The sequence below is a fragment of the Burkholderia sp. LK4 genome (genome assembly GCF_001043615.1).
Taxonomy (GTDB): domain Bacteria; phylum Pseudomonadota; class Gammaproteobacteria; order Burkholderiales; family Burkholderiaceae; genus Burkholderia; species Burkholderia cepacia.
Window position 1 is genome coordinate 1 of the sequence record NZ_LDUL01000066.1, and the last position, 54480, is coordinate 54480.

Here is a 54480-nt window from a genome sequence, read left to right on the forward strand (position 1 = left end):
AGGCGATCCGGCAAGGCGATCCGGAATCTGACCCTTAAAATTATCCGTCGACCGATCGGGATAGCCCGATCGGGGCGTTCGTCGACCGCACGGGCCTGCCCGGGCCCGCCGCGCGCACGGTCGGTGGGGCCGTTCGCGGCGTTGTCACGGACAGATGGCTGCGCAGTGCTACAATACGCCCCTTTCCGCCGGCATTCGCGCCGAACGGAGTCCGCACGGCCTGGCGTCCAGCGTTCATATTGAACCGGTCCCAAGCGCCAGAGCGGCGCCGCGCGGCGCGCCGCGGCTCCGTCTAATTCCGAATTGTGATGAGCGCAGGCCCGGCTGGCCTGACGCACGATGTCCCCGCCGCGCCTTTTGAGCGAAACGCCACCATGTCCGATTCTGTCGCCAAGCCCGTCGACGCAACCTTCGATCAATTCGGCCTTGCCGCCGATATCCTGAAAGCCATTGCGGAGCAGGGTTATACGACGCCGACGCCGATCCAGGCGCAGGCCATTCCGGTCGTGCTCGCCGGCCGCGACGTCATGGGCGCCGCGCAAACGGGTACCGGCAAGACCGCGAGTTTCTCGCTGCCGATCATCCAGCGGCTGCTGCCGCAGGCCAACACGAGCGCGTCGCCGGCGCGCCACCCGGTGCGCGCGCTGATCCTCACGCCGACCCGCGAACTCGCCGACCAGGTCGCCGCGAACGTGCACGCGTATGCGAAGCACACGCCGCTGCGCAGCGCGGTCGTGTTCGGCGGCGTCGACATGAACCCGCAGATGGCCGAACTGCGCCGCGGCGTCGAGATCCTGATCGCGACGCCGGGCCGCCTGCTCGACCACGTGCAGCAGAAGACGGCGAATCTCGGCCAGGTGCAGATCCTCGTGCTCGACGAAGCCGACCGGATGCTCGACATGGGCTTCCTGCCCGATCTGCAGCGCATCCTGAACCTGCTGCCGAAGGAACGTCAGACGCTGCTGTTCTCGGCCACCTTCTCGCCGGAAATCAAGAAGCTCGCGTCGACCTACCTGCGCAACCCGCAGACGATCGAAGTCGCGCGCAGCAATTCGACGAACGCGAACGTCACGCAGATCGTCTACGACGTCGCCGAAGGCGACAAGCAGGCGGCCGTCGTGCAGTTGTTGCGCGATCGCGGGCTCAAGCAGGTGATCGTGTTCTGCAACAGCAAGATCGGCGCGAGCCGGCTGGCGCGCAATCTCGAGCGCGACGGCGTGGTCGCGTCGGCGATCCACGGCGACAAGACGCAGATCGAGCGGATGCAGGCACTCGACGCGTTCAAGCGCGGCGAGATCGAGGCGCTGGTCGCGACCGACGTGGCCGCGCGCGGCCTCGACATCGCCGAACTGCCCGCCGTGATCAACTTCGACCTGCCGTTCAGCGCGGAAGACTACGTGCACCGGATCGGCCGTACCGGCCGCGCGGGTGCGACGGGCGACGCGCTGTCGCTGTGCAGCCCGAACGAGCGCAAGCAGCTTGCCGATATCGAGAAGCTGATCAAGCGTCCGCTCGAGATGCAGACGCTCACGCTCGACAAGCCGGCGCGCCATCGTCACGACGAGCGCGGCAACGACCGCGGCGGCGATCGCAACAGCGAGCGCGGCGGCGAACGCGGCGGCGAACGGGGCGGCCGTCGCGAACGCGACGAACATCGCGGTGCGTCGGGACGCCGCCCGGGCGGCTCCGAGCGCGGTCATCACCGTCGCCACGAAGCGCCGGTCGACGATTTCTTCCTGAAGCCGTACGAGCCCTCGGCGCCCGCGAAGCAGCGGGACGACGCGCAGCCTGCGCAGCAGCCCGAGAAGAAGGGGCCGAAGCGTCAGGTCGCCGCGCTGCTCGGCGGGTTCGGGATGCCGCGCAAGCCGTCGGCGTAAGCCTGGCGGACATGACGGTGCGGCGCGCGAGCGCTGTGGGAAAAGCGGGTGCATGCGATGAGCATGTGCCCGTTTTTCATTGGGGGCGCGGTTCGATGGTGGAGCGGAAGAGGGCGCTTGGCGCCGGCGGCGAGCGATGCAAGCGGCACCCGGCGGCCGCGCGATTGGCGCGAAACCGGCGCGAAACCGGCGCGAAATCGGCGCGAAATCGGCGCGAAATCGGCGCGAAACCGCGCGTCACCCGGCCTGCGGCCCGAAGCGTGTCGCCCACGCGGCCGTTGCGGCTGCGTAGAACGCATCGAGAGTCGTGGCCGCGAGCGCGCCGGCCGGCGCGAGGCCCAGATGCGCGGCCGCAGCCTGCAGTGCCGGCAGCGGATCGTCGCGTTCGAGCGCGGTCGCGCCCGTCTGCTTGCTGAGCTTTTCGCCGTTCGCGTCGACCACGACGGGCACGTGCAGGTATCGCGGGGTCGGCACGCCGAGGCAGTGCTGCAGGTAGATCTGGCGCGCGGTCGAGTCGAGCAGGTCGGCGCCCCGCACGACGTGCGTGATGCCTGCATCGGCATCGTCGACGACGACGGCGAGCTGATACGCCCATTGCCCGTCCGCGCGTTTCAGCACGAAATCGCCGACTTCGGTCGCGAGGTTCTGCGTTTGCGTGTGCTGCCAGCGATCGTCGAACGTGACGATCGCGGCAGCGCCGTCCGGCACGCGCACCCGCCACGCGCGCGCGGGCTTGCCGTGCAGGCCGGTGCGACAGGTGCCCGGATAGGCGAGCGTCGTGTGGCGCTCGTGCGCGGCGCGCAGCGAGTCGGCGATTTCCTTGCGCGTGCAGCCGCACGGATAGACGAGCCCGGCCGAGACGAGCCGTTCGAGCGCGGCCGTATAGGCCGCGTCCCGCGTACTTTGCCAGACGGGCGGCTCGTCGGGCGTCATGCCGAAATGCGCGAGCGTCGCGAGGATGTCGTCGGCCGCGCCGGGTACCGTGCGCGGGCCGTCGAGATCCTCGATGCGCACGAGCCACGCGCCGCCGTGCGCGCGCGCGTCGAGCCAGCTCGCGAGCGCGCCGACCAGCGAGCCGAAGTGCAGCGGGCCGGTGGGCGACGGCGCGAAACGGCCGCGATAGGCGCTCATCGGGGCGCGGGGCGGCGCGCGGTCAGGCTGCGCTGGCTGCCGGTGCGCAGGCCGGGCACGACTGGCCGGGCACGTAGCTCGGCAACTGTTGCGCTTCCGGCGTGACGACCGCGCGGCACGCGAAGCACGTGACGTTCCCGGTGGGCTGGAGTTGCGGGTTCAGCGCGGTGCGGTAATCGAACACGAAGCAGTCGCCGTGGTAGTGCGCGCCGCCGACTTCCTCGAAGTATTTCAGGATTCCGCCTTCGAGCTGGTACACGTTCTCGATGCCGATTTCCTTCATGTGGATCGCGGCCTTCTCGCAGCGGATGCCGCCCGTGCAGAACGACACGACCGTCTTGCCTTCGAGGTCGGCGCGGTTCGCGTCGATCACTTCAGGGAATTCGCTGAACTTGTCGATCCGGTAGTCGAGTGCGTCGTCGAACGTGCCGACGTCGACTTCGAATGCGTTGCGCGTGTCGAGCATCACGACCGGGCGGCCCGTGTCGTCGTGGCCGCGGTCGAGCCACGTCTTCAGCGTGCGTGCGTCGACGAACGGCGCGCGGCCGAGTTCCGGCTTGATCGCCGGCTTCTTCATCGTGATGATCTCGCGCTTCAGGCGCACGAGCATCCGGCGGAACGGCTGCGAATCGGACAGGCTTTCCTTGAACTGCAGCGACGCGAACTTGCCCTCGAACAGCGGATCGTGGCGGATGTACGCGATGAATGCGTCGGTGGCGTCACGCGTGCCGGCGATGAACAGGTTGATGCCTTCCGGCGCGAGCAGGATCGTGCCGCGCAGGCCGAGTTCGTTGCAGCGGGCGGTGACGAGCGGGCGCCATTGCTCGGTCGCGTCGAGCGACACGAAGTGGTAGGCGGCGAGGTTGACGATGGTCATGATGGTCCGACGGGAAAACGGCCGCACGGCGGCCCGCAAAAAAGGGTGCGAAGCCGGGGCGTTGATTCGAAAAACCGTATTATCCCGCAAACGGCGCGGGCATCGGTACCTGGCCGGTCGGCCAACCGCGCGACGCGTCGCCGCGCGTATCGGCCGAACGGCCAAAGCGGGCATTTTTTGGGCAGCCTGCGCGGCGGGGCGGCTACAATAGCGCCCATGTCAGATCCCCGCTTCGTCCATCTTCGCGTTCACTCCGAATTCTCGATTGCCGACGGCATCGTGCGCATTGACGACATCGTCAAGGCGGCGGCCGCGGACGGTCAGGGCGCGCTCGCGCTCACCGATCTCGGCAACGCATTCGGCCTCGTCCGTTTCTACCAGGAAGCCCGCGGCAAGGGCATCAAGCCGATCGCCGGCTGCGACGTCTGGATCGCCAATCCCGACGACCGCGACAAGCCGTCGCGGCTGCTGCTGCTCGTCAAGGACAAGGTCGGCTACCTGAATCTCTGCGAGCTGCTGTCGAAGGCGTGGCTCACGAACCAGTACCGCGGCCGTGCGGAACTCGACGCGAGCTGGCTCGACGGCGAGCTCGCGCAGGGGCTCCTCGCGCTGTCGGGTGCGCAACAGGGCGATATCGGGCTCGCGTTTGCCGCGGGCAACGAAGAAGCCGCGCGCCGTCACGCCGAGCGCTGGGCGAAGGTGTTCCCGGGCGGCTTCTACATCGAGCTGCAGCGTTACGGCCAGCCGGGCGCCGAGGCGTACATCCAGCAGGCCGCGACGCTCGCCGCGGCGCTGAAGCTGCCGGTCGTCGCGACGCACCCGACGCAGTTCATGACCGACGACGATTTCACCGCGCACGAAGCGCGCGTGTGTATCTCGGAAGGCGACATCCTCGCGAATCCGCGGCGCCAGAAGCGTTTCACGACCGACCAGTATTTCCGCACGCAGGACGACATGGTCGCGCTGTTCGCCGACCTGCCGTCGGCGATCGCGAACACGGTCGAGATCGCGAAGCGCTGCAACCTGAAGCTCGAGCTCGGCAAGCCGAAGCTGCCGCTGTTCCCGACGCCGGACGGCATGTCGCTCGACGACTACCTCGTCCAGCTGTCGAAGGAAGGGCTCGAGACGCGTCTCGCGCAGCTGTATCCGGCCGAAGCCGAGCGCGACGCGCAGCGCGACACGTACTACAAGCGCCTCGAATTCGAGTGCGGGACCATCACGAAGATGGGCTTTCCCGGCTACTTCCTGATCGTCGCGGACTTCATCAACTGGGCGAAGAGCAACGGCGTGCCGGTCGGCCCGGGCCGCGGCTCGGGCGCCGGTTCGCTGGTCGCGTACGCGCTCGGCATTACCGATCTCGACCCGCTGCGCTACAACCTGCTGTTCGAGCGTTTCCTGAACCCGGAACGCGTGTCGATGCCCGACTTCGACATCGACTTCTGCCAGCACGGCCGCGATCGCGTGATCCAGTACGTGAAGGAAAAATACGGCGCGGACGCCGTGTCGCAGATCGCCACCTTCGGCACCATGGCCGCGAAGGCGGCCGTGCGCGACATCGGCCGCGTGCTCGACCTCGGCTACATGTTCACCGACGGTATCGCGAAGCTGATCCCGTTCAAGCCGGGCAAGCATGTGACGATCGCCGACGCGATGAAGGAGGAGCCGCAGCTTCAGGAGCGCTACGACCACGAGGACGAAGTGCACCAGCTGCTCGACCTCGCGCAGCGCGTCGAGGGCCTCACGCGTAACGTCGGGATGCACGCGGGCGGCGTGCTGATCGCGCCCGGCAAGCTGACCGATTTCTGCCCGTTGTACACGCAGGGCGACGACGGCGGTGTGGTCAGCCAGTACGACAAGGACGACGTCGAAGCCGTCGGCCTCGTGAAGTTCGACTTTCTGGGTCTCACGACGCTGACGATCCTCGACTGGGCCGAGCGCTACATCCGCCGCCTCGATCCGTCGAAGGCCGACTGGTCGCTCGCACAGGTGCCGCTCGACGATCCCGCCTCGTTCCAGATCCTGAAGAAGGCCAACACGGTCGCCGTGTTCCAGCTGGAAAGCCGCGGGATGCAGGGCATGCTGAAGGATGCGCAGCCCGACCGTTTCGAGGACATCATCGCGCTCGTGTCGTTGTACCGTCCGGGCCCGATGGACCTGATCCCGAGCTTCTGCGCACGGAAGCACGGCCGCGAGAAGGTCGACTATCCGGATCCGCGCGTCGAACCCGTCCTGAAAGAGACCTACGGCATTATGGTCTATCAGGAGCAGGTGATGCAGATGGCGCAGATCATCGGCGGCTACTCGCTCGGCGGCGCGGACTTGCTGCGTCGCGCGATGGGCAAGAAGAAGCCCGAGGAGATGGCCAAGCATCGCGAGATCTTCGCCGAGGGTGCGGCGAAGAACGGCCTCACGCGCGAGAAGTCCGACGAGATCTTCGACTTGATGGAGAAGTTCGCGGGCTACGGCTTCAACAAGTCGCACGCGGCTGCCTACGCACTGCTCGCGTATCACACCGCGTGGCTGAAGGCCCACCATCCGGCCGAATTCATGGCGGCCAACATGACGCTCGCGATGGACGACACCGACAAGGTGAAGATCCTGTTCGACGATTGCATCGTGAACAACCTCGCCGTGCTGCCGCCCGACATCAACCAGTCGCATTACCGCTTCGAGCCGGTCGCGGAAGCCGACGGCAAGCGCTCGCGCACGATCCGCTACGGCCTCGGCGCGGTGAAGGGCAGCGGCCAGAACGCGATCGAGGAAATCCTGCGCGCCCGCGAGGAAAAGGCATTCACCGACCTGTTCGACTTCTGCGAGCGGATCGACCGGCGCGTCGTCAACCGCCGCACGGTCGAGGCGCTGATCCGCGCCGGCGCATTCGATTCGCTGAATCCGAACCGTGCCCAGCTGATCGCGTCGGTACCGCTGGCGATGGAAGCGGCCGACCAGGCCGAGGCGAATGCGATGCAGGCCGGCCTGTTCGACATGGGCGCCGAATCGCCACACGCGCATGCGCTCGTCGACGAGCCCGCGTGGGACGACAAGCGCCGCCTGCAGGAAGAAAAGGGCGCGCTCGGCTTCTACCTGTCCGGCCACCTGTTCGACGCGTATCGCGATGAGGTGCGCCGCTTCGTGCGGCAGAAGGTCGGCGACCTGAAGGAAGGGCGCGACAAGCTCGTGGCCGGCATCATCGCTTCGCTGCGCACGCAGATGACCCAGCGCGGCAAGATGCTGATCGCGCTGCTTGACGACGGCTCGGGCCAGTGCGAGATCACGATCTTCAACGAGCAGTTCGAGGCGAACAAGGCGCTGTTCAAGGAAGACGAACTGCTGATCGTGCAGGGGCAGGCGCGTAACGATGCGTTCACGGGCGGCATCCGCTTCACGGCCGACACGGTGATGGATCTCGAACGCGCGCGCAGCCGTTATGCGCAGGCCGTGCGGCTGACGATGAACGGCAACGCCGACGCGGCCGCGCTGCGCCGTGTGCTCGAGCCGCACGTGTCGAAGGACGATCCCGCGGCCACGGCTGCGGTCGAGGCGCCTGCGCCGCGCGGCGGCGGGCGCGACGGCGGCCGCCGCCCGCAGGCGCCGCTGCCGAACGGGCTCGCGGTGCAGGTTCACTACAGCAACGCGCGGGCGCAAGGCGAAATGCGCCTCGGCGACGCATGGCGCGTGAAGCCGAGCGACGTGCTGCTCGCGGAGCTGCGTGCGGCGTTCGACGGCAGCGTCGTCGAAATCACGTACTGACCGCGCTTCAGCCGACGGCTGTCGCGCCACGCGGCCCGCCGCATCGCCATCGTGCGGTGCGGCGGGCCGTTTTGCATGTTCACGCAAGCGGGTCTTGGGCTGGCCATCCGGACGCTATACAATCCGGCGCTGGCCGCACGAACGCGGCGCCGATCGCCGCTCGTCCGGCAGGTGGCGCCGGTATCGCGCGCATGAACGGGGGCGGATCCGTGCGGCGAGCGGCGACATGCGACAAGGCCGTCTGGAGCCGGATGCCTGGAAATGGCCCGTCGCGACAACAATGAACTGACAGTCACCACATGACCATGGCCAATGGGAACCCGCCGCAGCGGATCCTCGTGATCCGGATCGATTTTTTGGGCGACATGCTGTGCACGACGGCGTTTCTCGGTGCGCTGAAGGAGCGCTGGCCCGGCGCGGAACTGCATGTGGTCGCGAACCGCTACAACGCGGCCGCGCTGGCCGGAAACCCGGACGTGGACATGATCCACACCTACGTGTACAGCCGCCAATGCGAACGCAACGACCGTCCCGGGCGGATGCGTGCATTCTTCGACCGGTTGCGGCTCGTGCGTCGCCTGCGCCGCTTGCGGTTCGACCTCGTGGTCGTGCCGAACGGCGGCATGCATCGCAGCAGCATGCAGTTCGCGCGCCAGATCGGCGCGAAGGATTGCCGCTGGCACGATGCCGAGACCGAATTCGACGATCGCAAGCCCGAGCATGTCGCGCAGCGGCCGATGTGCCACGAAGCACTGTCGGGTTTCCGGCTCGTGCCCGAGCTCGGCCGCGCCGATCTCGACCGGATCGAGTTGTCGGTCCATCCCGACCGCGCGCTGCAGGACGCGTGGCATCGGCTGCTCGGCGCGCGCACGAAGCCGCGGGTCGGGCTGTTCGTGACGAACAAGGCGGCCGAGCGCCGCTGGCCCGCGGACCGTTGGCACGACCTCGCCGAGCGGCTTGCGCCGAGCGTCGATGTGATCGTGTTTCGCGACCCGGCCGTGGGTCACGCGCCCGAGGACGACTCGTGGCGCGACGTGAACGCCCGCCATGTCGCGCCTTCGTCGGTCGCCGATCTCGTGGCGGCCGCGAGCCTGCTCGATGCGATCGTCTCGGCCGACAGCGCCCCCGTGCACCTCGCGTCGGCGCTCGGCGTGCCCGTCGCCGCGCTGTTCGAGGATCGTCCCGAGAAATACCTGCGCTGGCACCCGCTCGGTGTGCCGCACGTGATCCTGCGCGCCGGCGCGACCGTCGACGCGATCGGTGTCGACGCGGTCGAGCGCGCGGTGCGTCATCTGCTGCCGCAGGCCACTGATCGCGACGAACCGCTGGCCGACGCAGCCTGCCCGCGGCCGGCTGCCGTTGTCGCGACGCCGGTGATCTTGGCAGCTTCTTAGCGCCACTGGCGCCACGGCGTTACAAGCCCCGCGTGCGGCACCGGCACCGGCACCGGCACCGGCACCGGCACCGGCACCGACACCGACACCGACACCGACACCGACACCGACACCGACACCGACACCGACACCGACACCGGCGCGCGGCGCGCGGCGCGCGGTGCGCCTGCCGGGCATCCCTCCATGAGCGGGGCCGTATCAGGGCAGCCGCACGGCCGATTCGCCAGGCCGCGCCGGCTGCTGCAAAATCCTGTACATTGCCAGCCTTGTTCAGCCAGCCGGATACCCGAATCGCCGTGGCCCTGTTTTCTTCCGCCCGCCCGCCCAGAACCATCCTCGTGGCCGCGCCGCGCCGTATCGGCGACGTGCTGCTGACGACGCCGCTCGTCCGTTCGCTGAAGGCCCGCTGGCCGGATGCGCAGATCGACATGCTGGTGTTTCGCGGCACCGAAGGCGTGCTCGAGCACAATCCGGACGTGCGGCGCGTGATCGTCGTCGCGCAGCGCGCGGGCTTCCGCGAGCGGTTGCGCGACGCGCTGTCGATGTGGCGCCGCTACGATCTTGCGTGCGCGGCGCTGAGCTCCGACCGGCCGCGCTTCTACAGCTGGTTCGCGGGCCGCAAGCGGGTGGGCCTCGTCGATCCGAACCGCGTGACGTGGCTCACGCGGATGATGCTGAACGGCATCGCGATCAATCATCACGAATCCGCGCATACGGTCGTCAGCACGCTGGCACTCGCGCCGGTGATCGGCATCGAGCCGGTGTCCGAGGTCGTCGCACCCGGCATCGGCGACGATCCGGCACGGCGTGCGCGTTTCGACGCGTGGCTCGCCGAGTCACCCGCGATCCGCGCCGGCAAGCCGCTGGTTGTCCTGCATCCGTATCCGATGTTCCGTTACAAGCAGTGGCGGCTCGACGGCTGGGTCGAGATGATCGGCTGGCTGCGCGAGCACGGCTACGCGGTCGCGCTGTCGGGCGGCCCGGCCGACAGCGAGCGCGAGTATGCGGAGCAGGTCGCGGCCGAGGCGGGCGGCGACGTGCTGAACCTGGTCGGACGCCTGACGTTCGGCGAAAGTGCCGAACTCGTCCGGCGCGCGCGGCTCTTCATCGGGCCCGATACCGGCGCGACGCACGTCGCGGCCGCGACCGGCACCGACACGATCGCGCTGTTCGGTCCGTCCGACCCGGTGCGCTGGGGCCCGTGGCCGCAGCACTGGCCGGCGACCGAGAATCCGTGGCCGCTGCGCGGCTCGGGGCGACACGGGAACGTGTGGCTGCTGCAGGGGGAGGGCGATTGCGTGCCGTGCCGGCACGAGGGCTGCGAGCGCAAGGTCGACAGCCGCAGCGACTGCCTCGTCAATCTCGGTGCGCAGCGCGTGAAGGCCGCAGCGGCCGAGATGCTGGGGCTGAATCCGCCGGGCCCGGCCGCGGTCACCGTCGATACGTCACGGCTGCATCGCGCCGGCTCCGACTGACGCGCGGGCGGCGCGCGCCTTGCTTTTTTTCGTTCTGGATAGCCTGCTTCGCGACGGGCCGCGCTGAACGCGTACAGCCCGGTCGCTTCGACGGCGGGCGCCGCCGCCGCCGAAGTCGGTCGGCAGCACGGCGCAGTCCGCCGCGCGTCAAGCGTTACGCGCTGCGCCGGATCGCCGACGTCTCGCGCGGCAGCGCCTCGCCGCGCTCGCCGCAGCCGAGCAGGATACCGGCCAGCAGCACGATCAGGTGCCCTTCGGCGAAATCGAGCAGCAACGAATTCGCGAGACTGCCGATCGCGAAGATCGCGAGCCAGGCGAGCAGCAGATGCCGCGAGCGCGGGTCGAGCGCGCGGCTGCCGCGTGCGATCTGCACGATCAGGTTGATGAACAGCAGCAGGCCGAGCGTCCCGAGCTGCACGGACATCAGCAGGTATTCGTTGTGCGGGTTCGACGTCAGCTGGCCCTCGGCGGCCGTCTTGCCGGCCGTGAGTTTCTCGAATTCGGATTCGAGGCCGCCCGCACCATAGCCGATCACCGGGCGCTGGCGATACAGTTCGAAGCCCTTCTTGTACCACTCGAGGCGCAGCCCGGTCGACGTCGCCGCATCGCTCTGCCGATACTGCTGCACTTCCGACACGACCTTGATGAGCCGGCCGTTGTGAACCGTGCAAGCCGCTACCACCAGCGCGATGCCGGCCAGGACGAACACCCCGGCGACGAGCCCTGCGCGCAGCGCCGACCGGCGGCGCAGCAACAGCACGAAACGCACCGCGACGACGAGGATCAGCAGCAGCGCGATGACTTGCCCGGTGCGGCCCTGCAGCATCACGAAGACGTTCACCAGCGACCACGCGGCGATGGCGGCGCAAGCGACACGCGACAGCGTCGTGCGCGCCGACAGCGCGAGATCGGCGGCCTGGTAGAACAGCAGCGCGCCGAACATGCCGGCTGCGATGTGGTTCTTGAACACCCATGCGCGCGACAGCGGCAGCTGGGTCGCATGCGCGGGCCCGATCGCGGTCAGCCCGAGGTAGTTGGTCGTCGACAGCAGCAGGATGACGCACAGCGTGGCGAACCAGCAGCGCTGCACGATCGGCGCCCAGTTCGAATGGCGGAACGCGAGCACGGCAAAAGGCAGCAGCAGCAGCTTGTCGTATTTGGCGACCCAGTTCCACGCCTTGGCGTGCGGCGCAACCGTATAAGTGACGCTGACGGCCAGCGCGGCGAGGATCAGCAGTGCCGCGAGCGAAGCCTGGTCGGTGACGAACGAGCGAAGGTCACGCCAGAATTCGGGGGAGATGACGAGCGCGGCGGCGAACAGCCCGCAGAAGACGTTGGTCAGCGCGGTCGAGACCGGCACCATGCAGAGCGCGGCAACGGCGAAGGCGCGGGCGGCGGTCAGGCGCCGCGTGGCGGGAGCGGAAAACGAAAGCATCGGAACCTGTCGAATGGACGAATGCGGCTTGCGGGCATCGTGCTGCGCGCCGCGCGCCCCGGCGGGAGAGCCGGGACGAACGGCGCAGAGTATACGCGAAGCAGGGGGCGTTTCCGCGCTGTTTTCGGGGCCCGATCAGCTGAGCGCGCGCTTGATCCGCGAGCGCAGCAGCGCGCGCTTCAGGCGTCCTTCGATGGCCGGCGTGTCGAGCGCGACGCGCGTGCCGGCCGGTTCGCCGCGATGCAGGTAGTAGCGGTCGAACGTCGCCTGGGTCATGCCCCATTTGTTGAGGAACTGGCGGCGGCCGTCGTTCTTGACGATCTTGCCCGTGCTTTTCTGCTGGAAGTGGTAGACGAGGCTGTCGCCGGCACCGATGAAGATCCGGCAGCCGGCATCCCAGAATTTCATCGAGAAATCGTTGTCGCTGCTCATGCCGGGCGACAGTTCGCTGCTGTAGCCGCCGATCCGGTTCCACCAGTCGCGGTGCACGAGCGTCGGCGGCCAGGTCGAGCCGAGCCAGTCCGCGCGCGCGAGCTTCGGCGCCGCCGCGACGAGGCCCGCCGCATCGAAATGCTCGGCGTCGCGGCCGAAATTGCTGACCACGACGCACGGGTTGCGCGTGTCGACCGGCTCGATCATCGTGCCCGACAGCATGAACAGGTCGGTCGGCATCTGTTCGATGCGGCGCACGAGCGCCGTGTCCCAGCCGGGGCAGCAGAACATGTCGTCGTTCATGTAGACGACGTAGTCGCGGGTCGCGCGTGCGGCGGCCCAGTTCACCGCGTGGCAGATGCCGATGTTGGTCGGCGACGCGGTGTGTTCGATGCCTTCGCTGCGCACCCAGTCGAGCGTGCCGTCGGAGCCGTCGTTCACGTGGACGATGATCTGGTGGTCGTACGCGGAGTGGCGGCGCAGGCTGTCGACGACGAGCTTGAGGTACGGCAGGTTGTTCCAGGTCGGAATGATGATGGAGAACATGGCGGTCGGATTCGGTGGTCGTCGTGGCGGGCGGCGCGCGGCGCCGCCAGTCGGGCGAGCGGGCACGCGCGGCGCGGGCAGCCCGGCATTGTAACGCCGCGCCGGTCGCGTGCCGGGCGGGCGCTCAGCGCGCCCGTTCGTGGCCGAGCTTCAGGAACCGGTAATACACGGTTTCCGCGTTGAACACGGCGATCATGAAGCCGGCGCGGCCGTCGAGGAAGCCGCGCCGCAGCACGTAGGTGCGCACGAACGCCCAGGCGCCGCGCGCGAGCGCCTTGCCGAAGCCGCCGCGCTGGCCGGCCGCGCGGCGCTGGCGCGCGCCGGCCGTCGAATATGCGTCGAGCTTGCGCACGACGGTTTCGAAATCCTCGTACGAGTAGTGCATCAGCTTGCCGGACAGGCGCTGCGCCGCGCCGTCGAACACGAGGCGCTCGTGCACGAGATCGTCCGAGAAGCGCGCGCAGCCGCGCCGGAACAGGCGCGGCACCCAGTCCGGATACCAGCCGCTGTGATGGATCCACTGGCCGCAGAAGCTCGACAGCCGGTCGACCGCATAGACCTGCGCGTTCGGTGCGCGGATCGTGTCGCGGATCGACTGCGCGAGTTCAGGAGTGACGACTTCGTCGGTATCGAGGGACAGGATCCAGTCGGTGTCGAGCGCGTCGAGCGCGCGGTTCTTCTGCGGGCCGAAGCCCGGCCAGTCGCGCTCGACGATCACGCGCGCGCCGTGCGCCTGCGCGATCGCGACCGTATCGTCGGTGCTGCCGCCGTCGATGACGACGACGTCGTCGGCGAACGACAGCGCGGCAAGGCACTGCGCAAGCCGCGCGGACGCATTGAGGGCGATGAGGGCGACGCCGAGGGAGGGTTCAGCCATGAAATCGTCGGAAAGGCGGAGAAAACGGTGAGCGGCAGTATACCCGCGGGCCGGCCGCCGGCCGCTTCGGCCCCGCGTCGGCCCCGCTTCGGCCCCGCGTCGGCCATGACCGTGCCCGCCGGGGCGGTGCGGCTATAATGTTGAGCCCTTTTCGGCACCCGCCCGACAGGGCGACATCCCGGGCGGCCATGCCCGGGCGCCGCTTCGCGGCTCAAGAAGGATTGCCTTGGAAACCCAGAACACTCTTCGCAAACCGATGGACGGCACGGGCACCTCGCCCGTGACGGTCCTCAAGCGCCTGTGGCCGTACATCCGGCCGCTGATCGGCATCGTGGTGCTCGCCGTGATGACGATGGGCGTCGTCGCGGCCACCGAGGCCGGTATCCCGGCGCTGCTCAAGCCGCTCCTCGACCACGGCTTCGGCGCGCACGGCAGCGACCGTGCGAAATGGTACGTGCCGATCGCGGTGATCGGCCTCGCGCTCGTGCGCGGGGTGTCCCAGTACACGTCGAATTACCTGCTCAACTACGTATCGAACCGCATCCTGCTGCAACTGCGGCTCGAGATGTTCCAGCGGATGATCCATACCGGCGCGTCGTTCTTCCAGCGCGAAACCGCGAGCACGGTGATCAACGCGATCGTGTTCGAGGTCAACCAGATCCTGTCGGTGCTGACGGGCGTGATGGTCACGCTGGTGCGCGATTCGCTGACGGTGATCTTCCTGCTCGGCTACCTGTTCTACCTGAACTGGCGGCTCACGCTGATCGTCGCGGTGATCCTGCCGGGCATCGGCTGGCTCGTCAGCAAGATCAACCGCCGCCTGCGCCGCCTGAACCGCGAGCACCAGACGCTGACCAACGAGCTGTCGTACATCGTCGAGGAGACGGTCGGCGGCTACAAGGTCGTCAAGGTGCACAACGGCGAGGCGTACGAGATCGACCGCTTCACGCAGATGAGCAAGCGCCTGCGCGGCTACGCGATGCGCATGACGGTTTCCGGTGGCCTCGCTCAGCCGCTCACGCAGTTCCTCGCGTCGATCGCGCTCGCGGTCGTGATCACGATCGCGGTCGTGCAGTCGTCGAACGACCAGACGACGGTCGGCGGCTTCGTCGCGTTCGTCACGTCGATGCTGCTGGTGATCTCGCCGCTCAAGCACCTGATCGACGTCAACCAGCCGCTGCAGCGCGGGATGACGGCCGCCGAGCTGATCTTCGGGCTGATCGACGAGCCGGCCGAGCCGCAGGGCGGCGGCCGGCTGTTGCCGCATGCGCGCGGCGAGATCGAGTTCCGCAACGTGTCGTTCGACTACGGCGCGACCGAGCGGCCGACGCTCGACCGCATCTCGTTCAAGGTCGCGCCGGGTGAAATGATTGCGCTCGCGGGCCCGTCCGGCAGCGGCAAGACGACGCTCGTGAACCTGCTGCCGCGCTTCTTCGACCCGACCGACGGCGCGATCCTGGTCGACGGCGTGCCGGTGGCCGACTACGACCTCCACGCGCTGCGCGGCCAGATGGCGATGGTCAGCCAGGACGTCGTGCTGTTCAACGACACGATCGCCGCGAACGTCGCGTACGGGCAGACGCCCGACCGCGCGCGCGTGCAGGCCGCGCTCGAGGCCGCGAACCTCGCCGATGCGGTCGCCGCGATGCCCGACGGGCTCGACACGCTCGTCGGCGGCAACGGGATGCGGCTGTCCGGCGGCCAGCGCCAGCGGCTCGCGATCGCGCGTGCGATCTACAAGGACGCGCCGATCCTGATTCTCGACGAAGCGACCTCGGCGCTCGACTCGGAATCGGAGCGCCACGTGCAGGCCGCGCTCGAGCGGCTGATGGAAGGCCGCACGACGCTCGTGATCGCGCACCGGCTGTCGACGATCGAGCGCGCGGACCGCATCCTCGTGCTCGAGGCCGGCAAGATCGTCGAAGAGGGCAGCCACGACGAATTGCTGCGCCACGGCGGCCTCTACGCGCACCTGCACCGGATCCAGTACCAGCAGCAGGCGGCGTAACGCGCGGTTACGTAGCCGCGCGATACCGTGTGCTAGTCTTCATCGGGCAGTTCGAGTGGTTTCGTTCGACGTGACGACACGGAGGGAACGCACGATGAAGAAGATGCACGGAATGATGCTGGCCGCGGTGATCGCGGCGGGTTTCGCCGCACCGGCCGCGATGGCGCAGGACCACGACAACCACCACGACCAGGGCGGCCACGGCATGCAGCACGGCCACGGCCCGAAACATATGCCGCCCGGCCAGATGCGTCATGACGACGACGTGCCGCCGCGCTGGGCCGACCAGCCGCGCCGCGAATGGCACAAGGGCGACCGGCTTCCTCCCGAGTTCCGCGATCGCCAGTACGTGATCGACGACTGGCGCGGCTATCACCTGAGCCCGCCGCCGCGCGGCTATCAATGGGTCGGCGTCGGCGGGGATCACCTGCTGGTGCAGATCGGTTCCGGCATCGTGCTGCGGATCGGCGACTGACCCGGCCGATCGTCCGGCCCGTATCGCGACGCCGCGATGCGCGCCGGGCAGCCGGCCCGCCGCGTCACTTTGCCGCTGCGTGGCGGAACCAGCGGCGCTCGATTCTCGACATCACCCAGCACACGCCCAGCGCACACACGGTGCCGAGCGTCACTTCACCGAGCCGCATCAGCGGAACATCCCACAGCGGGCCGTTGCCCGGAAACAGCAGCACGATCGTCGCGGTTACGCCGCCGAGCCGTGCCGCGCTGCCGACGTTCAGGCACCAGCAGCAGACGATCACGACCGCGACGGTAATCGCATATGCGACGAGGCGGTCGCCGCCGAGTGCCGCGCCGGCGAAGCCGAGCACGCCGCCGACCATCGCGCCGACGAACTGGTCGCGCGACAGCGACATCGTGTCCGAGTAGTTGTGCTGCGTGACGGCGATCGCGGTGATCGCCGCCCACACGGCCTGCTCGGTGTGCATCGCGCGGCCGATCACGTAGGCGAGGCACGCGCTGCACACGGCCTGCAGCGCCATCAGCCCGCCTTGCGCGAGCCGTTCGCTGAACGACAGCCCCTTGAACAGATCGAAGATCGACTGCTGGATCTGCTGGCGGGCTTCGTTGAGTGTCCTGATCGTATCCATCATGCGTTAGCCAAGAAGCGGGTAGCGGCGGCGCGCGGGCGTCAGTGCGCCTGTTCGGGCGATGCGGCGGCCGGTTCGTCGGCCGCCGCGTCGCCGTTCTCGACGCGCGTTTCGGGCATCACGAGCCAGACCAGCAGCACGGCCAGCGCACCGGCGCCCGCGAGCCCGAAGAAGCTGACGGCATTCCCGAAATGATCGGCGACGTAGCCGGCAGCCGCGGTGCTGAGCGTCGCGCCGATCCCGGCCGCGAGCCCGAACAGCCCGATGCACAGGTTGTAGCGGCCCTTGCCGCCCGCGACGTCGGCCGCGATCAGCGGCAGCATCACGCCGAACACGGCGGCGCTGATGCCGTCGAGCATCTGCACCGGCACCAGCAGGTACGGGCTGCTCACGCCCGCGAACAACAGCGCGCGCACCGGCAGCGCGGAGAAGCCGAGCAGCAGGATCGGCCGGCGCCCCCAGCGCTGCGCGGAGCGGCCGACCCACGGCGACAGCATCGCGACGATCGCCTGCGGCACGATGATGCACGCGGCGATCACGAGCTGCACGTTCTCGCCCATCCCGGCCGTGACTTCACCGGCCGCGAGGTTCAGCATCGCCGCGTTCGACAGGTGGAACAGCACGACGCACGCCGCGAAGATCAGCATCCGGCGGTCGCGCAGCAGTTCGAGCAGTGTCTCGCGTTCGCCGGCTTCGTCGTGGTCGCCGTGATCGTCGGGCTTCGACGATTGCGGGATCACTTCGTGTGTCGGCTGGATCATCGCGAGTGCGAACAGCGCGGGCAGCGCCAGCACGGCGGTCAGCCAGAACACCGCACGCGCGGAGAAGTATTCGCCGGTGAGCCCCATCAGGCCCGCCGCGACCGCGCTGCCGATCGATGCCCAGCGCGCGTTGCGGCCGAGCCGGTCGCCGAGGTCGGCACGGCCGACGAGCGAGAACGAGATCGCGGCCATCGCCGGCACGAGCATGCAGCTCGCGAAACCGTGGAACACCTCGGCGGCGATCACCGGCACGATCGTCGGGCTCGACGCGAGCAGCACCGCGGACAGGATGATGGCCGCGATCGCCCACGCGGCCGCGCCTTTCTTGTTCTTCAGCGCATCGACGGCGGCGCCGCCCGGCACCTGGCTGACCATCGCGCTGATCGTGCCGATCGACAGCACCATGCCGATCTCGCCCTGCGTCCACTTGTGCGACGCGAGGTAGGACGCGATGAACGGACCGAACCCGGTTTGAACGTTTGCAACGAAGAAGTTGAGCCAGTCGAGGGACCGGAGACTGCGTACGCTGACGGAATGCTTGATCGTCATCGGGTCGTACTCGCAGACGAAGCCGGTGCCGGGGCAACGGGCGGGTAGACCGCGACGATCGGCTTGTCGGCCGCGTAGGGCGGCGCCGCCTTGATCTGTGCGTCGTTCAGGTCGAGCTGCGGACGCAGCGCCTTGTCGCGCGTGACGAAGCGCAGCGCGCCCCAGCTCGCGGCGATCGAACGGCGGTCGGTATTGACGAGCCCGCCGAGGTCGAGCACGACAGCCTGCGGCTGCGACGCGCGGTCGATCAACACGTCGACGACGCGGCCGATCTTCGTGCCGTTCGGGCGCTCGACGTCGCTGTCGAGCAATGGCAGGCGCGTCGCGGGCGAGGCCGCGGCCGAACCCGACAGCGGCACGGCCTTGGGCCGCGCGGCAGGCGGCAGGTCGCCCGACGGCACGTCGAGCACGATCGGCTCCTGTTTGCCGCCCGGCGTGAAGCGGAACACGTTCCACGGGAAGATGACCTTGCGGTCGCCGACGCCCATGAAGCCCTGCAGGTTGACGACCATCTCGCGCGGCTTGCCGCTCGCGTCGGTCACCATGTCGACCGCGCGACCGATCACCTTGCCGTTGCGGCGCGCGACTTCGCTGTCGAGCAGCGCATGGATCTGCGTGCGGTCGAGCGGGCGCGTCGCGACGATCGGCGCGGGCGGAGGCGGCGGTGGTGTCGGCGATTCGGGGCGTTGCACGGGCTTGGGCCGCGTGACTTCGCGGTGCGGCTTTTTCGGCGCTTCCGGCCCTTCCGGCTGCGTCGGCGCCGGCACGGGCGGCATCGTCAGCGGTTCGCCGGCGGTTTCCTGGACGGGCTCGACGAGCGCCTCGCTGATCGGCGCGGGCGGATTCTGGACCGGCAGCAGCCCGCAGCCGGACAGCAGCGCGGCGGCGGCGAGAATCAGGAAGACCGTCGACGACGGCAACGACTTGCGGGATGCGGGAAACGGAAGTCCGCCGCTCATTGACACTCACTCCATGGGTCGGGGGCGGCCCGAGGGCACGCGGCTGGCGATGGATGGCGGGTGCGGGCGGCGCACCACGCGACGGGAGATTTTAACGTGTCTTCCTTTCAGGGCCGATTTCGACGGCTTGCTGGAGGCGGACTGTCGGGAAAAGGTAGGGATCGGCGGCGGTCGCGTCGCCGTGGGGCGACGGGGAAGTGGCCGGGCGAGGGGCCGTGCGCATGGGTGCCGGCCCGGCCTGCCGCCGTCATGGCGGGCAGGCGCGGGCGCTGCATGAAAGCAGGGGGAAACCGGGCGTCAGGCTTCCGGGTACCACGCGTCGGAGAATTCGCTGACCTGCACGTCGGTCAGTTCCGGACGGGCGGCGAGCCAACCGCGCACGAGTTCGCGATCGGCGTCGGTCGTCGTGCCGCGCGGTGCGCCGGAGATCACGTACGCGCCGATGCCTTCGTCCGCCGACGCGACGGTCAGCAGACCGTTCGCTTCGACGAAGTCGATGAACGCGTCGATCAGCTGGCCGCGTTCGAGGTCGGTCAGTTCGTTGCGGTAGTGCGCGGTCGCGTTGAACGCGAGTTCCTGGAATTCGCCGATGTGGAGTTTCTTGCGCTGGCGGCGGTTGTGGCCTTGGCTCATGGTGTGTGGTGAGTGAATGAGAGGGGAATGGATCGTGCGGCCGGAGGCGGCAGCGAAAGGATGACGCGTGGCGCCGTCTCGATCGCGTGTCATCGCGGGGGCGATCGTGAAACCATTCGTGAACATTGACGCGATGGGCGTTTCGTGATTCGGCTTGGCCCGGCGGCTCATCGCGCGCATGACCGAATGATACAGGGACGGCGGGCTGCCTCGGCTTTGCTATGGTCGGCGGCTACTCGAACGACAACGAGGGTCGCATGTCGGACGATCGCAATTCGTTCATTGGACGTATCGATCTCGAGGCGGGCGGCCTGTTTTTTCGGTGTTCTGAAATGCCGACCGATACGCGGGAAAAGCTGGCGGCGTTCACGCGCGAAGAACCGGGTCGCCCGTTGGTCGGCGGCGAACTGAAGATCGCTCCGTCGTCACGCGCCTCGAAGAGGATCTGTATGTGACCGGAATCGACGCAATCGAATTCATCGACAAGTGGGCCGAAACGTTTGGCGTGCAGGCCGGCGATTTTCCCTGCGGCCGCTATTTCGGCCCGGAGGAACAGGATACGGTGACGACGTTTCTCGCGATGTTTTCCGAGCGTTATCGCCAACCACCGCGCGTGCCGTTGACGCTCGGCATGCTGGAGGAAGCGATGCGGCTCGGCCGTTGGGACAGCAATGCGATCGAGCGGGCCGCAACGCCAACCGCTCACCCGAAATAACCGGACTCGAACGGCCGTTACATCAGCACGATGTCGTATTGCTCCTGGCTCAAATTCGACTCGACCTGCAGCGACACCGGCTTGCCGATGAAGTCGATCAGCATCGCGAGATGTTGCGATTCCTCGTCGAGGAACAGGTCGATCACCTGCTGCGCGGCGATCACGCGGAATTCGCGCGGGTTGAATTGCCGCGACTCACGCAGGATCTCGCGCAGGATGTCGTAGCACACGGTACGCGATGTTTTCACCTGGCCCTTGCCCTGGCAGGTCGGGCACGGTTCGCACAGCACGTGCGCGAGCGATTCGCGCGTGCGCTTGCGTGTCATCTCGACGAGCCCGAGCTGGGAGAAGCCGTTGACCGTCACGCGCGTGCGGTCGCGCGACAGCGCCTTCTTCAGCTCGGACAACACCGCGTCGCGATGCTCGGCGTTCTCCATGTCGATGAAGTCGATGATGATGATCCCGCCGAGGTTGCGCAGCCGCAGCTGCCGCGCGATCGTGTGCGCGGCCTCGAGGTTGGTCTTGAAGATCGTGTCGTCGAAGTTGCGCGCACCGACGTAACCGCCCGTGTTCACGTCGATCGTCGTCATCGCCTCGGTCTGGTCGATCATCAGGTAGCCGCCCGACTTCAGGTCGACACGGCGCGACAGTGCGCGCTGGATCTCCGTCTCGATGTTGTACAGGTCGAACAGCGGCCGTTCGCCCGTGTAGTGGTGCAGTTTCGGGCTCACGGCCGGCGTGAACTCGGCCGCGAATTCGGAGAGGCGCTGGTAGGTCTCGCGCGAATCGACCTGGATGCGTGTCGTGTCGTCGTTCGCGAAATCGCGCAGCACGCGCTGCGCGAGGTCGAGATCCTGGTACAGCAGGCTCGTCGCCGGCAGCCGCTGCGCCTGCCCGACGATCGTCGCCCACGTCTTGCGCAGGTACGTGACGTCGCCGGCGAGTTCGTCGGAAGTTGCATCCTCGGCGATCGTGCGCACGATATAGCCGCCTTTCTCGTCCGGCGGGATCACGGCGGTCAGCCGTGCGCGCACGGCTTCGCGCTCGGCCTCGCTCTCGATCTTCTGCGAGATGCCGATATGCGGCTCCTGCGGCAGGTAGACGAGCGTGCGGCCCGCGATGCTGACCTGCGTCGACAGCCGGGCGCCTTTCGTGCCGATCGGATCCTTGATCACCTGGACCATCAGCGTCTGGCCCTCGAACACGGTCTTTTCGATCGGCTGGTGCGGCGTGCCCGACTGCGGCTCGCCCGCGAGGCGCGGATGCCAGATGTCGGCGACGTGCAGGAACGCCGCGCGTTCTAGGCCGATGTCGATGAATGCCGACTGCATGCCGGGCAGCACGCGCACGACCTTGCCGAGATAGATGTTGCCGACCCGCCCGCGCGACAGCGTGCGCTCGACGTGAAGCTCCTGCACCGCGCCTTGCTGGACGAGTGCGACCCGCGTTTCCTGCGGCGTGAGGTTGATCAGGATTTCTTCGTTCATGGTGGGATTCAGAAGGCGACACGCGCGGTGCGCAACAGCGCCGCGGTCTCAAAAAGGGGCAGACCCATGATACCTGAATGGGAACCGTCGATTCGCTCGATGAACTCGGCCGCGCGCCCCTGGATCGCGTACGCGCCGGCCTTGCCGAACGGCTCGCCGGTGTCGACGTAGCGGGCGAACGCGTCGCGCGATGCATTTGAAAAGCGTACCGACGAGCGCGACAGCGCGGGCGGCAGGAGTTCGCCGTCGGCGCTGATCACGGCGACGGCGGTCAGGACTGCGTGTTCGCGGCCCGCGAGGCGCGTGAGCATCGCGAGCGCGTCGTCGGCGTCGGCCGGCTTGCCGAGGATCGCGCCGTCGATCGTCACCGTGGTGTCCGCCACGAGTACTGGCGCGGCCGGCTTGCCGCTCGCGACGAGGCGCGCACGCGCGGCCTCGGCCTTGGCGACGGTCACGCGCCGCACGTAGGCATCGGCGGCTTCGCCGGGCAGTTCGGCCTCGAGCGCTTCGGCGTCCTCGTCGGGGCGCGGCAGCAGCAGCTCGAAGCGCACGCCGATCTGCTGCAGCAGCTCCTGGCGGCGCGGGCTTTGTGAAGCGAGGTAAAGGGTCGGGAAAAGTGCGGGGGACGTGCTGGACGGCATGGTGTCGTTATCTCGGTGAGCGCGCGAGGCGCGCGTCTCGAGGACGACACGTCATGCGCGGTGGTAGGGGTGATTCTGCGTGATGCTCCACGCCCGGTAAAGCTGTTCGGCGAGCAGCACGCGCACCATCCCGTGCGGCAGCGTCATGCTCGAGATGCGCAGCAGCACGTCGGCACGTGCTTTCAGTTCCGGATCGAGCCCGTCGGCCCCGCCGATCACGAACGCGACGTCGCGGCCGTCCTGCTGCCAGCCGGGCAGCGCCTGCGCGAGCTGCATCGTGGTCCAGTCGCGGCCGCGCTCGTCGAGCGCGACGAGGCGCGCGCCCTTCGGCAACGCGGCCTCGATCTTCTGCCGCTCGGCCGCCATCACGCTCTCGGCGCTGCGGCCGCCCGAACGCAGTTCGGGCTTGATCTCGCGCAACTCGATGCGAAGTTCCGGCGGCATCCGCTTCGTGTATTCGTCGAAGCCGGACGCGATCCAGCCCGGCATCTTGTGGCCGACCGCAAGAATGAAAAGCTTCATCGGGAGACGCGTAACGACTCGGGGCTCAACGGCGGCGGGCGGCCGTCTTGCGCGCCGGGCGTGCGGGCGCGGCTTCTTCCTCGTCCTCGTCGCCTTCGCTGGCCGTGGCGAAGCCGTTCCCCTTGCCGCCGCCGAGCTTCATCCGCACGGGCTTGTCGCCCCAGATTTCCTCGAGGTTGTAGTACTGGCGCAGGGCCGGCTGCAGGATGTGCACGACCGCGTCGCCGCAGTCGACGAGCACCCATTCGCCGGTGTCTTCGCCTTCGGAGCTGACGACGTCGCCGCCGGCTTCCTTGACCTTGTCGCGCACGTTCGACGCGAGCGCCTTGGTCTGGCGGTTGGAGGTGCCCGAGGCGACGACCACGCGGTCGAACAGTTCGGTCAGGTGGCTGGTGTTGAACACCTTGATGTCTTGCGCCTTGACGTCTTCGAGGGCGTCGACGATCACGCGCTGCAGTTTGCGAATATCCATGGATTCAGGAATGGTAGAGGCGATGTTGAAGAATATAGGCCCATACGGCGGCCGGCACATGCTCGGCCGATGCGTCGGGCATTTGTGCATGGCGCGCGATGCATTCGCGCAGGTGTGCGCGGATGTCGGTCGCGGCGATGTCGAACGAAAGGGTCGTATCGATCAGCAGGTGGCCTGCCGGCGTGGCCTTCAGCACGTCGGCGCCGGCCTGCCGCGCGGCGATTTCCCGCGCGACGTCCGGCGGCGCCGCGCCGAGCTCGAAGCCCGGGCGCGTCGACACGCAGATGTGCGCGTAGTCGAACAGCGTGCGCCAGTCGCGCCACGTGTCGAGGCGCACGAGCTGGTCGGCCCCGATCAGCAGCGACAGCGACGCGTCCGGGCCGATCCGCGCGCGCCAGCGCGCGAGCGTCTCGACCGTGTAGGTCGGGCCGGCGTGTTCGATCTCGTCGGTGGCGACGGTCACGCTCACGCCGGGCAGCACGAGCGAATCCGCGGCCGCGCGGGTCATCGCGAGCCGATGCTCGGCGGCCGACACGTCGCGCTTCTGGTACGGCTGCCCGGCGGGCAGCAGCACGAGTTCGGTCAGGCCGAGCAGCCCGGCGAATCGGCGCGCGAGCGCGAGATGGCCGTCGTGGATCGGGTCGAAAGTGCCGCCCAGCAGGCCGATACGACGCGGCAGCGGGGCGGGGCGGGCGATGGTGTCCAGAAAAACGTGTCCTGTTCTTGAGGCGGCGGGGCGCGGCGGGCTCAGACCCAGTCGCGCGGCACGAGGAACTCGCTCAGGCGCGCTTCCGGCGAGCCCGGCTCGGGTTGCCAGTTGTAGCGCCAGTTCGCGACCGGCGGCATCGACATCAGGATCGATTCGGTCCGGCCGCCGCTTTGCAGGCCGAACAGCGTGCCGCGGTCGAACACGAGGTTGAATTCGACGTAGCGGCCGCGCCGGTAAGCCTGGAAGTCGCGCTCGCGCTCGCCGTACGGCAGCGCGACACGACGCTCGACGATCGGCAGGTACGCGTTCAGGAACGCGTCGCCGACGCTTTGCATCATCTCAAACGAGCGTTCGAATCCGGGCTCGGAGAAATCGTCGAAGAAGATCCCGCCGACGCCGCGCGTCTCGTTGCGGTGCTTCAGGAAGAAATACTCGTCGCACCACGTCTTGAAACGCGGATAGAGCTCGGCGCCGAACGGCTCGAGCGCGTCCTTGCAGGTCTGGTGGAAATGCCGCGCGTCGTCCTCGAACGGATACACCGGTGTCAGATCCATCCCGCCGCCGAACCAGAAGACCGGCGCCTCGCCGGGCTTCGTCGCGATCAGCATCCGCACGTTCATGTGCACGGTCGGGCAGTACGGATTGCGCGGGTGCAGCACCAGCGACACGCCGAGCGCCTCGAAGCCGCGGCCGGCCAGCTGCGGACGCGCGGCGCTCGCCGACGGCGGCAGCGCGTCGCCCGCGACGTCGGAAAAACCGATCCCCGCGCGCTCGAACACGCGGCCGCCTTCGAGAATCCGCGTGCAGCCGCCGCCGCGCAGGCGCTCTTGCGGCCCGCGCTGCCACGCATCGGTCGCGAGCGGCGTGCCGTCGAGCGCGCCGAGCGCGTCGGCGATGCGTGTCTGCAGGCCCTGAAGGTACGTGCGCACGCGCGTCACGTCGTAGGTCGAATCGGTCATGTCTGGACTGGGTGCCCCCGTGCGAAGCGGGGGCCGTAAAAAAGGCATCTGCCGGGCATTCTATCGAACCCCGGCAGAGGACCCGCCGCCGCGCGAGGGCGGGGCGGCGGTTGCAACGTTACGCGCTCTTGCGGTTGAGCGCGCGGAAGCCGATGTCGCGGCGGTACTGCATGCCTTCGAAATTGATCTGGTTGATCGTGTCGTACGCATGCTGCTGCGCTTCGCGCACCGAATCGGCGAGGCCGACCACGCACAGCACGCGGCCGCCGGACGTCGTCAGCTTGTCGCCGTCGAGCGTCGTGCCTGCATGGAACGTGACCGCCTGTTCGGTCTCGGCCGGGATCCCGTTGATGCGGTCGCCCTTGCGCGGCGCGTCCGGGTAACCGTGCGCGGCCAGCACGACGCCGAGCGCGGTGCGGCGGTCCCAGTCGAGCTCGACCGTGTCGAGCGTGCCCGCGATCGCCTGCTCGACGACCTTCGAGAAATCGCTCTTCAGGCGCGCCATGATCGGCTGCGTTTCCGGGTCGCCCATCCGGCAGTTGAACTCGAGCGTGCGCGGATTGCCTTCCTTGTCGATCATCAGGCCCGCATACAGGAAGCCCGTGAAGCGGATGCCGTCCTTCTCCATCCCGCGCACGGTCGGCATGATGATCTCGCGCATCACGCGTGCGTGCATCTGCGGCGTGACGATCGGCGCGGGCGAATACGCGCCCATGCCGCCGGTGTTCGGGCCGCGATCCTCGTCGAGCAGGCGCTTGTGGTCCTGGCTCGAAGCCAGCGCCAGTGCGTGCTTGCCGTCGACCATCACGATGAAGCTGGCTTCCTCGCCGTCGAGGAATTCCTCGATCACGACGCGCGCGCCGGCGTCGCCGAGCTTGTTGCCCGACAGCATCATGTCGACGGCCTGATGCGCTTCTTCCAGCGTCATCGCGACGACGACACCCTTGCCGGCCGCGAGGCCGTCGGCCTTCACGACGATCGGCGCACCCTTCGCGTCGATATACGCGTGCGCGGCGGCCACGTCGGAGAACGTTTCGTACTCGGCGGTCGGGATGCCGTGGCGCTTCATGAACGCCTTCGCGAAATCCTTCGAGCTCTCGAGCTGCGCGGCTTCGCGGGTCGGGCCGAAGACCTTCAGGCCGCGTGCGCGGAACAGGTTGACGATGCCGGCCGCGAGCGGCGCTTCCGGCCCGACGAGCGTGAACGCGACGCCTTCGCTTTCCGCGAAATCGGCGAGTTCGTCGAGCGCCGTGATGTCGACGTTCTTCAGACGCTCGTCCTGTGCCGTGCCGCCATTGCCGGGCGCGACATAGACCATCTGGACGCGCGGCGACTGCGCGAGCTTCCACGCCAGCGCATGTTCGCGGCCGCCGGAACCGACGACGAGTAGTTTCATGGGATTCCCCGCAGACTAGAAAACAGGGCGGCCGGCACGCTCAGGCGCGCCGGCCGCGGATTCGATCGGGCCGCCGCCGCAACAGGTGCGCGGCGGCCGGCATCTCATTCCTCGACGATGACGGCGTTCGTATACACGTCCTGCACGTCGTCGAGGTTCTCGAGCGCGTCCAGGAGCTTCTGCATCTTCGCTGCGTCGTCGCCGGTGAATTCGACTTCGTTCTGCGGCTTCATCGTCACTTCGGCGAGTTCGGCCTTGAAGCCCGCGGCTTCGAGCGCGTCCTTCACCGCCGAGAATGCCTGCCAGTCGCACAGCACTTCGATCGAGCCGTCGTCGTTCGTGTTCACGTCGTTCGCGCCGGCTTCGAGCGCGGCTTCCATCAGCGCGTCTTCCGACGTGCCGGGCGCGAACAGGAACTGGCCGACGTGATCGAACATGAACGCGACCGAGCCGTCGGTGCCCATGTTGCCGCCGAACTTCGAGAACGCGTGGCGGACTTCCGCGACCGTGCGGGTGCGGTTGTCGGTCAGCGTGTCGACGATGATCGCCGCGCCGCTGATGCCGTAGCCTTCGTAACGGATTTCCTCGTAGTTCGCGCCGTCCGCGCCGCCGACGCCGCGATCGATCGCGCGCTTGACGTTGTCCTTCGGCATGTTCGCGTCGGCCGCCTTGTCGACCGCGAGACGCAGGCGCGGGTTCGAGTTGACGTCGCCGCCGCCGAGGCGCGCCGCGACCTGGATTTCCTTGATCAGGCGAGTCCAGATCTTGCCGCGCTTCGCGTCGGCCGCTGCCTTCTTATGCTTGATGTTGGCCCATTTCGAATGACCAGCCATACCTTTCTCCGTGCCCGGGCGCGCAGCGCGGGCGATTGTTTCAATGTGTCGTTGAGTCGGCGGCCGTGTCGGCGGGCATGAAGCCGCGGGGCCGCGCGTGTCGAGTGGATCGAGATTTTATCACGCGGCGACCGCCGGATCGGGGCCGCCGCGCATGGCCGAACGGCCGGGGGGGCCGCCGCGGACCGGGCCGCGCGCAACGCGGCCGTGCCGGGGCTCAGTTCTTGGTGCCGAACAGGCGGTCGCCCGCGTCGCCCAGGCCCGGCACGATGTACGCGTGCTCGTTCAGGTGCGAATCGAGCGACGCGACGAACAGCTTCACGTCGGGGTGCGCGTCCTGGAACACCTGCACGCCTTCGGGCGCGGCCACCAGCGCGACGAACATGATGTTCGCGGCCGGCACGTTGCGGCGTTTCAGCACGTCGACCGCGTGCACCGCCGAATAGCCGGTCGCGACCATCGGGTCGCACAGGATGAAGATGCGGTCTTCCAGATCCGGCAGGCGGACCAGGTATTCGACCGGGCGGTGGTCATCGGCGCGGTACACGCCGATATGGCCGACGCGCGCGGACGGCACCAGGTCGAGCAGGCCGTCCGACATCCCGATGCCCGCGCGCAGCACCGGCACGATCGCCAGTTTCTTGCCCGCGATCACCGGCGCGTCGACCTCGACGAGCGGGGTTTCGACCCGCTTGGTGGTAATCGGCAGGTTGCGGGTGATCTCGTAACCCATCAGCAGCGTGATTTCGCGCAGCAGCTCGCGGAACGTGCGCGTGGACGTGTCCTTGTCGCGCATGTGCGTGAGCTTGTGCTGGATCAGCGGGTGATCGGTGATGAAGAGATTCGGGAAACGGCTGTCCTGTTTCATGACGGGGGGCGCCTTGGCGGCAAAAGAGGATCGGGGGCGGGGGCGGGCGCAAGCCGGCCGCGCGCTTATGTCCGCAATTTTACCAAGGCGCGCCGCATGATCCGGATAATATCGACGTCTCACGACAATCCGCGCGCCTGCGCCCGCCCGTTCGCCTGCCTGGCCCGCCCGTGGTCCGGGCGCCGAAGCGACCGGGCCGCGCCGACGCGTGTCGCCACCAAGGAATCGACGATGGATCTCGGCATCGAAGGAAAGACCGCGCTCGTGTGCGCGGCAAGCAAGGGGCTCGGTCGCGGCTGCGCGGAAGCGCTGGCCGCTGAGGGCGTGAACCTCGTGATCGCCGCGCGCACGCGCGACACGCTGGAGGAAGCCGCGGAGGAGATCCGCGCCGGCGCGAACGTGTCGGTGACCGCGGTCGCCTGCGACATCACGACGCCGGACGGGCGCGCCGCCGCGCTCGCCGCGTGCCCGCAGCCGGACATTCTCGTGACGAATGCGGGCGGCCCGCCGCCCGGCGACTTCCGCGACTTCTCGCACGACGACTGGATCCGTGCGCTCGAATCGAACATGCTGACGCCGATCGAGCTGATCCGCGCGACCGTCGACGGGATGATCGCGCGCCGCTTCGGCCGGATCGTCAACATCACCAGTTCGGCCGTGAAGGCGCCGATCGACGTGCTCGCGCTGTCGAACGGCGCGCGCTCGGGGCTGACCGGCTTCGTCGCGGGGCTCTCGCGCAAGGTCGCGGGGCAGGGCGTGACGATCAACAACCTGCTGCCGGGCCTGTTCGACACCGACCGGATCGCGACCACGCTCACCGCGTCGGCGAAGGCGCAGGGCGTGACGGTCGACGAGATGCGCGCGCGGCGCACGAAGGAGATCCCGGCCGGCCGCCTCGGCACGCGCCAAGAGTTCGGCGCGGCGTGCGCGTTCCTGTGCAGCGTGCATGCCGGCTACATCACCGGGCAGAACTGGCTGCTCGACGGCGGCGCGTATCCGGGCACGTTCTGACGCGCGTCCCGAATCACGATCACGACAACAACTGAACGACGAAGGAACCGGAGATGAGCAAACCCCGCATCGCATTGATTGCGCACGACGCGAAGAAGGACGAGATCGTCGCGCTCGCGGGCGAATACCGCGCGACGCTCGCGCAATGCCGGCTGGTCGCGACCGGCACGACGGGCGGCCGCATCGCGGACGCGCACGGGCTGGAGGTCGAGCGCAAGCTGTCGGGGCCGCTCGGCGGCGACCTGCAGATCGGCGCGGAACTGGCGGACGGCCGCGTGGACATCGTCGTGTTCCTGCGCGACCCGATGACCGCGCAGCCGCACGATCCCGACATCACCGCGCTCGTACGCGCGTGCGACGTGCACGACGTGCCGGTCGCGACCAACGTCGCGACGGCGCGGATGCTGCTCGACGATCTGGCGCGGAACATGCAGGACGTTTGCTAGGCGGGGGGGGCGGGCGCGATTGTCGTTGTCCGGCGTCGCCATGTTCGGCCACTACGGCAGGGTGACGCCGCGCGTCAAGGAGAGCGGTGTGGGTGACGCAGAATCCGGATACCACCGATTACCGTAGCGGCCAAAACCACGTTTCGGATGCCGTCCAGTAGCAGTCTGAACCACAGATGGCTCGGGCACCGTCGATCAGGTCGATATGCCCGCCACGCCCGTTCATGTATCCCGGAATGTTCCAGAAGGCCGCCATGCCCTTTCTGGAGGCGATGCCGGTCACGGCGTCGTCGCGCCGAAACACTTCGGCTTTGCCGAAATACGCCGGCTCGGCCAGCATCTTGGCCAGCCTGGCTTGCCCCGCCTCGATTCGGCGCCCACGGTGCGGCCCTTTCTGAATGACCAGTCCGCCGCGCAACGTTATTCCGCTTTTGACAAGTGCCACGCTGATCCGGATGGCGCACGTATTCGCATACGACTGATTCTGGATCAGGTCTTGCCAGCCCAATTCCTGAAAAGCGCTTCCCTCGAAACGGTCTTGTTGCCTGGATAGTGGCTGCTCAGTATGGAGAACGGTGGTTTCAAGCGAGCGCTCCTCGGTTAGCGGCAAGGGAATTTTTGTCGTAAGGCGTGGGCAACCAACCTCGCTGCGCTTGCCTTCAGGGCGTCCCTCGGCAGTTGGCGGAGCGCGGCGAGCACTTCCGAATCGATTTCTCCCGGTTTGACGCGACCGTTGTCGCACCACGCCTTGCCCTCGGTCGCATCGGCGACCCCGGCCAGATACCCGGCCATCGCGTGGCGTTCGGCGTCGGCGTATGGACGGTTGTCCGATCGACTCACGCCGTCGAGTAGCCGGGTGCCGTCGACACGAGGAACCGCAGCCCCGGTTGCGCTGCCAATACTCGCTGACAACGACGCGACAACAAGCAAGTTCTGGACAAGAAAGCGTTTCATGGCGTGGGTTGGGCGAATTGGGCAAAGGGCAAAATAGCACGCTCGTCATCTCATAAATGTGCGTGGCATGAATTCGAATTGCCGGCCGACCCGTGTCGATGTCGTCGGTTCCGGGAGCGCAGTACGACAACGCGGCACGGGAGACGCGTCTCGCACGGGCGCAAGGCCAAATTCGCAGTGCGGCCAACCTCGGTCAACGCGAACGGAGCGGAAATCCGTACGACCCAAAGGTCTTGATATGAACGTGACCAAGTGTGACCACGGCCCATACAATCCATTTCCCGCGAAAACCCTACCGATGTGAAGGGATTGCGACGACGCGCTGCGTGACTGGGCACGACGCGCGAGAATCCTCCGCTACGACCCGTGTTCACGTGCATCGCTGCAGACGCAATGTCGATGCATTCGCCGAACCGGATTTCCAGATTCCAGACAGAAGAGGAGCGAAACGATGCCGAAAGCAATCCGATACGACCAGCCGGGCGGCCCGGACGTGATGAAGTGGGTCGATGTCGAGGTCGGCGAGCCGAAGGCGGGTGAAGTCCGCATTCGGCAGCACGCGGTCGGGCTCAACTACATCGACGTGTATTTCCGCACCGGTCTTTATCCGCAGCCGCTGCCCGGCGGCCTCGGGATGGAGGCGGCGGGCGAGGTGACGGCCGTCGGCGAAGGCGTGACCGCGCTCAAGGCGGGCGACCGCGTCGCGTACGTCGGGCAGCCGCCGGGCGCGTATGCGCAGGAGCGCGTGATGCCGGCCGAGCGGCTCGTGAAGCTTCCGGACGGCATCAGCTACGACGACGCGGCGTCGGTGATGCTGCAGGGCCTGACCGCGCACTACCTGCTGCGCCGCACGTACCCGGTGAAGGCCGGCGACACGATCCTGATCCACGCGGCGGCCGGCGGCGTCGGCCTGCTGGTGTGCCAATGGGCGAAGGCGCTCGGCGCGACCGTGATCGGCACGGTCGGCTCCGACGAGAAAGCCGCGCTCGCGAAGGCGCACGGTTGCGACCATCCGATCGTCTATACGCGCGAGAACTTCACGCAGCGCGTGAAGGAAATCACGAACGGCGCGGGCGTGCCCGTTGTCTACGACTCGATCGGCAAGGACACCTACATCGGCTCGCTCGACTGCCTCGCGCCGCTCGGCTACTTCGTCAGCTTCGGCAACGCGTCGGGCCCGCTGCCGGCAATCGATTCGAAGGAGTTCTCGTCGCGCGGCTCGCTGTTCTTCACGCGGCCGACGCTGTTCTCGTACATCGCGAAGCGCGCCGATCTCGAATCCGCGGCCGCCGAGCTGTTCGACGTGATCCTGTCGGGCAAGGTGAAAACCAGCATCAACCAGCGCTATCCGCTCGCGGAAGTCGGGCGCGCGCATGAAGATCTCGAAGCACGCAAGACCACCGGCTCGACGATCCTCGTTCCCTGATACATCCCGTCGTGCCGGCATCATGTCGGCACGCCCTCGCGGCGGGCGGCACCGGCGTGCCGCCCGTCCTGTCTCCCGTCCTGCCCGTCGTTCCGCCCACCGTTCCCCGCCGCCCGCGTTTACACGTTTTTTATACCCGCCCCGATACCTTTGACCCGTCCTTTACGTACGTTCCCATAAGGTTCTAGTCGTCTGATTTCGACGATGGAGAACACAAAAATGGATGGGGTTTTCATCGGCGCACTGGTGCTCTTCACCGCGCTGATCCTCGGTTTGGTTGCCGGTTGCGACAAGCTCGTGCAATACGGTCGCGGGGGGCGAGCATGACCTGGATGCTCTGGCTGGCGGGTGCCTCGACGGCCCTGCTGTTCGCGTATCTCGTCTTTGCGCTGCTGCGCGCGGAGGACATCGAATGAACGCGAACAACCTGTTTCAGATACTGCTCTTCGTCGTCGTGCTGCTGGCGGCGGCCGTGCCGGTCGCGCGCTACCTGTCCGCGGTGATGGACGGCAGTTCGCGCGTCGTGCGCGTGTTCGGGCCGCTCGAGCGCGCGCTGTACCGCATTGCCGGCGTCGATGCCGGCAGCGAAATGAACTGGAAGCAGTACGCGATCGCGACGATCGCGTTCAACGCGCTCGGCGCGCTGTTCCTCTACGGCCTGCTGCGCCTGCAGGGCTTCCTGCCCGGCAACCCGCAGCAATTCGGCGCGATGACGGTCGACGGCGCGTTCAACACGGCCGTCAGCTTCGTCACCAACACGAACTGGCAGGACTACACGCCCGAGCAGACCGTCAGCTACCTGACGCAGATGCTCGGCCTGACCGTGCAGAACTTCCTGTCGGCGGCAACCGGCATCGTCGTCGTGATCGCGCTGATCCGCGGCTTCGCGCGTCATACCGCGCAGACCATCGGCAACTTCTGGGTCGACCTCACGCGCGTGACGATGTACGTGCTCGTGCCGATGTCGATGATCGTCGCCGCGCTGCTGATGAGCCAGGGCGTGATCCAGAACATGAAGGCGTACCAGGACGTGCCGGTGCTGCAGGCGAGCACCTATGCGGCGCCGAAGCTCGACGCGCAGGGCAATCCGGTGAAGGACGACAAGGGCAACGCGGTCACGGTGCCGACCCCGCTCACGAAGCAGACGCTCGCGATGGGTCCGGTCGCGTCGCAGGAAGCGATCAAGATGCTCGGCACCAACGGCGGCGGCTTCTTCAACGCGAACTCCGCGCATCCGTACGAGAACCCGACGCCGTTCGCGAACTTCCTGCAGATCTTCTCGATCCTGATCATCCCGGCCGCGCTGTGTCTCGTGTTCGGCCGGATGATCGGCGACCGCCGGCAGGGCATCGCGGTGCTCGCGGCGATGACGGTCGCGTTCGTGCTCGCGATCGGCGTCGAGGTGAGCGCCGAGCAGGGCGGCAACCCGACGCTCGCCGCGCTGCACGTCGACCAGTCGACGGGCGCGCTGCAGCCGGGCGGCAACATGGAAGGCAAGGAAACGCGCTTCGGGATCGCGCAGACCGGCATCTTCACGGTCGCGACGACGGCCGCGTCGTGCGGCGCGGTCGACACGATGCACGATTCGCTGACGCCGCTCGGCGGCCTCGTGCCGATGCTGCTGATGCAGCTCGGCGAGGTGATCTACGGTGGGGTCGGCTCGGGTCTCTACGGGATGCTCGTGTTCGCGCTGCTCGCGGTGTTCGTCGCCGGCCTGATGATCGGCCGCACGCCGGAATACGTCGGCAAGAAGATCGAGGCGTACGAGATGAAGATGGTGTCGATCGTCGTGCTGCTCACGCCGCTGCTCGTGCTGGTCGGCACGTCGATCGCCGTGCTCGCCGATGCGGGCAAGGCCGGCATCGCGAACCCGGGGCCGCACGGTTTCTCGGAAATCCTCTACGCGTTCAGCTCGGCGGCCAACAACAACGGCAGCGCGTTCGCGGGCCTGACGGTCGGCACGCCGTTCTACAACTGGATGACCGCGATCGCGATGTGGTTCGGCCGCTTCGGCACGATCGTGCCGGTGCTGGCGATCGCCGGCTCGCTGGCCGCGAAGAAGCGCATCGCGGTGACGAGCGGCACGCTGCCGACCCACGGTCCGCTGTTCGTCGTGCTGCTGCTCGGCACGGTGCTGCTGGTGGGCGCGCTGACCTACGTGCCGGCGCTCGCGCTCGGCCCGGGCGTCGAGCACCTGATGATGTGGCTGGGCGCATGACGCGCGGCGACACGTTGAAAAGACTCAAGAGATTGAAGAGATCGCAATGACTCAACATTCCGCAACACGGTCCATGTTCGATCCGGCGCTGCTGCGCCCGGCGATCGTGGACTCGTTCAAGAAACTCACGCCGCGCACGCAGTTCCGCAACCCGGTGATGTTCTGCGTGTACGTCGGCAGCATCCTGACCACGATCCTGTGGATCGCGGCGCTCGCCGGCCAGGCCGAGGCGCCGGCGGGCTTCATCCTCGCGATCGCGCTGTGGCTGTGGTTCACCGTGCTGTTCGCGAACTTCGCCGAGGCGCTCGCCGAAGGGCGCTCGAAGGCGCAGGCCGCGTCGCTGCGCAGTGCGAAGAAGGACGTGATGGCGAAGAAGCTCAACGAGCCGCATCCGAAGTCGCCGATCCGCATCACGACCGCGAGCGACCTGCGCCGTGGCGACGTCGTGCTGGTCGAGGCCGGCGACGTGATCCCGGCCGACGGCGAGGTGGTCGACGGTGTCGCGTCGGTCGACGAATCGGCGATCACCGGCGAATCCGCGCCGGTGATCCGCGAATCGGGCGGCGACTTCTCGTCCGTGACGGGCGGCACGCGCGTGCTGTCCGACTGGATCGTCGTCAAGGTCACCGCGAACCCCGGCGAGGCGTTCCTCGACCGGATGATCGCGATGGTCGAAGGCGCGAAGCGCAAGAAGACGCCGAACGAGATCGCGCTGACGATCCTGCTCGTCGCGCTGACGATCGTGATGCTGCTGGCAACGGCCACGCTGCTGCCGTTCTCGATGTTCTCGGTCGAGGCGATGAAGGCCGGCCACGTCGTGACGATCACCGCGCTCGTCGCACTGCTCGTGTGCCTGATCCCGACGACGATCGGCGGGCTGCTTTCCGCGATCGGCGTGGCCGGGATGAGCCGGATGATGCAGGCGAACGTGATCGCGACGTCGGGCCGTGCGGTCGAAGCGGCCGGCGACGTCGACGTGCTGCTGCTCGACAAGACCGGCACGATCACGCTCGGCAACCGCCAGGCATCGATGTTCGTGCCGGCGCCCGGCGTGACCGAGGAAGCGCTGGCCGATGCCGCGCAGCTGTCGTCGCTCGCCGACGAAACGCCGGAAGGCCGCAGCATCGTGGTACTGGCCAAGGAACGTTTCAACATTCGCCAGCGCGACATGGCGCAGCTGCACGCGACGTTCATCGGCTTTTCCGCACAGACGCGCATGAGCGGCGTCGATCTCCCGGGTCGCGAAATCCGCAAGGGCGCGGCCGACGCGATCCGCCGCTACGTCGAGACGCACGGCAGCCGCTTTCCGGAAGAAGTGCGCCGCGCGGTCGACGAAGTCGCGCGCCGCGGCAGCACGCCGCTCGTCGTGGCCGACCTGCATGAAGGGGCGGCGCGCGTGCTCGGCGTGATCGAGCTGAAGGACATCGTGAAGGGCGGCATCAAGGAGCGCTTCGCGGAGCTGCGCAAGATGGGCATCAAGACCGTGATGGTGACGGGCGACAACCGGCTGACGGCCGCGGCGATCGCGGCGGAAGCGGGCGTCGACGATTTCCTCGCGGAAGCGACGCCGGAAACCAAGCTCGCGACGATCCGCGAGCACCAGGCGGCCGGCCGCCTCGTCGCGATGACGGGCGACGGCACCAACGACGCACCGGCGCTCGCGCAGGCCGACGTCGCCGTGGCGATGAACACCGGTACGCAGGCCGCGAAGGAAGCGGGCAACATGGTCGACCTCGACTCGAACCCGACGAAGCTGATCGAGATCGTCGAGATCGGCAAGCAGATGCTGATGACGCGCGGCTCGCTGACGACCTTCTCGATCGCGAACGACATCGCGAAGTACTTCGCGATCATCCCGGCCGCGTTCGTGACGACGTACCCGCAACTGCGCGTGCTCGACATCATGCACCTGACGTCGCCGGCCTCCGCGATCCTGTCGGCGGTGATCTTCAACGCGCTGATCATCGTCGCGCTGATCCCGCTCGCGCTGAAGGGCGTCACGTACCGGCCGCTCGGCGCCGCGTCGCTCCTGCGCCGCAACCTGCTGGTGTACGGCCTCGGCGGCGTGCTGCTGCCGTTCCCGTTCATCAAGCTGATCGACATGACGCTCGCTGCACTCGGCTGGGCCTGAACCGGCCGCCATTGAAGGAAACATCATGAAAACGTTGATTCGCCCGCTCGTCGTGCTCTTCGTCATCCTGACCGCCGTGACGGGCCTCGCTTACCCGGCCGTGATGACCGTGTTCGGCCAGGCCGTGTTCCCGTCGCAGGCGAACGGCAGCCTGATCGAGAAGGACGGCAAGCCGGTCGGCTCCGCGCTGATCGGCCAGTCGTTCGATGCGACGAAGTACTTCTGGGGCCGGCTGTCGGCCACCGCGCCGATGCCGTACAACGCGACCGGCTCCGGCGGCTCGAACCTCGGCCCGCTGAACCCGTCGCTCGCCGACCAGGTGAAGGGGCGCATCGCCGCGCTGCGCGACGCGGGCACCGACATGTCGAAACCCGTGCCGGTCGACCTCGTGACGGCGTCGGCGAGCGGCCTCGATCCGGAGATCACGCCGGCCGCCGCCGCGTACCAGGTCGAGCGCGTCGCGAAGGCGCGCAACCTGGCGCCCGACGCGGTCGCGCAGCTCGTCGCCGCGAACACGACGGGTCGCCAGTTCGGCGTGCTCGGCGAGGCGCGCGTGAACGTGCTGAAGCTGAACCTCGCGCTCGACGCGGCGCAGGCCGCGCACTGAGCGCGTCCGGCAACCGGCGCCCGGCGCGGTCAGCCCCGCGCCGGGCGCGCCTTTTCCCGACGGCGCTTGCGCCGTCTTTGCCTTTTGCGGCGATTTGGAACAACAATGCTCGTACTCGCGCGCATCCGGGCGCTCCGCCTTTCTGACGCATGAATCGTCCCGATCCAGACCAACTCCTCGACAAGCTGCAACGTGACGAAGAAAAGCAGCGGCGCGGCCAGCTCAAGATCTTCTTCGGCGCATCGGCCGGTGTCGGCAAGACCTACGCGATGCTGCAGGCCGCGCGCCAGCGCCTGCAGGAAGGCGTCGACGTCGTCGTCGGCATCGTCGAGACCCACGGGCGCAGCGAGACCGCCGCACTGCTCGACGGTCTCGACGTGCTGCCGCTCGCGCGTTTCGACTACCGCGGCCGCACGCTCGCCGAATTCGATCTCGACGGCGCACTCGCGCGCCAGCCGCAACTGATCCTCGTCGACGAACTCGCGCATTCGAACGTGCAGGGCGCACGGCACCTGAAGCGCTGGCAGGACGTGTACGAATTGCTCGACGCGGGCATCGACGTCTATACGACCGTCAACGTCCAGCACCTCGAGAGCCTGAACGACGTGGTCGGCGCGATCACCGGCATCCGCGTGTGGGAGACGGTGCCCGACCGCGTATTCGACGCGGCCGACGAAGTCACGCTCGTCGACCTGCCGGCCGAGGAACTGCTCGAGCGGATGCGCGACGGCAAGGTCTATCTCGCGCAGCAGGCCGAGCGCGCGGTGCGCAACTTCTTCCGCAAGGGCAACCTGATCGCGCTGCGCGAACTGGCGTTGCGGCGCACGGCCGATCGCGTCGACGCGCAGATGCGCGAATACCGCGCCGACCGCTCGATCCAGCGCATCTGGCAGGCGCGCGAACGGCTGCTCGTGTGCGTCGGTCCGGGCCCCGAGGCGCCGACGCTCGTGCGCGCGGCCGCGCGGCTCGCCGCGAGCCTGAAGGCCGACTGGATCGCCGTTTATGTGGAGACGCCGCGACTGCAGCGGCTGCCCGACGCGCGGCGGCAGCGCACGCTCGACGCGCTGAAGCTCGCCGCCGAACTCGGCGCGGAGACGGCCACGCTCGCCGGTGCCGACGCGGTCGCCGCGCTGATCGGCTATGCGAAGGTGCGCAACGTGTCGAAGATCGTCGCGGGCGGCTCGCCGAAGGTCGGGCTCGTGCGCCGCTTCGCGCGGCCGTTCGGCGAACAGCTCGCCGAACGCGCGGGCGACGTCGACCTGATGCTGATCCGTGCGTCCGCGAGCGACGAGGCGCGCGCCGCGCCGCTCGACGCGCGTGCGCGCGACTGGCGCGATGCGTTCGCGCAGTTCGGCACGCATCGCTCGCCGCCGCGGCACTACGCGTATGCGGCCGCGATCTGCGCGGCGATCACGGTCGTCGCGAGCCTCGTGTCCGAGCGGCTCGACCTCACGAACCTCGTGATGCTTTACCTGCTCGGCGTCGTGTTCTCGGCCGTGCGGCTCGGGCGCGGCCCGGGCGTGCTGCAGTCGTTCCTGTCGGTCGCCGCGTTCGATTTCTTCTTCGTGCCGCCGCGCATGTCGTTCTCGGTCAGCGACACGCAGTACCTGCTGACCTTCTTCGGGATGCTGCTGACGTCGCTCGTGATCAGCCACCTGACGTCGACGCTGACGCGCCAGGCGAGCGTCGCGCAGCGCCGCGAGCGCCGCACCGGCGCGATCTATGCGATGGCGCGCGAGCTGGGCGCGGCGCTGACGACCGAGCAGATCGTCGAGATCGGCAGCCGCCACGTGGGCGAGGTGTTCCGCGCGCGCGTCGCGTTCCTGCTGCCCGACAGTGCGGACAAGGTGCGGCAGAAGATCGAGGAGCCCGACGCGGCCGTCACGCTGACGGGCGCCGACCTCGACAGCGACGTCGGCCAGTGGGTGTACGACCAGCAGAAGCCGGCCGGTCGCGGCACGGATACCTTGCCCGCGACGGTCGCGCTGTACCTGCCGCTGAAGGCGCCGATGCGCACGCGCGGCGTGCTCGCGGTCGCGTCACGCGAACCGCGCGAACTCGAGGTGCCCGAGCAGCAGCGGATGCTCGACGCATTCGCCGCGCAGATCGCACTCGCGCTTGAACGCGTGCACTACGTCGAGATCGCGCGCGACGCGCTCGTCAACATGGAATCCGAGCGGCTGCGCAACTCGTTGCTGTCGGCGATCTCGCACGACCTGCGTACGCCGCTCACGACGATCGTCGGTTTCTCGTCGATGCTCGCGAACGGACGCGCGGCCGCACAGGGCGGCGACGCCGCGGCGGCCGAGCGCTTCGCGCAGCGCGAGGGCGAACTCGTCGATGCGATTCACGACGAGGCGCTGCGGATGACGGGCATCGTCACGAACCTGCTCGACATGGCGCGGCTGCAGGCCGGCAGCCTGCAGCTCAAGCGCCAGTGGTCGCTGCTCGAGGAAACCGTCGGCGCGGCGCTCGCCGCGTGCAAGCGCGTGCTGTCGCGCCATCCCGCGCGCGTCGTGCTGCCGGCCGACCTGCCGCTCCTGCAGATGGACGCGGTGCTGATGGAACGCCTGTTCACCAACCTGTTCGAGAACGCGGCGAAGTACACGCCGCCCGATACGCCGCTCGAGATCGGCGCCGAGCGCGTGACCGACGACGGGCTGCCGTTCGTGCGCGTGCATGTCGACGATCACGGCCCGGGCCTGCCGGCCGGCATGGAAACGCGGATCTTCGACAAGTTCACGCGCGGCGAAAAGGAATCGGCGACGCCGGGCATCGGGCTCGGCCTTGCGATCTGCCGCGCGATCGTCGAGGCGCACGGCGGTAAAATCGGCGCGCTCAACCGCACCGCGCCCGACGGCCACGTGACGGGCGCGCGCTTCTGGTTCACGCTGCCGGTCGAGACGCCGCCGGCCGCGCCTGCCGTATCCGACGACGAACCCGATGTGCCGGGCGCGTCGTCCCCATCCGAGTCATTGCCAGACCATGAGTGAACCCAGCCTGACCGTCGTCCTGATCGAGGACGAAAAGCAGATCCGCCGTTTCGTGCGCGCCGCGCTCGAGGAGGAGGACATCGCGGTGTTCGAGGCCGAGACGGGCAAGCAGGGGCTGATCGACGCGGCGACGCGCAAGCCCGATCTCGTGATCGTCGACCTCGGCCTGCCTGATACCGACGGCCTCGACGTGATCCGCGAACTGCGCGGCTGGTCCGAGGTGCCGGTGATCGTGCTGTCCGCGCGCACGCAGGAGGAAGAGAAGGTCGCGGCGCTCGATGCGGGCGCCGACGATTACCTGACCAAGCCGTTCGGCGTGTCCGAACTGCGCGCGCGCATCCGCGCGCAACTGCGCCGGCGCAACCAGGGCGGCGCGAACGAGTCGCCGAAGGTGAGCTTCGGCACCGTGACGGTCGATCTCGCGCTGCGCCAGGTGTGGCGCGACGGGGAGATCGTGCACCTGACGCCGCTCGAGTACCGGTTGCTCGCCACGCTCGTGCGTCACGCGGGGCGCGTGCTCACGCACCGGCAGCTGCTGCGCGACGTGTGGGGGCCGTCGCACGTCGAAAGCCACCACTACCTGCGCATCTACATGGCGCACCTGCGCCAGAAGCTCGAGCGCGACCCGGCGCAGCCCGAGTACATCGTCACCGAGACGGGCGTCGGATACCGGCTCGTCGGCGCCGCATGACGGGCCCGGCCGGGCCGCGGCGGCGCACGTGCGCGTGACGTCGCGCGCCGGCAGGGTTGCGTCGGCGCGACAGTCCCGCGGCCGACGCGCGCGTTGCACACCCGGCGCTCAATCCCCGTTATCCTGACCGCTCCGCGAACGAAAACGAGGAGCGTGCAATGTCCGTCCGTCTGGTCGTCATCTGTGCGCTGGCGCTTGCCGCGTCTGGCGCGTTCGCCCAACCGCTGCCGCCCGGGCAGCAACCGTCGTCGTCCCAGCAGGCGATGGCCAATCCCGCATCGGTCAATTGCACCAAGCTCGGCGGCCACCACACGGTGCGCAACCTGTCGAGCGGGCAGGTCGGCATGTGCGTGTTCAACGACGGCCGCGTGTGTGAGGAGTGGGCGCTGTACCGCGACGACCGCTGCGTCGGCGGCGCGACGCCGAAGCGCGTCTCGAACTGACCGGGCCCGCCCGGTCGCGCCGCCGGTCGGCCGCCGGCGTATCCGTAAGCATCTTGTTATACTCGGCGCCGCCCGGGGACGACCCCGGGACATTCGCTTCAACGGGGACGGCCCCATCCGATACGGAGTACGTCGGGATGGCGTGGGTATGGTTGTTGATTGCCGGTTTGCTGGAAGTGGCCTGGGCGGCTGGCCTGAAATCGTCGGACGGCTTCACGAAGCTCGGTCCGTCGGTGTTTACGATCGTGACGGCGCTGGCCAGCTTCGGGCTGCTCGCGGTCGCGATGCGCCAGTTGCCGCTCGGCACCGCATACGCGGTGTGGACGGGCATCGGCGCGGTCGGTGCGTTCGTGTTCGGCATCGTGATGATGGGCGAGGCGCTGACCGTCGCGCGTGTCGCGAGTGCCGCGCTGATCGTCGCGGGGCTGATCGGCCTCAAGCTGTCGTCGGCGGCCTGACGACTGCATCCGGGTGCGTCCGCGCCCGGGTGCCGCGCTGCGGAATTGCGCCGGCCGTCCGGCCGGCCTGTCTATAATGGAACGCATTCGGGCCTGAATACCGTCGTGCTTCTCGTGGCACGCTGTGCCGGTCGCCACGCGCCGCGCGGCCGGTCTGTCCGACCCGATCCGGTCAATCGGCAAAGCGCACGGAAAGTGCAAGGAGAGGGCCATGATCGAAGCGATTTCGCTCGGCGCGGGGCTCGCGTGGGCGAGCGGCCTGCGCCTGTACCTGACGGTGCTGATCGCCGGCCTGCTGGCGCGGTTCGGCTGGCTGCACCTGCCCGACACGCTGGCCGTCCTGATGTCGCCGTGGGTCATCGGCGCCGCGGCCGTGCTCACCGTCACCGAATTCCTTGCCGACAAGATCCCCGCGTTCGACTCGCTGTGGGATGCCGTGCACACCTTCATCCGCATTCCGGCCGGCGCCGTGCTCGCGGCCGGCGCGCTCGGCCATGCCGACCCGACCGTGCTCGCGGTCGCGGGGCTCGCCGGCGGTTCGCTTGCCGGTGCCGCGCACGTGGCGAAGGCCGGCACACGCGCGCTGATCAACCTGTCTCCCGAACCGATTTCGAACTGGGTCGCATCGTCGACCGAGGACGGCCTCGTGGTCGGCGGGCTCGTGCTCGCGTTCTTCGTTCCGCTGGCCTTCCTGGTGCTGCTCGCCGCCTTCATCGCGGCTTCTGCGTGGGCGCTCCCGCGCCTGTGGCGGGGTGTGTCGGGCGGCTTTCGCGGCATGGCGAACCATATGGTGTCGCGGCTGAACTCGATCGGGGGGAAGCGCGATTGAAGGGGCGGCAACACGCGGCGCAGCCGCCCGCCGGGCAACCCGGCCATGAGATGCGTGCGCATGCCGGCCGCTTCGGCCTGCGCGACCTGATCCGCCAGGCCGCCCGCATGACCGCGCGCGACTGGCGCGCGGGCGAACTGACGCTGCTCGTCCTTGCACTGGTACTCGCGGTCGCGGCGCTGACGAGCGTCGGTTTCCTCGCCGACCGGCTGCGCCAGGGGCTCGAGCGCGACGCGCGCCAGATGCTCGGCGCCGATTTCGTCGTGCGGGCCGACCGCCCGGTCGATCCGTCGTTCGACCGGCAGGCCCGCGCGCTCGGCCTGCGTACCGCGACGACCGCGATCTTCCCGAGCATGATCGCGTCCGCCACGGGCGGGCAGGCGTCCGACGCGGCGCCATCGCGCCTCGCGGCGGTGAAGGCCGTGTCGCCCGGATATCCGTTGCGTGGCGCGGTCGAGATCCTGCCGGCCGGTGCCTCCGCCTCGCAGAAGGCCGACGGGATTCCCGCGCCGGGCACCGTATGGGCCGATCCGGCGCTGCTCGATGCGCTGCACCTGAAGGCGGGCGATACGGTGCGCGTCGGGTTGCGCACGTTCAAGGTCGCCGCATCGATCTCCCGTGAACTCGATCGCGGGTTTTCGTTCGTCAATTTTTCGCCGCGGCTGATGATGCGCGCGGACGAACTCGCCGCGACGGGGCTCACGGGCTACGGCAGCCGGGTCACGTACCGGCTGCTGGTCGCCGGCGAACAGCAGGCCGTCGCGCGCTTCGAAGCGTATGCGCACGCACGCGTCGACGGCGGGAAGCTGCGCGGTGCCGGTCTCGAGTCGCTGCAGGAAGGCCAGCCGCAGGTGCGGCAGACGCTGGATCGCGCGCGCCACTTCCTGACGCTCGTCGCGCTGCTCACCGCGCTGCTCGCGGCGGTCGCGATCGCGATGGCCGCGCAGCGCTACATGCGGCGCCACCTCGACGGCTGCGCGACGATGCGCTGCCTCGGCGTGAGCCGCCGCACGCTCGGCGCGTTGTTCGCGCTCGAATTCGCCGGCATCGGCGTCGTATCCGGCACCGCAGGCGCGGTGCTTGGTTACGGCGGCCACTGGGCGTTGCTGGCCGCGCTCGGTGGACTGATCGACGTGGTGCTGCCGCCGCCCACGCCGTGGCCAGCGCTGATCGGCGTGGGCGCCGCGCTCGTGCTGCTGCTCGGCTTCGCGCTGCCGCCGCTCGTGCCGCTCACGCGCGTGCCGCCGGTGCGCGTGCTGCGGCGCGAGTGGGGCGATGCGTCGCGCACCGCGTGGGCCGCGTATGCGATCGGCGTCGTGCTGTTCGCGGGGCTGCTGATCGTGGCTGCGGGCAACCTGAAGCTCGGGCTGATTGTCGCGGGCGGTTTCGCCGGCGCGCTGGTCGGTTTCGCGCTGATCTCGCGGCTCGTGCTGTTCGCCGCCGCGCGGGCGGTGCGCAACGTGCGTGTGGCCGCGGGCGTCGGCTGGCGTTACGCGCTCGCGTCGCTGCACCGGCGCGGCACGGCCAGCGCGCTGCAGATCACCGCGCTGGCGCTCGGCCTGATGTGCCTGCTGTTGATCGCGATCACGCGCAACGACCTCGTTGCGGGCTGGCGGCAGTCGACGCCGCCCGATGCGCCGAACCAGTTCCTGATCGATATCCAGCCCGACCAGCGTGCCGACGTCGCCGCGTATCTGACCGCGCACGGCGTGCGCGACGCGGTGCCCGCGCCGATGGTGCGCGGCCGCCTCGTCGCGATCAACGGCAAACCGGTGAATCCGGATGCCTACCCGTCCGACGAGGCCCGCCGGCTCGTCGACCGCGAGTTCAACCTGTCTTATACGACCGAGCTGCCGTCCGACAACCGGATCGTCGAAGGCGACTGGTTCGGCACCGCGGCCACGCCGCAGATCTCGATCGAGGCCGGCCTCGCGAAGACGCTGAACGTGAAGCCGGGCGACGTGCTGCGCTTCGACGTGACGGGGCTGACGGTCGACGCGCCGATCACGAGCGTGCGCAAGCTCGACTGGGGCTCGTTCCGCGTCAATTTCTTCGTGCTGATGCCGCCGCCGGTGCTGAAGGATTTCCCGGCCGTGTACCTGACGAGCTTCCATCTGCCGGCCTCGGACGCCGCGCTGCTCGATCCGCTGATCGCGCGCTACCCGAACCTGACCGCGATCGACGTCGCGCCGATCCTCGCGCAGTTGCAGCGGATGATGCTGCAGGTGGTCGGTGCGGTGCAGTTCCTGTTCGCGTTCACGCTCGCGGCCGGTGTGCTCGTGCTCTACACGGCGCTGGCCGGCACGCGCGACGAGCGGGTGCGCGAGGCTGCGCTGCTGCGCGCGCTGGGCGCATCGCGGGCGCAGGTCAATGCGGTGCAGCGCGCGGAATTCATCGTGGTCGGCGCGCTGGCCGGCGCGCTGGCTTCGGCGGGCGCGATCGCGGTCGGCTGGGTGCTCGCGTCGCGCGTGTTCGACTTCCAGCTCGCGGTCGATCCGTGGCTCGTGCCGGCCGGTATCGCGGCCGGCGTCGCGTGCGCCGGTGCGGCCGGCTGGCTGAGCCTGCATAATGTGCTGCGGCGCCCCGCGCTGCAGTCGCTGCGCGACGCATGAGCGTCGCCGGCGGCCCCGAAGATCCCGTTTTCCGACTATCCGTATGACCGATGTGAATGACGATGCGCCGTCGCAGCCGACGGCGTTCGAACTCGTGGGCGGTGAAGCCCGCGTGCGCGAAATGGTGGACCGCTTTTACGACCTGATGGACCTGGAGCCCGAGTTCGCGCAGATTCGCGCGCTGCACCCGGCGTCGCTCGACGGTTCGCGCGACAAGCTGTTCTGGTTCCTGTGCGGGTGGCTCGGCGGCCCCGACCACTACATCAGCCGGTTCGGCCATCCGCGGCTGCGCGCGCGGCACCTGCCGTTCCCGATCGCGTCGGTCGAGCGCGATCAGTGGCTGCGCTGCATGGCGTGGGCGATGGAGGATGTCGGATTGCCCGAACCGCTGCGCGAGCGGCTCATGCATTCGTTCTACGATACGGCCGACTGGATGCGCAACCGGCCCGGTTGACCGACCGGTACGCCGCTGCACGCGCGCGGGCGATTTGCGTCTGGGCGCGCGCACCGCGTGGCGCGACACTGGCCGCTTCTCCCGATCGATACGAGGTTTGCCCGATGACGACACAAGCGCTGTTTCGCGAAGACGCGTACCTCACGCAATGCGACGCGGTCGTTCTGGCCGTCGGCGAAGACGGCATCCGGCTCGACCGCACCGTGTTCTATCCGCTCGGCGGCGGCCAGGCCGGCGACACCGGCACGCTGACGCTGCCCGACGGCAGCACGATCGCGATCGCCGATACGCGCAAGGCGAAGTTCGACGGCGCGACACCCGACGATGCCGTGCACGTGCCCGCACCGGGGCAGGAGGCGCGTGTCGCGGCGCTCGTGCCCGGCACGCGCGTCGCGGCGGAGATCGACTGGCTGCGCCGCTACCGCCACATGCGCCTGCATACGGCCGCGCATCTGATGTGCGCGGTGCTGCCGTACGCGGTCGACGGCTGCAGCGTGACGGCCGACTATGTCCGCCTCGATTTCGCGACGTCCGACCCGATCGACCGCGACGATGTCGAGCGGCGCCTCGCGGGCCTGGTGGTCGGCGCGCACCCGGTCACGACCGAGTGGATCACCGACGACGAGATGGCCGGGCGGCCGGACCTCGTGCGCACGATGAGCGTGAAGCCGCCGATGGGCCTCGGCCGGGTGCGGCTGCTGCGCATCGAGCATGTCGACCTGCAGCCGTGCGGGGGCACGCATGTGCGCAACACGGCCGAAATCGGCGAGCTGCGAATCGCGAAACTGGAAAAGAAGAGCGCGCGCACCCGGCGCCTCGTCCTGGAGTTTGCATGACGATCGACACCATCCACGCAGGCACGGCGGCGCTCGATCCGCATGCGCGGGAGATCCTGGATTTCTGGTTCGGCGAGCCGGGCTCGGCCGAATTCGGGCAGGCGCGCAAGGTCTGGTTCAACGGCGGGGCGGCGTTCGACGACGTGCTGCGCACACGCTATGGCGCGTTGCTCGACGCTGCGTGCGACGGCGGATGCGATCACTGGGCCGGCTCGCCGCCGGGTGCGCTTGCGTTGATCGTCGTGCTCGACCAGTTCTCGCGGAACATCCATCGCGGTACGCCGCGCGCGTTTGCCGCCGACCCGAAGGCGCTCGCGCTTGCACGCCGCGTGGTCGCGGCCGGCTGGGACGCGCAGTTGCCGAGCGGACATCACCGCGCGTTTGCGTATCTGCCGTTCGAGCACGACGAGTTGGTCGAGAGCCAGCGCGAGGCCGTGCGCCTGTGCGCGGGCATCCGCGACGAGGCAGGGTGCGAAAGCTATCACCGCTTCGCGTTGCTGCATGCGGCCGTCGTCGAGCGCTTCGGCCGCTTTCCGCACCGGAACGCGATTCTCGGACGCGAGTCGAGCGACGAGGAAACGGCGTTTCTTCGCGAGCCCGGTTCGTCGTTCTGAAGATCCGCGCAGTCGCGCAATAAGGGGAGGGGGCGGCCCTGCGGCGTCGCGCGGCCACCGTGTCAGCCGGGCGCGCCGGTCGGCGGCGCGCGTTTCCCGGCGGCTGTACGCGTGTCAGGCGGCGGTGTTCGCCGTTCCACGCATGGCACGAGGGGACGCACGACGGTGCGCCGCGCCGCGACCCGTCACTGCAGGTGCTGCTCGGGCGTGCGCACGTACACGCGCAGCAGTTCGTCGTTGTCGCCCGGGCGCGCGCCCGACCAGAACAATTTCCATTCGCTGCCCGGCGCCGGATCGACGGCCCGCACACCCTGGACGATCATCCAGGTGCAGCGCGTCGTTTTCGCGTCGTCGATCGGCGTGTGCTGGATGCCGGAGAAGTAGTACAGCATCGGCGCTTCCGATTCGCCGAGCCCGTGCAGGCTCGCCATGCAGTCGCCGTCGTTCCATTCGAGCGCGAGATGCGCGTTCAGGTCGTCGAACACCGAGCGGTAGCTCTTCGCGACGTCGAGCCACGGCAGGAGCAGCGTGTAGATGAGCCCCCATGCGACGAGTGCGCCGGCGCCCCACGACAGTGCGCCGCGCCAGAGGCCCGTCGCGCGCAGCTTCGGAAGCAGCGTGAGCCAGCCGACCGTCAGCACGAGCGCGCCGGTCACGAGCGCGGGTTCGATCGGCATTGTCCAGTCGAGCGGCAGCCAGCGGCCGAGCGGCGCCAGATCCGCGCGCGACGCGGCCGGATCGGCCATCACTGCCCAGATTGCCCAGGCGAGCGCCGCGGCCGTGCCGAACAGGATGCGGCTCAGGTAATCCCACGCGAGATGCAGCCGGCGCGGCAGGCGTTCGATGGCCTGCGCGGCGACCAGCGCGAGCGGCGCGAAGAACGGCAGGATGTAGAGCTGGCGCGACGTCGCGGACACTTGCAGCACGGCGAGACCGATGCCGGTGAACAAGACGGGCAGCGCGACGCGCGGCGTCCGCCAGTCGCGCCACACGCCGCGCGCGAGCGCGACGATCGCGAGCGGCGCGACCGGGAAGCCGACGAGCAGGAACGCGCGGAGGATGAAGAACGGCTTGTCGTTTTCCGCGCCCAGTTCGGGGACGGAGAAGCCGAAGAAGCGGCCGACGTTGTTATCCCAGAACCACGTCATGAACAGCGTTTCGGAGCGCATGAACAGCGCGGTCGGCCAGATGAGCGCGAACGGCGCGAACACGAGCGCGGCGATGCCGAGCGAGCGCGCGAACGAGCGGGTGCGGCAGGCCGGATAGAGCACCAGCGCGCCGACGAGCGAGGCCGCGAACACGAGCGGCACGAACAGCCCCTTCGCCATCAGCGCAATACCGACGCCCGCGCCGAAGATCGGTGCGGCCCAGCGGCCCGACGGTCGGACCGGCAGCCCGTGGCGCATCTGCTGCGCGCGCGCGACGTGCTGCATCACGAGTTCGAGCAGCCCGCTGAAGCCGATTGCCGTGCCGGCGAACAGCGCGACGTCGGTCATCATGTCGTGCACGTGCTTGATGACGACGAGCGTGCCCGCGCTCAACACGACGGGGCCGATCACGCGCAGGTCGAACCAGGTGTCCGCGCGGCTGGCGACGCGCGCCGTGCGTGCGATGAAGCCGAACGCGAGCGCGGCGAACAGCGCGCTCGCGAGTCGTGCCGCATCGTGCAGCGGCATCACGCGCTGCAGCAGCCATGCGAGGCTGGTCGCGACCCACGCGTAAAGCGGCGGCTTTTCCATGAACGGCAGGCCGGCATTGGTCGGCACGACGAAGTCGCCCGTCTCGAGCATGTGCTGGATGATCCCGAACGTGTAGGTTTCGTCCTGTTTCCAGGGATCGTGACCGAGTACGCCCGGCAGCACATACGCGCAGATCAGCGCGGCGACGAACAGCCATGCGCGCCAGCCGAGCAGGAGCGAGCGCTCGTGCGTGGCGCTGGTTGCGACGGTCGAGGCGGCGTCGGGCGTGCCGGCGACGTCGAGCGTTGCGGTGAGGTCGGTGTCGGCGATCGAGCGGGTGTGCTGAGCCGGGGCGGGCACAGACGTGCGTCGCCGGCTAGGCGCTGCGGTTCCGGGCATGGAAAAGATCTCGGGTCGAGTCGAGCCGGTCCGGCGACATGGGCAGGACCGATTAGGGCCACATCAGGGGGTAACGGACAGGTGTTGATGAGGCCTGTCTGAATGTCCGCTAGTAGACCACGGAATTATTACGAGAGTTTACTCGTAGCGTCACGGAATTGTGGAGATTTGTGGTGTCGTGACGACTGATCGTCTCGGGCGGCGGTTTTTGCTGCGCCGCAGTATGGCATTACCGGCCGCCGCCGACGTCGAGCAGGGCACCCGTCGTGTAGGACGCCGCGTCGCCAAGCAGCCAGACGATCGCTTCGGCGATCTCCTGCGCTTCGCCCGCGCGGCCGAGCGGCGTCGTTGCGCCGAGGCGGGCCGCACGGCCCGGCTGGCCGCCGCTCGCGTGAATTTCGGTCTCGATCAGGCCGGGGCGTACCGCGTTGACGCGCACGCCGTGCGGGCCGAGTTCCTTCGCAAGACCGATCGTCAGCGAATCGACCGCGCCCTTCGAGCCCGCGTAGTCGACGTATTCGTTCGGCGAGCCGAGCCGGGAGGCGATCGACGATACGTTGACGATCGCGCCGCCGCGGCCGCCACGGTCGGTGGACAGCCGGCGCGCCGCTTCGCGCGCGCACAGGTACGCGCCGAGCACGTTGGTGTCGAACATCCGCCGCAGCCGGTCGGCCGGCATGTCGGCGAGCGGCATCGACGGCGCGACGATGCCCGCGTTGTTGACGAGCGCGTCGAGGCGACCGAATGCGGCCGTGACGGTGTCGAACATCGCGACGACGTCGGCTTCGTTCGCGACGTCGCCCGCGACGACGCAGGCACGGCCGCCCGCGTCGCGGACGGCCTGCGCGGTGAGTTCGGCCGCCGCCGCGTCGCGCGCGTAGTTGATGCCGACGTCCCAGCCGCGCCCGGCTGCGAGCACGGCGGTCGCGCGGCCGATGCCACGGCTCGCGCCGGTGATGAGGACGGCCTTGCGGTCGGACGGTGCGGTCATCGCGTGGGGGGGCCGGTGACGGTTACTTGGCCGCGTCGGGCGCCCACTTGTCGCGGGCGGGCGGCTGGTAGCGACGCAGTCGCTCGATCAGTTCGACGGGTTCGGATTCGACGCACAGCGCGTCGAAATAGGCCGGACGCATGAAGCCTTCGTCGACCGTATGGCGCAGCAGCGCGATCAACGGATCGTAGAACGAATCGATGTTGTAGACCGCGACGGGCTTGCGGTGATAACCGAGCTGCGCCCACGTGTAGACCTCGAAGAGCTCTTCGAGCGTGCCGGCGCCGCCGGGCATCGCGACGAACGCGTCGGAGAGGTCGGCCATCATTTTCTTGCGGTGGTGCATGTCGGGCACGACGTGCAGTTCCGACAGCCCCGTATGGCCGACTTCCTTGTCGACGAGCAATTCGGGGATCACGCCGACCGCACGGCCGCCGGCCGCCATCACTTCGTCGGCGATCACGCCCATCAGGCCGACGCGGCCGCCGCCGTAGACGAGCGTGAGGCCCGCATCGACGAGCGCGCGGCCGAATGCGCGCGCGGCGTCGGCATAGACGGGCCGGACGCCGGACGACGAGCCGCAGTAAACACAGACTGCCTTCATTGCTTGGAATCCTTGGCAGGGGCCTGCCCGGTGACGACGGGGCTGTCTGCCGGGCGCGGCGAGCCGTCGCGCGGCGGCAGGTAGTCGGTGAACTGGCGCTTCGGCAGCTTGCCGGAGACCAGGTCGTCGAACAGCTGGCGCGAACGGCCGCGCAGGTACGGTGCCATCACGGAGATCACGTGCATGCTGACCTGGTGCAGTTCCTCGCGGATCGCGTCCTGGTCGTTGTACTTGCGCGGATGCATCACGTACTGATACGACAGCCAGTACGTCGAAATGACGGCCATGTTGGTGGCGATGACCTCGATCTCGGCGGGTGTCGCGACCATCTCGGCGTCGGACACGAGCAGCTCGCACATGTCGCGCGCGAAGCGCACCTTGTGGCTGATGATCTGCTTGAAGTGCGTCTCGAGCGTGCGATTGCGCGCGAGCAGGTCGTTGAGGTCGCGATACAGGAACCGGTAGGTCCACATGAAATCGGCCATGTACTGCAGGTACGACCAGGTTTCGTCGATCGTCGGACGGTGATCTTCGGGAAAGCGCAGCCGCCGTTCGATCTGCTGCTCGAACTGCGCGAAGATGCTGTTGATGATGTCGTCCTTGTTGCGGAAATGGTAGTACAGGTTGCCTGGACTGATTTCCATTTCCTCGGCGATCGTCGTGGTCGTGACGTTCGGCTCGCCGATCTCGTTGAAGAGTTTCAACGACAACTCGAGAATCCGTTCGCGGGTGCGGCGGGGAGGTTTCGCTTCCATGTCGTCCGGCCCTGTGTGTGCCGGACTGGCGGGCGCTGCAATCGATGCTGCGTGATTCGTCCGGCGCGGGTTGCTGTTCTATGTCTAGCGGACGATTATAAACCGGGGTTTCGCCACATCGGGCGCATTTCGTGTGCGCGGCCCCGCACGGCGCATGGTGCAGCGCCGCACGCGGGCGGTGCGCGGCGCGTGCGCCCGATGCTCGTCTAGAAGCCCAGCCAGTGTGCGACGACCGGGCCGAGCACGAAGGCCCACGTCGTCACGCACGCGAACAGCGCGACCGTCACGGCCGCGCTGCCGAGGTCCTTCGCACGCTTGGAGAGTTCGTGGCGTTCGAGCGAGATGCGGTCGATCGCGGCCTCGACGCTCGAGTTCAGCAGCTCGACGATCAGCACGAGCAGCACCGACGCGATCAGCAGTGCGCGCGAGGCGGCCGGCACCGGCGCAAACGCGCCGATCGGGAGCATCAGCGCGGCGAGCGTGAGTTCCTGGCGAAACGCGCTCTCCTCGCGGATCGCGACGCGAAAGCCGTTCAGCGAATGCTTGAGCGCGTACCAGGCGCGCGTGATGCCGCGGTGGCGCTTGTACGGGTTAGGCGGCAACGGCGTCAGCCGATCGTCGGGGCCGAGCGGCTCGTGCGCGTGCACGTCCGCATCGGCATGCGGCTCATCCTCGTCGAACGGACGGTGCCGTTGCGGCGTGGCGTCGGGGGGCGGGGACTTGTCGTTCAGGTCTCGTTTCAAACGGCGGCACCTTCTGCTGGCGAGTACGCGGTCTTCGGCAGCGGCTTCAGATGCGACGCGAACTGCTCGGACGCCGCGCGCCACGAAAAGCGTTCGGCCCATGCGCGCGCAGTCGCGCGTTCGATCTTCAGCGCTTCGAGGCAGGCTTCCTGCAGGTCCTCGTGCATCGCGCCGGCGTCGCCTTCGCCGAGCACGTCGATCGGGCCCGTCACGGGATACGCGGCAACCGGCGTGCCGCAGGCGAGCGCCTCGAGCAGCACGAGGCCGAACGTGTCGGTGCGACTCGGGAACACGAACACGTCGGCCGCAGCATACACCTTCGCGAGCTCGGCCTGTGACAGCACGCCGAGATAGTTTGCCTCCGGATAACGCGACTTCAGCTCCGCGAGCGCGGGACCTTCGCCCGCGACCCATTTCGAGCCGGGCAGGTCGAGGCGCAGGAACGCCTCGACGTTCTTCTCGATCGCGACGCGGCCGACATAGAGGAAGATCGGCCGCGCGGTATTGAGCACCTTCGATTCCATCGGCCGGAACACGTCGAGGTCGACGCCGCGGGTCCACAGCACCACGTTCGTGAAGCCGAATTTCTCGAGGTCCTGCTTGACGACCGGCGTCGGCGCCATCACCGCGAGCGACGGGCCGTGGAACCAGTGCAGGAAGCGGTAGGTCGCCGCGAGCGGGATGCCGAAGCGCGCCTGCACGTACTCCGGAAAGCGCGTGTGATACGCGGTCGTGTACGGCAGCTTGCGCGAACGTGCATAACGCCGCGCGGCGAGGCCGAGCGGGCCTTCGGTCGCGATGTGCAGCGCGTCGGGGGCGAACGCGTCGATCCGCGCGCGCAGCTTGCGGTACGGCAGGATCGACAGGCGGATCTCGGGGTAGGTCGGGCAGGGCACCGTGCGGAATTCCAGCGGCGTCAGCAGTTCGACGCGGTGGCCGAGCGCGGTGAGTTCGCGCGACGTGCTCTTCAGCGTGCGCACGACGCCGTTGACCTGCGGTTCCCACGCGTCGGTGACGATCATGATCTTCATCGCGGCAATGTCCTGTAGGTGCGGTTGTGTCAGGCAGTGGCCTTGGCCTTGCGCGACGTGGTGTCCGACGGTGCGGTGCGCATCACCGTCCAGTAGACGATCTTCAGTTCGCCTTCCATCGTTTCGACGAGTGCGGACAGGCTCTCGACCCAGTCGCCGTCGTTGCAGTACAGCACGCCGTCGATGTCGCGGATCTCCGCCTTGTGGATGTGCCCGCACACGACGCCGTCGCAGCCGCGGCGGCGCGCCTCGTCGGTCATCACGGTCTCGAACTGCGAGATGAAGTTGACGGCGTTCTTGACCTGGTGCTTCAGGTACTGCGACAGCGACCAGTACTGGAAGCCGAGCCGGCTGCGGATCCGGTTGAACCAGCGGTTCAGCACGAGGATCAGCGTGTAGAGCGTGTCGCCGAGGTACGCGAGCCATTTCGCGTGCTGGATCACGCCGTCGAACAGGTCGCCGTGCACGATCCACAAACGTTTGCCTGCGAGCGTCGTGTGGAACGCCTCGCCGCGCACCTGGATGTCGCCGAACGCGAGGTCGCAGAACTGCCGCGCGCCTTCGTCGTGGTTGCCCGGGATGTAGACGACCTGCGTCCCCTTGCGTGCCTTGCGCAGGATCTTCTGCACGACGTCGTTGTGCGCCTGCGGCCAGTACCAGCCCTTTTTCAGCTGCCAGCCGTCGATGATGTCGCCGACGAGGTACAGGTACTCCGAATCGTTGTGGCGCAGGAAGTCGAGCAGGTACGGCGCCTGGCAGCCGCTCGAACCGAGGTGGATGTCGGACAGCCAGATGGTGCGGTAGCGATGCGCGGACGAGTCGGGGTCGTCATGCTGCGTGGCATGACCGGCAGGCGGTTCTTGCGACACCAGCCCGTCGGTTGCGGCGGAACCGGACAGGAAGGCGGTGGCGGCGCGGGCGCCGAGAGGTTGACGGAACAGGGAGGTCGCAGACGTTTTCTGGCCCATGCATGACTCGCGCCGGTTGACATTACCGGCATTCCGCCATGCGGGCGTGACTGTGCCGTGACAGTCACGAGACGTTCTTATTACGGCCGCTGCAAGGTGTTTAGCAGTGAATGCCGGGACGTTGTGTGGCCTGCCGTACCGAACGTCCGGCGCTTGTCCGGCAAGGCTGCCGGGC

At 68.4% G+C, this 54480-nt stretch carries 51 protein-coding genes and 1 pseudogene; 24 read left to right on the forward strand and 28 right to left on the reverse strand.

Going from position 1 to position 54480, the window contains the following annotated elements:
* The first annotated feature begins 308 nt into the window (after positions 1–308).
* Positions 309–1877, forward strand: a complete 1569-nt coding sequence (locus VK92_RS29695) for a DEAD/DEAH box helicase (RefSeq protein WP_082160953.1) — start codon at positions 309–311, stop codon at positions 1875–1877.
* A gap of 237 nt (positions 1878–2114) precedes the next feature.
* Here the strand turns inward: VK92_RS29695 and gluQRS are convergent, their stop codons facing one another.
* Both gluQRS and VK92_RS29705 read right to left on the reverse strand, forming a co-directional pair.
* On the reverse strand, positions 2115–3008 hold the full coding sequence (gene gluQRS / locus VK92_RS29700; protein WP_048026813.1) for a tRNA glutamyl-Q(34) synthetase GluQRS: 894 nt from the start codon (positions 3006–3008) through the stop codon (positions 2115–2117).
* 22 nt (positions 3009–3030) lie between these two features.
* Entirely contained in the window at positions 3031–3885 is an 855-nt protein-coding gene (locus VK92_RS29705; RefSeq protein ID WP_048026812.1) for a sulfurtransferase, read from the reverse strand.
* Between the two features lie 216 nt (positions 3886–4101).
* Here VK92_RS29705 and dnaE point away from each other — a divergent pair, with 216 nt between their 5' ends.
* On the forward strand, positions 4102–7635 hold the full coding sequence (gene dnaE / locus VK92_RS29710) for a DNA polymerase III subunit alpha (RefSeq protein ID WP_048026811.1): 3534 nt from the start codon (positions 4102–4104) through the stop codon (positions 7633–7635).
* A gap of 305 nt (positions 7636–7940) precedes the next feature.
* Positions 7941–9029: a glycosyltransferase family 9 protein gene (locus tag VK92_RS29715; protein ID WP_048026810.1), complete on the forward strand. Its 1089-nt coding sequence runs from the start codon at positions 7941–7943 to the stop codon at positions 9027–9029.
* On the opposite strand, the gene VK92_RS42615 is transcribed toward VK92_RS29715, so the two are convergent.
* On the reverse strand, positions 9026–9214 hold the full coding sequence (locus VK92_RS42615; protein WP_048028619.1) for a hypothetical protein: 189 nt from the start codon (positions 9212–9214) through the stop codon (positions 9026–9028). The two genes, VK92_RS29715 and VK92_RS42615, sit on opposite strands and share 4 nt — an antisense overlap.
* Positions 9215–9325: 111 nt before the next feature.
* Here VK92_RS42615 and VK92_RS29725 point away from each other — a divergent pair, with 111 nt between their 5' ends.
* Entirely contained in the window at positions 9326–10504 is a 1179-nt protein-coding gene (locus tag VK92_RS29725) for a glycosyltransferase family 9 protein (protein ID WP_048020449.1), read from the forward strand.
* Between the two features lie 154 nt (positions 10505–10658).
* Here the strand turns inward: VK92_RS29725 and VK92_RS29730 are convergent, their stop codons facing one another.
* The 3 genes from VK92_RS29730 to VK92_RS29740 form a co-directional block, all read right to left on the reverse strand.
* Entirely contained in the window at positions 10659–11939 is a 1281-nt protein-coding gene (locus VK92_RS29730) for an O-antigen ligase family protein (RefSeq protein WP_021161082.1), read from the reverse strand.
* A 135-nt stretch (positions 11940–12074) separates the two neighbouring features.
* Positions 12075–12917 carry a glycosyltransferase family 2 protein gene (locus tag VK92_RS29735; protein WP_048020451.1) on the reverse strand — a complete coding sequence of 281 codons (843 nt, stop codon included), beginning with the start codon at positions 12915–12917 and terminating at the stop codon, positions 12075–12077.
* A 124-nt stretch (positions 12918–13041) separates the two neighbouring features.
* Positions 13042–13794, reverse strand: coding sequence for a glycosyltransferase family 2 protein (locus tag VK92_RS29740; RefSeq protein ID WP_048020453.1), 753 nt, complete (start codon positions 13792–13794; stop codon positions 13042–13044).
* Between the two features lie 256 nt (positions 13795–14050).
* Here VK92_RS29740 and msbA point away from each other — a divergent pair, with 256 nt between their 5' ends.
* Both msbA and VK92_RS29750 read left to right on the forward strand, forming a co-directional pair.
* On the forward strand, positions 14051–15802 hold the full coding sequence (gene msbA / locus VK92_RS29745; protein WP_034195746.1) for a lipid A export permease/ATP-binding protein MsbA: 1752 nt from the start codon (positions 14051–14053) through the stop codon (positions 15800–15802).
* A gap of 94 nt (positions 15803–15896) precedes the next feature.
* Positions 15897–16277 carry an RcnB family protein gene (locus tag VK92_RS29750; protein ID WP_021161087.1) on the forward strand — a complete coding sequence of 127 codons (381 nt, stop codon included), beginning with the start codon at positions 15897–15899 and terminating at the stop codon, positions 16275–16277.
* A gap of 64 nt (positions 16278–16341) precedes the next feature.
* Here VK92_RS29750 and VK92_RS29755 read toward each other — a convergent pair whose 3' ends face one another.
* The 4 genes from VK92_RS29755 to VK92_RS29770 all read right to left on the reverse strand — a co-directional run bounded on the left by VK92_RS29755 (position 16342) and on the right by VK92_RS29770 (position 19810).
* Entirely contained in the window at positions 16342–16908 is a 567-nt protein-coding gene (locus VK92_RS29755; RefSeq protein ID WP_021161088.1) for an FUSC family protein, read from the reverse strand.
* A 41-nt stretch (positions 16909–16949) separates the two neighbouring features.
* Complete coding sequence (locus VK92_RS29760) at positions 16950–18218, reverse strand: MFS transporter (RefSeq protein WP_021161089.1); 1269 nt, start codon at positions 18216–18218, stop codon at positions 16950–16952.
* Positions 18215–19177 carry a PRC-barrel domain-containing protein gene (locus VK92_RS29765; protein WP_021161090.1) on the reverse strand — a complete coding sequence of 321 codons (963 nt, stop codon included), beginning with the start codon at positions 19175–19177 and terminating at the stop codon, positions 18215–18217. The genes VK92_RS29760 and VK92_RS29765 overlap by 4 nt, the downstream gene beginning before the upstream one ends.
* A 297-nt stretch (positions 19178–19474) precedes the next feature.
* Positions 19475–19810 (reverse strand): YggL family protein, encoded by a 336-nt coding sequence (locus tag VK92_RS29770; RefSeq protein WP_027786829.1) that lies wholly within the window; start codon positions 19808–19810, stop codon positions 19475–19477.
* Between the two features lie 332 nt (positions 19811–20142).
* Between VK92_RS29770 and VK92_RS29775 the strand changes: the two are divergent.
* Positions 20143–20525 (forward strand): annotated as a pseudogene (locus VK92_RS29775) (DUF1493 family protein).
* 17 nt (positions 20526–20542) lie between these two features.
* Here the strand turns inward: VK92_RS29775 and rng are convergent.
* From rng to upp, 9 genes are all read right to left on the reverse strand, one after another.
* The gene (rng, locus tag VK92_RS29780) at positions 20543–22012 is read right to left on the reverse strand and encodes a ribonuclease G (protein ID WP_021161094.1); all 1470 of its coding nucleotides are present in this window, start codon (positions 22010–22012) and stop codon (positions 20543–20545) included.
* 8 nt (positions 22013–22020) lie between these two features.
* On the reverse strand, positions 22021–22653 hold the full coding sequence (locus VK92_RS29785; RefSeq protein ID WP_048020456.1) for a Maf family protein: 633 nt from the start codon (positions 22651–22653) through the stop codon (positions 22021–22023).
* 51 nt (positions 22654–22704) lie between these two features.
* Positions 22705–23175, reverse strand: a complete 471-nt coding sequence (gene rlmH, locus VK92_RS29790; RefSeq protein ID WP_006484265.1) for a 23S rRNA (pseudouridine(1915)-N(3))-methyltransferase RlmH — start codon at positions 23173–23175, stop codon at positions 22705–22707.
* Positions 23176–23200: 25 nt separating this feature from the next.
* Positions 23201–23647 carry a ribosome silencing factor gene (rsfS, locus tag VK92_RS29795; RefSeq protein WP_048020458.1) on the reverse strand — a complete coding sequence of 149 codons (447 nt, stop codon included), beginning with the start codon at positions 23645–23647 and terminating at the stop codon, positions 23201–23203.
* 4 nt (positions 23648–23651) lie between these two features.
* Positions 23652–24353 (reverse strand): nicotinate-nucleotide adenylyltransferase, encoded by a 702-nt coding sequence (locus VK92_RS29800; RefSeq protein ID WP_230956651.1) that lies wholly within the window; start codon positions 24351–24353, stop codon positions 23652–23654.
* A gap of 41 nt (positions 24354–24394) precedes the next feature.
* The gene (gene hemF, locus VK92_RS29810) at positions 24395–25315 is read right to left on the reverse strand and encodes an oxygen-dependent coproporphyrinogen oxidase (protein WP_021161098.1); all 921 of its coding nucleotides are present in this window, start codon (positions 25313–25315) and stop codon (positions 24395–24397) included.
* A 118-nt stretch (positions 25316–25433) separates the two neighbouring features.
* Entirely contained in the window at positions 25434–26711 is a 1278-nt protein-coding gene (purD, locus tag VK92_RS29815) for a phosphoribosylamine--glycine ligase (RefSeq protein ID WP_021161100.1), read from the reverse strand.
* Between the two features lie 104 nt (positions 26712–26815).
* Positions 26816–27544 (reverse strand): YebC/PmpR family DNA-binding transcriptional regulator, encoded by a 729-nt coding sequence (locus VK92_RS29820; protein ID WP_006478227.1) that lies wholly within the window; start codon positions 27542–27544, stop codon positions 26816–26818.
* A gap of 217 nt (positions 27545–27761) precedes the next feature.
* Positions 27762–28412: a uracil phosphoribosyltransferase gene (upp, locus tag VK92_RS29825; RefSeq protein WP_011352740.1), complete on the reverse strand. Its 651-nt coding sequence runs from the start codon at positions 28410–28412 to the stop codon at positions 27762–27764.
* A 231-nt stretch (positions 28413–28643) separates the two neighbouring features.
* On the opposite strand from upp, the gene VK92_RS29830 reads away from it, so the two are divergent.
* Together VK92_RS29830 and VK92_RS29835 are read left to right on the forward strand one after the other, a co-directional pair.
* The gene (locus VK92_RS29830; protein WP_048020465.1) at positions 28644–29423 is read left to right on the forward strand and encodes an SDR family oxidoreductase; all 780 of its coding nucleotides are present in this window, start codon (positions 28644–28646) and stop codon (positions 29421–29423) included.
* 53 nt (positions 29424–29476) lie between these two features.
* Positions 29477–29869, forward strand: coding sequence for a methylglyoxal synthase (locus tag VK92_RS29835; protein ID WP_042976092.1), 393 nt, complete (start codon positions 29477–29479; stop codon positions 29867–29869).
* A gap of 118 nt (positions 29870–29987) precedes the next feature.
* Here VK92_RS29835 and VK92_RS42620 read toward each other — a convergent pair whose 3' ends face one another.
* Both VK92_RS42620 and VK92_RS42625 read right to left on the reverse strand, forming a co-directional pair.
* Positions 29988–30479, reverse strand: a complete 492-nt coding sequence (locus VK92_RS42620; protein ID WP_165589155.1) for a T6SS effector amidase Tae4 family protein — start codon at positions 30477–30479, stop codon at positions 29988–29990.
* A complete protein-coding gene (locus VK92_RS42625) occupies positions 30470–30823 on the reverse strand; it encodes a Rap1a/Tai family immunity protein (RefSeq protein WP_053076232.1) in 354 nt (117 codons plus the stop codon). The genes VK92_RS42620 and VK92_RS42625 overlap by 10 nt, the downstream gene beginning before the upstream one ends.
* A 451-nt stretch (positions 30824–31274) precedes the next feature.
* Between VK92_RS42625 and VK92_RS29850 the strand changes: the two genes are divergently transcribed.
* The 15 genes from VK92_RS29850 to VK92_RS29920 all read left to right on the forward strand — a co-directional run bounded on the left by VK92_RS29850 (position 31275) and on the right by VK92_RS29920 (position 47135).
* Positions 31275–32249 (forward strand): quinone oxidoreductase family protein, encoded by a 975-nt coding sequence (locus VK92_RS29850; RefSeq protein WP_021161103.1) that lies wholly within the window; start codon positions 31275–31277, stop codon positions 32247–32249.
* 204 nt (positions 32250–32453) lie between these two features.
* Complete coding sequence (locus VK92_RS43340; RefSeq protein WP_021161104.1) at positions 32454–32576, forward strand: hypothetical protein; 123 nt, start codon at positions 32454–32456, stop codon at positions 32574–32576.
* Positions 32573–32665 (forward strand): K(+)-transporting ATPase subunit F, encoded by a 93-nt coding sequence (gene kdpF, locus VK92_RS29860; RefSeq protein WP_006752209.1) that lies wholly within the window; start codon positions 32573–32575, stop codon positions 32663–32665. Before VK92_RS43340 ends, kdpF begins: the two co-directional genes overlap by 4 nt.
* Positions 32662–34467, forward strand: a complete 1806-nt coding sequence (gene kdpA / locus VK92_RS29865) for a potassium-transporting ATPase subunit KdpA (RefSeq protein WP_021161106.1) — start codon at positions 32662–32664, stop codon at positions 34465–34467. Before kdpF ends, kdpA begins: the two co-directional genes overlap by 4 nt.
* A 46-nt stretch (positions 34468–34513) precedes the next feature.
* A complete protein-coding gene (gene kdpB, locus VK92_RS29870) occupies positions 34514–36598 on the forward strand; it encodes a potassium-transporting ATPase subunit KdpB (RefSeq protein WP_042976095.1) in 2085 nt (694 codons plus the stop codon).
* A 25-nt stretch (positions 36599–36623) separates the two neighbouring features.
* Positions 36624–37205 (forward strand): potassium-transporting ATPase subunit KdpC, encoded by a 582-nt coding sequence (kdpC, locus tag VK92_RS29875; protein ID WP_048020468.1) that lies wholly within the window; start codon positions 36624–36626, stop codon positions 37203–37205.
* 149 nt (positions 37206–37354) lie between these two features.
* On the forward strand, positions 37355–40198 hold the full coding sequence (locus VK92_RS29880; protein WP_021161109.1) for a DUF4118 domain-containing protein: 2844 nt from the start codon (positions 37355–37357) through the stop codon (positions 40196–40198).
* A complete protein-coding gene (gene kdpE, locus VK92_RS29885; protein WP_027786844.1) occupies positions 40191–40889 on the forward strand; it encodes a two-component system response regulator KdpE in 699 nt (232 codons plus the stop codon). Before VK92_RS29880 ends, kdpE begins: the two co-directional genes overlap by 8 nt.
* Before the next feature lie 158 nt (positions 40890–41047).
* Entirely contained in the window at positions 41048–41332 is a 285-nt protein-coding gene (locus VK92_RS29890; RefSeq protein ID WP_048020471.1) for a putative hemolysin, read from the forward strand.
* Between the two features lie 137 nt (positions 41333–41469).
* Complete coding sequence (gene sugE / locus VK92_RS29895) at positions 41470–41790, forward strand: quaternary ammonium compound efflux SMR transporter SugE (protein WP_021161112.1); 321 nt, start codon at positions 41470–41472, stop codon at positions 41788–41790.
* A gap of 211 nt (positions 41791–42001) precedes the next feature.
* The gene (locus VK92_RS29900; protein WP_021161113.1) at positions 42002–42619 is read left to right on the forward strand and encodes a DUF4126 domain-containing protein; all 618 of its coding nucleotides are present in this window, start codon (positions 42002–42004) and stop codon (positions 42617–42619) included.
* Between the two features lie 50 nt (positions 42620–42669).
* Positions 42670–45231 (forward strand): ABC transporter permease, encoded by a 2562-nt coding sequence (locus tag VK92_RS29905; protein ID WP_048020529.1) that lies wholly within the window; start codon positions 42670–42672, stop codon positions 45229–45231.
* Positions 45232–45274: 43 nt separating this feature from the next.
* On the forward strand, positions 45275–45685 hold the full coding sequence (locus VK92_RS29910) for a group II truncated hemoglobin (RefSeq protein WP_006398765.1): 411 nt from the start codon (positions 45275–45277) through the stop codon (positions 45683–45685).
* 104 nt (positions 45686–45789) lie between these two features.
* A complete protein-coding gene (locus tag VK92_RS29915) occupies positions 45790–46521 on the forward strand; it encodes an alanyl-tRNA editing protein (RefSeq protein WP_048020474.1) in 732 nt (243 codons plus the stop codon).
* A complete protein-coding gene (locus VK92_RS29920) occupies positions 46518–47135 on the forward strand; it encodes a DUF924 family protein (RefSeq protein WP_048020475.1) in 618 nt (205 codons plus the stop codon). Before VK92_RS29915 ends, VK92_RS29920 begins: the two co-directional genes overlap by 4 nt.
* Before the next feature lie 185 nt (positions 47136–47320).
* On the opposite strand, the gene VK92_RS29925 is transcribed toward VK92_RS29920, so the two are convergent.
* The 7 genes from VK92_RS29925 to VK92_RS29955 form a co-directional block, all read right to left on the reverse strand.
* Positions 47321–49213 (reverse strand): ArnT family glycosyltransferase, encoded by a 1893-nt coding sequence (locus VK92_RS29925; protein ID WP_048020477.1) that lies wholly within the window; start codon positions 49211–49213, stop codon positions 47321–47323.
* Between the two features lie 229 nt (positions 49214–49442).
* A complete protein-coding gene (locus VK92_RS29930; protein WP_048020479.1) occupies positions 49443–50204 on the reverse strand; it encodes an SDR family oxidoreductase in 762 nt (253 codons plus the stop codon).
* A gap of 22 nt (positions 50205–50226) precedes the next feature.
* On the reverse strand, positions 50227–50808 hold the full coding sequence (locus VK92_RS29935) for a TIGR00730 family Rossman fold protein (RefSeq protein WP_048020480.1): 582 nt from the start codon (positions 50806–50808) through the stop codon (positions 50227–50229).
* Complete coding sequence (locus VK92_RS29940; protein WP_021161119.1) at positions 50805–51563, reverse strand: TetR/AcrR family transcriptional regulator; 759 nt, start codon at positions 51561–51563, stop codon at positions 50805–50807. Before VK92_RS29940 ends, VK92_RS29935 begins: the two co-directional genes overlap by 4 nt.
* Before the next feature lie 206 nt (positions 51564–51769).
* Complete coding sequence (locus tag VK92_RS29945; RefSeq protein ID WP_048020482.1) at positions 51770–52306, reverse strand: diacylglycerol kinase; 537 nt, start codon at positions 52304–52306, stop codon at positions 51770–51772.
* Positions 52303–53337, reverse strand: coding sequence for a glycosyltransferase family 4 protein (locus VK92_RS29950; RefSeq protein ID WP_027786855.1), 1035 nt, complete (start codon positions 53335–53337; stop codon positions 52303–52305). The genes VK92_RS29945 and VK92_RS29950 overlap by 4 nt, the downstream gene beginning before the upstream one ends.
* A gap of 29 nt (positions 53338–53366) precedes the next feature.
* Positions 53367–54305, reverse strand: coding sequence for a UDP-2,3-diacylglucosamine diphosphatase (locus tag VK92_RS29955; RefSeq protein ID WP_021161120.1), 939 nt, complete (start codon positions 54303–54305; stop codon positions 53367–53369).
* Positions 54306–54480 lie beyond the last annotated feature (175 nt).

What these genes read in the sequence shown, in the direction of transcription:
- upp (WP_011352740.1), bottom strand. Translation starts at nt 28,412, where the DNA reads ATGAAACAGGACAGCCGTTTCCCGAATCTCTTCATCACCGATCACCCG.
- VK92_RS29925 (WP_048020477.1), bottom strand. Translation starts at nt 49,213, where the DNA reads ATGCCCGGAACCGCAGCGCCTAGCCGGCGACGCACGTCTGTGCCCGCC.
- VK92_RS29740 (WP_048020453.1), bottom strand. Translation starts at nt 13,794, where the DNA reads ATGGCTGAACCCTCCCTCGGCGTCGCCCTCATCGCCCTCAATGCGTCC.
- VK92_RS29730 (WP_021161082.1), bottom strand. Translation starts at nt 11,939, where the DNA reads ATGCTTTCGTTTTCCGCTCCCGCCACGCGGCGCCTGACCGCCGCCCGC.
- VK92_RS29785 (WP_048020456.1), bottom strand. Translation starts at nt 22,653, where the DNA reads ATGCCGTCCAGCACGTCCCCCGCACTTTTCCCGACCCTTTACCTCGCT.
- VK92_RS29735 (WP_048020451.1), bottom strand. Translation starts at nt 12,917, where the DNA reads ATGTTCTCCATCATCATTCCGACCTGGAACAACCTGCCGTACCTCAAG.
- gluQRS (WP_048026813.1), bottom strand. Translation starts at nt 3,008, where the DNA reads ATGAGCGCCTATCGCGGCCGTTTCGCGCCGTCGCCCACCGGCCCGCTG.
- VK92_RS42625 (WP_053076232.1), bottom strand. Translation starts at nt 30,823, where the DNA reads ATGAAACGCTTTCTTGTCCAGAACTTGCTTGTTGTCGCGTCGTTGTCA.
- rlmH (WP_006484265.1), bottom strand. Translation starts at nt 23,175, where the DNA reads ATGAAGCTTTTCATTCTTGCGGTCGGCCACAAGATGCCGGGCTGGATC.
- kdpE (WP_027786844.1), top strand. Translation starts at nt 40,191, where the DNA reads ATGAGTGAACCCAGCCTGACCGTCGTCCTGATCGAGGACGAAAAGCAG.
- kdpF (WP_006752209.1), top strand. Translation starts at nt 32,573, where the DNA reads ATGACCTGGATGCTCTGGCTGGCGGGTGCCTCGACGGCCCTGCTGTTC.
- VK92_RS29910 (WP_006398765.1), top strand. Translation starts at nt 45,275, where the DNA reads ATGACCGATGTGAATGACGATGCGCCGTCGCAGCCGACGGCGTTCGAA.
- VK92_RS29820 (WP_006478227.1), bottom strand. Translation starts at nt 27,544, where the DNA reads ATGGCTGGTCATTCGAAATGGGCCAACATCAAGCATAAGAAGGCAGCG.
- VK92_RS29760 (WP_021161089.1), bottom strand. Translation starts at nt 18,218, where the DNA reads ATGACGATCAAGCATTCCGTCAGCGTACGCAGTCTCCGGTCCCTCGAC.
- VK92_RS29835 (WP_042976092.1), top strand. Translation starts at nt 29,477, where the DNA reads ATGAGCAAACCCCGCATCGCATTGATTGCGCACGACGCGAAGAAGGAC.
- VK92_RS29755 (WP_021161088.1), bottom strand. Translation starts at nt 16,908, where the DNA reads ATGGATACGATCAGGACACTCAACGAAGCCCGCCAGCAGATCCAGCAG.
- VK92_RS29890 (WP_048020471.1), top strand. Translation starts at nt 41,048, where the DNA reads ATGTCCGTCCGTCTGGTCGTCATCTGTGCGCTGGCGCTTGCCGCGTCT.
- sugE (WP_021161112.1), top strand. Translation starts at nt 41,470, where the DNA reads ATGGCGTGGGTATGGTTGTTGATTGCCGGTTTGCTGGAAGTGGCCTGG.
- VK92_RS29765 (WP_021161090.1), bottom strand. Translation starts at nt 19,177, where the DNA reads ATGAGCGGCGGACTTCCGTTTCCCGCATCCCGCAAGTCGTTGCCGTCG.
- VK92_RS29955 (WP_021161120.1), bottom strand. Translation starts at nt 54,305, where the DNA reads ATGGGCCAGAAAACGTCTGCGACCTCCCTGTTCCGTCAACCTCTCGGC.
- VK92_RS29705 (WP_048026812.1), bottom strand. Translation starts at nt 3,885, where the DNA reads ATGACCATCGTCAACCTCGCCGCCTACCACTTCGTGTCGCTCGACGCG.
- kdpB (WP_042976095.1), top strand. Translation starts at nt 34,514, where the DNA reads ATGACTCAACATTCCGCAACACGGTCCATGTTCGATCCGGCGCTGCTG.
- msbA (WP_034195746.1), top strand. Translation starts at nt 14,051, where the DNA reads ATGGACGGCACGGGCACCTCGCCCGTGACGGTCCTCAAGCGCCTGTGG.
- hemF (WP_021161098.1), bottom strand. Translation starts at nt 25,315, where the DNA reads ATGACCGATTCGACCTACGACGTGACGCGCGTGCGCACGTACCTTCAG.
- VK92_RS29770 (WP_027786829.1), bottom strand. Translation starts at nt 19,810, where the DNA reads ATGAGCCAAGGCCACAACCGCCGCCAGCGCAAGAAACTCCACATCGGC.
- VK92_RS29905 (WP_048020529.1), top strand. Translation starts at nt 42,670, where the DNA reads ATGCGTGCGCATGCCGGCCGCTTCGGCCTGCGCGACCTGATCCGCCAG.
- kdpC (WP_048020468.1), top strand. Translation starts at nt 36,624, where the DNA reads ATGAAAACGTTGATTCGCCCGCTCGTCGTGCTCTTCGTCATCCTGACC.
- VK92_RS29830 (WP_048020465.1), top strand. Translation starts at nt 28,644, where the DNA reads ATGGATCTCGGCATCGAAGGAAAGACCGCGCTCGTGTGCGCGGCAAGC.
- VK92_RS29950 (WP_027786855.1), bottom strand. Translation starts at nt 53,337, where the DNA reads ATGAAGATCATGATCGTCACCGACGCGTGGGAACCGCAGGTCAACGGC.
- rsfS (WP_048020458.1), bottom strand. Translation starts at nt 23,647, where the DNA reads ATGGATATTCGCAAACTGCAGCGCGTGATCGTCGACGCCCTCGAAGAC.
- VK92_RS42615 (WP_048028619.1), bottom strand. Translation starts at nt 9,214, where the DNA reads ATGGAGGGATGCCCGGCAGGCGCACCGCGCGCCGCGCGCCGCGCGCCG.
- VK92_RS29880 (WP_021161109.1), top strand. Translation starts at nt 37,355, where the DNA reads ATGAATCGTCCCGATCCAGACCAACTCCTCGACAAGCTGCAACGTGAC.
- VK92_RS29695 (WP_082160953.1), top strand. Translation starts at nt 309, where the DNA reads ATGAGCGCAGGCCCGGCTGGCCTGACGCACGATGTCCCCGCCGCGCCT.
- VK92_RS29920 (WP_048020475.1), top strand. Translation starts at nt 46,518, where the DNA reads ATGACGATCGACACCATCCACGCAGGCACGGCGGCGCTCGATCCGCAT.
- VK92_RS29930 (WP_048020479.1), bottom strand. Translation starts at nt 50,204, where the DNA reads ATGACCGCACCGTCCGACCGCAAGGCCGTCCTCATCACCGGCGCGAGC.
- VK92_RS29915 (WP_048020474.1), top strand. Translation starts at nt 45,790, where the DNA reads ATGACGACACAAGCGCTGTTTCGCGAAGACGCGTACCTCACGCAATGC.
- VK92_RS29935 (WP_048020480.1), bottom strand. Translation starts at nt 50,808, where the DNA reads ATGAAGGCAGTCTGTGTTTACTGCGGCTCGTCGTCCGGCGTCCGGCCC.
- VK92_RS29750 (WP_021161087.1), top strand. Translation starts at nt 15,897, where the DNA reads ATGAAGAAGATGCACGGAATGATGCTGGCCGCGGTGATCGCGGCGGGT.
- VK92_RS29715 (WP_048026810.1), top strand. Translation starts at nt 7,941, where the DNA reads ATGGCCAATGGGAACCCGCCGCAGCGGATCCTCGTGATCCGGATCGAT.
- VK92_RS43340 (WP_021161104.1), top strand. Translation starts at nt 32,454, where the DNA reads ATGGAGAACACAAAAATGGATGGGGTTTTCATCGGCGCACTGGTGCTC.
- rng (WP_021161094.1), bottom strand. Translation starts at nt 22,012, where the DNA reads ATGAACGAAGAAATCCTGATCAACCTCACGCCGCAGGAAACGCGGGTC.
- VK92_RS29850 (WP_021161103.1), top strand. Translation starts at nt 31,275, where the DNA reads ATGCCGAAAGCAATCCGATACGACCAGCCGGGCGGCCCGGACGTGATG.
- purD (WP_021161100.1), bottom strand. Translation starts at nt 26,711, where the DNA reads ATGAAACTACTCGTCGTCGGTTCCGGCGGCCGCGAACATGCGCTGGCG.
- kdpA (WP_021161106.1), top strand. Translation starts at nt 32,662, where the DNA reads ATGAACGCGAACAACCTGTTTCAGATACTGCTCTTCGTCGTCGTGCTG.
- VK92_RS29940 (WP_021161119.1), bottom strand. Translation starts at nt 51,563, where the DNA reads ATGGAAGCGAAACCTCCCCGCCGCACCCGCGAACGGATTCTCGAGTTG.
- VK92_RS29900 (WP_021161113.1), top strand. Translation starts at nt 42,002, where the DNA reads ATGATCGAAGCGATTTCGCTCGGCGCGGGGCTCGCGTGGGCGAGCGGC.
- dnaE (WP_048026811.1), top strand. Translation starts at nt 4,102, where the DNA reads ATGTCAGATCCCCGCTTCGTCCATCTTCGCGTTCACTCCGAATTCTCG.